Origin of the sequence: Kitasatospora sp. NPDC092286 (assembly GCF_044755565.1) — a bacterium.
Classification (GTDB): domain Bacteria; phylum Actinomycetota; class Actinomycetes; order Streptomycetales; family Streptomycetaceae; genus Kitasatospora.
The window spans coordinates 4,854-58,834 of record NZ_JBIVRD010000009.1 but is presented as its reverse complement, the minus strand read 5'-3'; the positions used below and the strand labels follow the sequence as shown (position 1 = coordinate 58,834).

The window sequence follows — 53,981 nt, the reverse complement described above, 5'->3', positions numbered from 1 at the left end:
CACTGTAGCCGTCGCCCGGATCACCCGGCTTGACGAGGTCGTGGCCGTGTAGGTTCGGCGCTAGGGCTGGGGTTTGGCGTGCGGCCAACCCTCCGGAACGGTTGCCGCCATTTACTCCGAAAGAGTGAAGCGATAATGAATCGCCGCAGGTCAGAGCTTTGCCGTTTAGGTGGGGAAAGCGTGCCGCCGGCCGTTCTTTCTGCCATTCTTTTGGACTAAGACAGTGGGGATCGGGGCGCTAATGTTCATGGATTGACGGTCATTCTTTTACGTTGGCATCGTTAGAAGTGGTAGCCTTCTAACGGCCCTCCGGGGCTGAGTCCACGCAATAGGGTGGGACACCCCGCAGCAGGCGTACGACCTTCGGGCGGGGTGCCCCGGGACGGGCGCGGACGAGGGGGCGGCCCGGCGCAGCGGGCGCTTGGCCGTCCCCGCAGCTCTCGGCGCTAGCCGTTGAGAAAATGGAAAAATCTGACCAGAATCTCAATACAGCAGACAGTTACCGCCGATACGTCGGCGGTTCGCCTGAGCCATGTCCACACCAGCGGAGATTCGTTCGAATCCATGCCGATGCTCAATCCCGTTTTACCTCCCTCCTGCGGAGAGGGCGCCGCCTCTCGAAGAGTCGGCTGCGTGCAAGAGAATATCAGAGGTAATCCCCCAGGCGGGGCGCTCGCGAGCCAATTAGGAGCGCGTATGGGGGTGGTCGTGAATCTAGTTCAATGAATGCCACTTGGGATTCGAGTGCTGAGCTGATCCTATTGTTCGAAAATCAGCTACTTCCGGCCTCGCCGATCTGGAAGGCGCTTCTGGCGTGGCGTTCTGCCGAGCGAAGCTCTTCCTCCCACGCTTGCGCGCGGTTCTGCTGCTCCCGCTCGTGGAGCCGAACCTGATCTTCCGTGAGGCTCAACTTCGCATCGAAGTAGGCCGCTACCTCACAGAAGCTCCTGAAGTCTGCACCCGGATACTCCTCCCGCCGGTAGCTCGTCCGGTGACTTATCCGCACGAGCTTGTGCATGCCCGTCTCTATGGGACTTGCGTCGAGGAACGAGTTTGAGATCCACGCGTCGACGAGCCCGTGCCCGTTGCAGTGGTACTCGTTCAGGTGAGTTGCGATGCGGCCCCGAACGTCGGCCGTCACGCCGACCTTGATCCGTGGGTGCGTCCCCGCCACGGAGAGCACGTAGATTCGGCTCCCCACTGCTTCGTTCAGGTAGCGGGTCCGAGCCCACGCGCGCGCGAGGACGGCCTTCTCCACGGCGGACGCTACGGCGGGAAGCGAGTAGGGGGAAAGCTGTCCGGCGCGTAGGAGATGCACGTACGCCTCGCGCTGCTCCTCCAGTTCGGGTGACAGCGGTTCGAGTTGAGCCATGTCGGGATTCTCTCCAAGGCAGGTGCCCTACGTCAGGGGAACTGCTGGCAGCGCAGCGAGGTGTGCCTCCTGCCCGGCTCCGCAGAAGGATGTCCGTTGCCACGCCTAGGCTCGGCCTCATGACCCCCACCACCCCCTCTGAGCTGCGGCATGTCCGCATCCAGGCGTCCGGGCCGACCGCGCGCCTGGAGGTCGACGGCCACGACATCGCCGCCCACGTCGCCTCCTACCGGCTCCAGCACACCGCCGGGCAGCCCCCGGAGCTGCTTCTGCTGCTGCGCCCCACCGCCGACCCCCAGTGGGAGGGCGCGGCCCGGATCGTGGTCGGCGCCGACCCCGACCCGGGTCCGGCCGCCGCCGCGTTCCTCGCCGCCCTCGACCCGGCGGAGACCGAGCGTGCCGTCCTCGACCGTCACGACCTCCAGGACGGCGGCCCGCACGAGTTCGTTCGGGCGTTGCTCCTCCAGCTCACGGAGTGGGCGTTGGGCAAGCGGCAGCCCGCCGAGCTGGAGAAGGTGGAGGGCTGATGGCCAGCGTGACGAGCAACGCGGCCGTCGTCGCCGCACAGCTTGAGGCCCGCGCCGCCGTTGCGGTGCCGGCGGCTACGGCGGTGGTGCGGCACCACGCGATGCTGCTGGAGACCGCGATCCGCGCCGCCGCGTCCGGCCGCCCCGGACCTGGTGTGCAGACCGGCGACTACCGGCGTTCGTGGACCACCGAGGTGCGGGCCTCCGCGACGGGGGTGGAGGCGATCGTCGGGACCAGCCGCCCGCAGGGGCCGCGCCTGGAGTACGGGTTCGTCGGGCCGGACAGTCTCGGCAGGGTGTTCCATCAGCCGCCGTTTCCGCACGTTGGGCCGTCCGTGGAGCGCGTCGAGCCGCTGTTCCTCGCGGCGATGGGCCGTGTCGCCGAACAGGTGGTGGCCGGATGAGCCAGCTGACCGACGACATCCACCAGGCCGTCGCCGGGGCGCTGCGGGCGCACGGCGCCGGGCTGCTGTCGCGGATGGTTCTGGTGCTGGAGGTCGTGGACGAGGAGACCGGCGAGCTGGGCCTGTACGCCGAGGCGTCGCCGGCGGACATGCCCGCCTGGGACCGGGCCGGGCTGATCCGGTACGCCGACCTCGACCTGACCGGGCAGATCACCGCCTGCCGGATCGCCGACGCCGAGTCGGGCAACGATGACGAGGAGGGCGAGTAGATGCCTGTGCAGGGAAGGGTCGTCTCCCTCGCGCTCCGGGACGCGCTGGCCGCCGGCACCGGCCGCAGTTGCGGGTACGGGGCGGCGCCGGTCGCCGCGGACAAGCCGACCGGGAACACGATCCCCTACAGCGTGTTGTACCCACTCGGCGGCACGTCGTCGGGGCCGCCGTTCGGTGACCAGGCCGGTGACGGCCGCATGGTCTACCAGATCACGTCGGTGGCCAGCACCGCCGAGCAGGTCGAGTGGATGGCCGACAAGGTCCGCGCCACGCTGCTCGCAGTCGGGCCGAAGGGCGGCTTCGTCACGCCGATCGTCCCGGCCGGTCACACCGTGATCGGCCGGGAGATCGACAAGGAGGACGGCCAGTCCGTCGCCAACGGCGTATACAGTTACGTCACGCGGGTCCTGCTGCACGTCACGACACCTGACAGCTGACCCGCCCGCCGACCCCTGGTTGGCACATCTCACCGTGGAGACCCCCGCACGGACGCCCGACCGCCGGTACGGGCCGACTCCTCGACCACCCCTCGCAGTGGGTGGCCGTCAGGGGAACGGGTCTCCGGTGGTCATGAACCCCGGGTGCGGAGTTCCCCGGAAATGAGAGTCGCGTGGCTTCCACGCAGCAGCGGTACATGCGCCGCGGCGTCACCAAGTTCTTCTTCCTGACGACGATCGCCGCCCCGACGAACATCCCGACCCGGCAGGAGCTGACCGCCGGCACCGACCTGTCGAAGCAGATCGCGGACATCGAAGGCTGGTCGCTGGAGAACTCCCCGATCGAGACGCCGGACCTAGGCAACAAGTTCAGTACGAGCATCCCGGGCGAGGACAAGGCCGCGAACAGCGCCCTCACCTTCTACGAGGATCTGGCCAGCGACGTGATCGAGGCCCTGCTGTCGAAGGACGCGGTGGGCTACATCTGCATCCTCCGCAAGGGCGACATCCCGCAGTCCAAGTCGCTGGACGTGTTCCCGGTCCGCGTCGGCTCCCGCGCGCCGAGCTATTCGACCGGCACCGAGCCCGCCAAGTTCAAGGTCAGCTTCTCCATCAGCGACCTGCCGACCCTGGACGCGCCGGTTCCGGCCGCCGCAGCGGGCTGAGGGGGCGGGCGATGACGACCAACACGATCGAGCCTCCCGTCCAGGCCGTGGCGCGGGATGCGCACTGGCGCGCCAAGATGGCCCGCCTCAAGGCCCGGGCCCTGCCGGAGCGGACGGTGCGGATCTGCGACGACGACGCGGCGAAAGCCGCCGTGACCGACGCGCAGCTGAAGCTGGCGCAGGCCCGCGCCGCCGCCCGAACTGCCGCGGCCGGCCACGGCATCGAGGACAGCCAGGTGGACGCCTTCGTGGGGGCGCACCCGCAGGTCGTCATCGCCCACTCGGTCCTCGCGACGGCTGAACAGGCCCTCGCCGACGCCACGATCGAGCTGACGTTCCGCGCCCTTCCCCGGCCGGTGTGGGAGGCACTGCTCGCCGCCCACGCCCCGACCGAGGAGCAGGCCGACAAGGGCCAGGACTACAACGTCGACACGTTTCCGTCGGCCCTGATCGCCGCCAGCCACGTCGAGCGGGACGCGGCCGGCACGGAGGTGGACGGCATGACCGTCGCCGACGCGCAGAGCCTGCTGGACGAGTGGTCGGACGGCGACGCCAAGGTCCTGTTCACCGGGGCGCTGATGGTCAACCAGAAGCTCCGGGCCGACCTGGGAAAAGGCTGACGGCCGACCCGGAGTTCGCGGCGCAGATGGACCTGTGCGTGGCGTACCGCATTCCGCACTCGCAGCTGATGGGGGCTGCGGGCGGCCGGTGGACGGCGCTGGACCGGGAGAAGGCCCTCGCGTTCGCGGCGTACCGGCGGGATGTGTGTGAGGGCTGTGGTACGAGGCCGCAGGAGTGGGACCCCGATCAGGGCGGTGACCGGCACGCGTACGTCTCGCAGACGCACCGCTGCCCGGGTTGCGAGTTGATCGACATGGAGAACGAGCAGGTCCCTGAGGGGGCCGAGGGGCGTGGGGTGAAGATCGGACTGCTCCGGCAGTCCAGACAGGAGTAGCCGGGTGGCCGGCGCCTACACCCTTTACGTCCAGCTCCAGGCGGGGCTGGCCGGTCTGACGACCGGGCTGCGCGGCGGCGCGCAGCAACTCCGCTCTTTCGACGGGCAGTTGTCGAGTACCCGTGTGGAGCTGGAGCGGGTCGAGGCCGCCGCTGCCCGGCTCGGCCGGGCGCAGGTCGCCGCCGCGCAGGAAGCCGCCGTCGCCCAGCAGGCCGTGCGGGCCGCAGTGGAGCGGTCGGCGGCTGCCCAGCAGGCCGCCGCAGCTGCCGCCGAACGCTCGGGCCGCGCGGAGACGGTCGCGGCGCAGGCCGCCGCCCGTGCGGAGGCCGAGCGGGCGGCGGCGATCGAGGCGACGACCCGGGCGACCCGTGCGCAGGAGCTGGCGCAGACGATGGCCGCCCGGGCGCAGGTCACCACTGGCGCCGGGGCGGAGGCAGCGCAGCGAACCGCGCAGGCGGCCGCCGAGTCCGCGACCCGCGCCGGTGAGGCGCAGGCCGTCCAGGCCGGGCGGGCCGCCGCAGCGCAGGAGAGTGCCGCGCGCGCGTCGGCGCTCGCCGAGCGCACCAGTGCCGGGGCCGCGCAGGCAGCTGTGGCGGCGAGTTCCGCGCGCAGCGCCCTCGCCGAGACGGAGGAGCAGGCCGCACGGCGGGCCGCGACCGCCGCAACCGAGGTCGGCCGGGCACAGACCGAGGCAGCCGCGGCGGCCCAGGCCGCGACCGCCGCCCGGGTCTCCGGGCTGGTCACGGGCGGTCTCGTGCTCGGCGCGATCCTCGCCGTCGGCGTGGCGGGCGCCATCTCCTTGGAGAAGGAGATGGCCAACGTGCTGACGATCTCCGAGCAGATCACCGGCGACAACGTCCGGTCGTTCACCGACGAAATCGTCAGGCTCAGTACCGAACTTCCGCAGACCACAAGCCAGTTGGCGGAGGGTCTGTATCAGATCGTCAGCACGGGGTTCGACGGCGCGGAGGCGATGGAGATCCTGGAGGTCTCCGCTAAGGGGGCCAGCGCCGGTCTGACGACGACGGAGACCGCGGCGACCGCGCTGCTGGGCGTGCTGAAGGCGTACGGCATGCCGGCCAGTGCGGCGGCAGACGTCATGGACATCATGTTCATGACGGTCAACAAGGGCGTCATCTCGTTCGAGGAACTTGCCGCCCAGTTGGGCGACGTCGTGCCGATGGCCGCCGCCGCCGGCATCAGCTTCGACGAGGTCAGCGCGGCCCTGGCCGCGATCACCCTCGCAGGCATCCCCGCCGCCGAATCCGCCACCAGCCTCAACATGCTGATGACGCGACTGATGAAGCCCACGAAGGACCTGGCCGGGCTCATCCACGACCTCGGCTACGAGTCCGCGGCGTCCGCCATCGAGCAGCACGGCCTCTACACGGTGCTCGGCAAGATCAACGCCGCCACCGGGGGCGCCGCCGAAGCCACCGTCAACTACTTCAAGGACATTCGGGCTGTCCGCGCGATGCTGGCTTTGGCCGCCGCTGACGGCAAGAACTACGCAGACACCTACTCGGCGATCACCAGTGCCGTGGAGCGGGCCGACGCGACGCAGCACGCGTACTCGATCCAGATGGACACCGTGTCCGGCCAGTTCGCGCTGTTCAAGAACGAGGCAGCCGCCGCAGGCATCGACGTGGCGCGGATCCTGCTGCCCGTCCTACAGGAACTCGCCCAGTACGCGTCGATCGTGGCCGGAGCGTTCAACGACCTGCCCGCGCCGGTGAAGTCGGCACTCGGCGTGCTCATGGCGCTCGGCGCCGTCGCCCTAGTCGCCCGCGCCGGTGTCGCCCAACTGTCGTCCCAGCTGGTCGCGTTCCGTGCGGCCGCCGCCGAGGCGCAGGCCGGGGCGTCGATCCTGCCCGCCCTGCTGCGCGGCACGGCCCTCGCCGCGTCCGGCCTGACCGGCATCCTCGCCGTCGGCGTCCTCGGCTACGCCGCCTACTCGGCCAGCAAGCAGAAGGCGAAGGCCGTCACTGACGACCTCACCGCCGCGCTGCGCTCCGAGCGTGAGCAGCACGACGTCGGCGCCGGCATGCGGGCGCTGGCCGAATCCCTCGCCAACTCCGCCGACATGGCCAAGCTCAAGGCCGCGGGCCTGGAGATGACCGAGGTCATCGACGGCCTCATGTCCGGCGGCGAGAAGCTCGCCAAGCTCAACGAGAAGCTCGACCTGGCGAAGGCCGGTTCCTGGGACGCGAACGTGGGCGGCTTCGACGCCTCGTTCGACAAGGCCAAGTCGATCCTTGCGGAGCGCCACAAGATGTGGGACGACGCCATCAAGAAGGACGCCGAGCAGGCCGCGGCGATGGACATCGTGAACGCCAAGATGAAGCAGAGCGTCCAGACCAACATGGACGTGTGGTCGCCGTCGATGCAGTTGCCGACCGACAAGAACGGCAACACCAAGTGGTCGGACGAGATGAAGGCGATGGGCAAGGCGATGGAGTCCATCGTCGCCCCGGCCGACGCGTGGAAGGCCGCCCAGGAGAGGGTTGCGGAGAGCAGCCGCGCCGGGAGCCTGCAGATCGACCTCGCCAAGACCTCCCTGTCCGGGTACATCACCAAGCTGTCCGAGCAGGCCCAGGCCCACAAGTCGTTCCAGGCCGACCTGGACGAGCTCACCTCCCGCGGCTACGCCCCGCTCGCCGCCCACTTCGCGAAGCTCGGCGACGCCTCCGCCGGCATGGCCCACGACCTCGTGGAGAACCTGAAGCAGGGGAAGAAGGGCACGGCCGACCAGCTCGCCGACCTCACCGCCGTCACCAAGGCGGGCCTCGACGACTACATGGCGGAGATGCGCCGCCAGCTCCAGACCCAGAGGGATTTCCAGAAGAACCTGTCCGAGCTGGCCGTCAGCGGTCACACCGGCCTCGTCGACCACTTCGCGCAGCTCGGCGTGTCCAGCGCCGGGATGCTCGACGAGCTCGTCAACAAGCTCAAGAACGGGCAGGGGCAGGTCGCCGACGAGCTGGAGAAGATCGTCGAAGAGGGCACCGCCCGCTCCAACTACGCCTACCGGGCCGGACTGGAGCAGGTCCCGCTGATCGCCGAGAAGTACGGCAAAGACACGGCCAGCGCGTGGGCGAGGGCTGCCGAGACCGACGATGTCGCGACTTTCGGCAAGCTCATGCAGCAGATGGCGATCACCGACATGTCGGCGGCCGTCGGGGCGGCGACGACGACGGCGCAGGCCGACCTCGGGTCCGGCCTCGACCTGATCAACCAGATGGCCCGGGCGCGCGGCCTGGATGCCGCCAACGCCCTGTCGCAGGCCCTGCTCGCCGGTGATGTCGACAAAGCGATGGCGCAGCTGAAGGCGCTGTGGGGCACGTCGCCGCCGATGTCGCCCCCGGACCTGAACAACATCGTCGCCGCGTTCAAGGGCGCCGGTCTGACCTCGAAGGAGGAGTGGACGGCGATGCTGAGCCTGATCGCGCAGGTGTCGCAGTCCAAGGGCTCCGAGGCGGCCAGCAACCTCACCAAGGCCCTCATGTCGGGCGACATGAAGGCCGTGCAGGCGCAGCTGGACGCGATCGGCGGCTCGGTGAAGAGCATCCCCGGGCAGAAGACGATCAACGTCAACGTCAACAGCCCCAGCCGGATCGACATCCCGGTGGTGCTGACCCCGCAGGGCGCCGCCGGATACAACGGCGGCGCCTGGGACTCGCCGTTCGCCGCGCACAAGAAGGACGGCGGCATCGTCGAGTTCTACGCCAACGGCGGGATCCGCGCACCACGCGGCCCGGAGAACCACATCGCCGAGATTGTCCCCGCCGGCAGCTGGCGCGTGTTCGGGGAGCCGGAGACCCTGGGGGAGTCCTACATCCCCCTCGCCCCGTCCAAGCGCGCCCGCTCGAAGCTGATCCTGGAGGAGACCGCCCGCCGGTTCGGCGGCACCGTCCTCTACGGCGGCACCAGCGGGAAGGCCTACTTCGCCGACGGCGGGGTCGTCACCTCCCGCCCGGCCGCCGCCGCTCCCGCGCGCTCCGCGGTGAAGCTCGTCGCCGCCCAGGCCCGGGCCACGACCGTGGTCGTGCGCGACAGCACCCCCGCACCGCTGATCGGCGAGATGCCGATCACCGTGACCGGGTCGGCCGTCACCGGCGAGCAGGTCGCCGACGCCGTCATGCAACGACTTCGCCACCTCCAGAGGGGAGGCCGCGCCTGATGGCCACCTACCCGGACCTCACGGACTGGCAGATCGACCTGGCCGGAGTCGTCATCGGCCACGGCACCCCCGTCCTCATCGAGGACATCGACGGCCCCGGCACCCCCGACAAGCGCAGCACCGCCCAGCCGATCCCCGGCGAGGACGGCTCCTACCCGGGCCGCGACCTCCTCGGCGTGCGCACCCTGCGCATCCAGGCAGGTATCCGCACCCCCGGCGACCCTGCCGCCGCCCTCGACCTGTTCGCCCAGCTGGAGGCCACCGCCGACAGCCCGGTGCGCCTGGAACCGGGCGCCACGGACGTGCTGCGGATCCGCCGCCCCGGCCGACCCGCCAGCCGGCTGTTCGGTCGGGTCGCCAGCGTCCGAGCGGTCAGCATGGCACGCGCCGTGCACGGCTGGATCCCCGTCCACATCACCTTCGAAGGGCTCGACCCCGCCTGGTACGCCGACGAGGTGTCCGGCGTCAACCTGCCGCTCGACACGTCCAACCGCGACAAGGAGGGCTTCACCGCCCCGCTGCGCGCACCGCTCACCGCCGGCACCGCCGACCCCGAGTCCCGCCCGGGCCGCGCCGTCAACAACGGCAACCGGCCCAGCTGGCCGACGATCCGCATCACCGGGCCCGTCGTCAACCCGAAGGTCTGGATCGAGGGCCACCCCGACGCAGTCCTCGAATTCGAGCCGCTCGCCCTCGGCGACAGCGAGTGGATCGGCATCGAGACCCGGCCCGGAACCCGCTGGGTGACCCGCAACGGGCAGGGCTCCGCCGCCGGGCTCCTCACCCGCCGCTCGCGCCTCGACGCCTTCGCGATCCCCCCGGGGCTCTCCGACATCCGCTGGTCCGCCCAGGACGCCACCAACACCTCCCGCCTCTCCGTCACCTGGCGATCCGCCTCCACCTCCCTGTAAGGAAGCACCACCGCATGCTCATACAGCCCCCGCTCATGGTCACCGGCGGCATCCACCCCGCCCGCGCGCTGCGCATGATGATCCGCGACCTCTCCCGCGGTTCGCAGGGCGTGACCGAAGGCGGGGACCTCAAGGTCCGTGCCACCGCGACGCCCGGGCCCGGCGTGCGCGTCGGCAACGGCTCCGCCATCGTCCGCGGCGCCGTTTTCGGGCAGGGCTCCTACACCCAGTACAACGCCGGCGACCACCCGGTGCCGATCGCCCCGACCGGCGCCACCGGCCGGACCGACCTGATCTGCCTGCGCGTCGAGGACCCCGAGTACGAGGGCAACCGCGACCCCGTCAAGGACGACGTCGGCTACTTCCACGTCATCCCGGGCGTCTCCGCGACCACCACCACTGTGCCGCCGGGCATGACCGCGATCCCGCTCGCCCGCATCACCCAGCCGCCGAACTGCGCCACCGTCAACGACAGCATGATCACCGATCTGCGACAGCTCGCCAACCCCCGCCGCGAGCGCAGGGTCCGGCTGATCGGCGGCTTCGGGTACTCGCCGATCGGTGATCAGGTCGGCGTGTGGCAGGCCACCTGGCCGTCCGGTGCGAAGGTGTCCTTCGACGTGCCCGCCTGGGCGACCAAGGCGTCCGTCGTCACCAGCCTCCACGGCCTGCGCATCTCCGGATCCGTGTTCATCGGCTTCCGGCAGGTCATCGCCGGTGTGATCGGAAACGAAGCGCAAATGGACACGGACGCGCAGACCTGGTCGTCGCGCGCCGACATCTCCATGGTCGACGAGTTCTGGTGGAAGCCCGAGCAGCGCGGCACCACCCAGACCCTGACCGTGCAGGCCGGACGCTACGACCATTCCGTGGGCAGCATCGACGTCAACGGCAACACGACGCTCGTTTCGGACATCGACTTCGTCGAAGGCGTCTACTGATGCCCCCGGTGTACCGGTACTTCACCACAGATGCCCTCAGCGGCCAGGTCCTCGCCCGGGACCTGCCGCTGTCAGGCGTCGCCTTCGGGCCCGAGCTGAACGGGCCCGGCTTGATGCGCGCCACCCTCGCTCCCAAGTTCGCGCACCTCGCACCCCTCAAGACCGGAACCACCCTGCTGTGGGCGGAGCGCGACTACCGACTGGCGTGGGGCGGCCTGCTGTGGGACACCGACCCCGAAGACGACGTCCTGCCGCTCGACGCCGGCGGATTCAGCTCCTACCTGACCAAGCGCCGCGACCTCCACGGCAACCTCGGCGGACGCGGTCCCTACACCGGCACCGACCCGTGCCGCGTGATCGCCGACGTGTGGGCGTACTGCCAGGAAGCACCCGACGGAGACCTCGGCGTCCACGTCGACCTGCCGCCCGGCGGCAGCCCGCTGCTCCTCGGCGACAGCGAACACCCCTACGCCACGCGGGAGTGGGAAACCCCCGCCCTGTCATCGGTGCTGCGGGACGCGACCGGCCTGGACCGCGGGCCCGAATGGACGGAGAACGTCGCCTGGAACGGTGAACAGCCCGAGCGGCGCATCACCGTCGCCTGGCCCCGACTGGGAACCCGCCGCGATGACGTCTACTTCGCCAGCGGCGTCAACATCGTCAGGCCCACCCCGATCCGCGACAACGCCGACGACTTCGCGCAGGTCGTCATAGGTCTTGGCGCCGGCGACGGATCCGCGAAGATCCGCGTTGTCGACGCCGTCCGCGACGGCCGCCTGCGCATGGAGACCGTCCTGGACCGGCCCAGCGTCACCGACCCGACCACCCTCGCCCAACTCGTCCGCGCGGAACGCGACCGCCGCCAGCAGAGCGCCGCCGTCGAAGAGATCACCGTCGTCGACCACCCCGCCGCCCCGATCGGCTCCTGGTCCATCGGCGACGACGTTCGGGTATCCGTCCGCGACCAGTGGACCAGCTTCGACGGCTGGTGCCGCATCACCGCCTGGACGCTGCGCCCCGCCGAGGGCGACAGCCCCGAAACGGTCACCCTTCGCCTCGCCCGCGCCTTCACCACCGGAGCCTGAACCTGTGCCCAACGCCCTGGACGACCTCGCCCGGCGCATCGCCGCGCTCGAAGCAGCCCTGCCCGAACTGTCCCGCTCCTCCCACCTCGCCTACTCCAGCGTCGACGACGGCGCACTCAAGGTCACTGCCGGCGGCCAGCTGCGCGCCATCATCGGCCAGCAGCCCGACGGCACCACCGCCCTGAACATCGTCAACGGCCCCACCCCGCCAGTGCCCGCCGCACCGACCGCAACGCCGACCCTCGGCGGTGTCCGCGTCGGCTGGAACGGCCAGTTCGCCGACGGCACGCCGAGCCCCCTCGACTTCTCCCGCATCGAGGTCCACGCCGCGACCGCCGCATCGTTCACCCCGTCGCCCGCCACCCTCGTCACCACCATCGAGTCCCCGCAGGGCGGCACCGCCACCGTGCCGACCAGCACCCCCGTGTGGGTCGTCCTGGTGGCCCGCTCGACATCGGGGAAGGCGTCCGGCCCGTCACCGACCGCGTTCGCCGGGCCAGCCCCGGTCGTCGCCCAGGACGTCCTGGCCGGCATCGTAGGAGAGCTCCAGCTCGCGGACGATGCCGTGACTGCCGCCAAGGTCGCGGTCGGCGCGATCGACGCGGCCGCCCTCGCCGACGCCGCGGTGACCGCCACCAAGCTCGGCCAGGCCGCCGTCACCGCCGGGAAACTCGCGAAGGACGCGGTCACCCCGGGCAGCGTCGCCGCCGACGCCATCACCGCACGCGAGATCACCGCCGGAGCGATCAGCACCGCCGAACTCGCCGCCGGGGCCGTCAACACGGCGAACCTCGCTGCCGGCGCCGTCACCGCAGGGCAGCTCGCCGCCAGCGCGGTCACCGCCTCCAAACTCGCCGTGAACGCCGTCACCGCCGGGAAGATCTCGGCTGACGCGGTGGTCGCCGGGACCGTCGCCGCAGGCGCGATCACCGGCCGCGAGATCAAGGCCCTGTGCATCACGGCCGACAAGCTCGCCGTGAACGCCGTCACCGCGGACAAGATCTCGGCGGGGGCGATCACCGCCGCGCTGCTGGCCGCCGACGCCATCGACGGCAAGACCATCAAGGGCGTCACCATCACCGGCGCCACCGTCACCGGCGGCATCCTCCAGACCGGGCTGACCGGCCGCAGGGTGATGCTCGCCCCGACCGACCCGGTCGACAGCTCCCCGGCGCCGTCCGCTCTCCTCTACTCCGGCGCCGACGTGGAGAAGCAGCCCGCCCGGCTGACCGCCGAGGTCCGCACCACAGCTGACGGCTCGACACCGATGACCCGGCTCACCGGTCCGCAGCTCACGGCGGACGGCACCCAGACCCCCCGCCTGTGGCTCAGCTCCGGCTGCCCGGGGACCGCCTACCCGGCCCGGGGCAGCTACTCCCTGAGCGTCGCCAGCGAGTACGGGATGGCCGGTGAAGCCGTCATCACCGGGAACGCCGGAGACAAGAACAACGCCGCGTCGATCGAGCTGAGCGTCCGCCGCAGCACCGGCGGGTACAAGACCGCGCTCACCCGCCTGGACCCGGAGTCGTGGTTCACTCAACTCGCTGACCAGATCGCCGCGATGTACCTCAGCAAGGACGGCCTGCTCATCAAGGCCCTCCAAGGGGAGGTGCTGATCCAGACCGGCAACGGGCTGCGCGTCCAGGGCGGCAACGTCGACGTGGGCTACGGCCTCGTGAAGAACAACGCCGCGTGGACGCCGATCACCTTCAAGCGTGGCTGCTCACAGCTCGGCGGATGGCAGTCCGTCACTTTGAAGAAGCGTCCGGACGGCATGGTTGCCCTGCGCGGCATTGTGTCGGTTCCAGCGGGTGTGACCGACAACGTGATCGGCACCATCGACGATCCCAACCTCCGCCCGAAGGTCGGCGAGGTCTTCCCCGTCGCCACCCCCAACGCGGTCAACGCCAACCTGTTCGTCCAGGCCAACGGCAACCTGGAAATCTGGAACGCCACCGGGCCGTTCGGAGGCTGGGTGTCGTTCGGTGCCGCCGAATGGTCCTCCGTCGACTGAGCCGACAGTTGGAGCAGTGACTCGGTTCCGGATCGGCTGACCACACGCCCATGCTTCCGCCTACGCTGTTGGAAGGTAGAGGGCAGTGGCCGGTGGCCCGTCGGCTGCCACAGTCAGTGGCACGGCTCTCCAGATCCGTGAAGGGGTGGACATGAGGCGGGCGCGTCTGGTGTTAGTGGCGATGGTAGGAGTACTTGCAGTAGGCGTTACGGCAACTGCAGTGACTTTGGTTCGTGGTTCCGGGGCCGTGGTAGTTCACGAGGACTTCACGATCTCACCGGAGATGCAAAGGTACGTGGACGATCCAGCAGCTTTTGAAGAATTTATGCGGACGAATCCTCCGCAGCCGATGATGGAGACGATGCGGGCGCCGGGAAAGTAGAAGAGGCAGTGGGTCCGCATCCTCGCGGGCCCACTGCCTCAGTTCTTTCAATGAGCGTTGAGCCAGTTGATCACACCTACGGCGGCTGATCCATGGTTGGACGAGTAGAGGTAGTTCTCGACGAAGTTGTTGTTCGCGTCAACAAGGCGGTGGCTATTCGCCCCTACGATTTGGTTGTTGCCCCCGAAGTTGACGATCTGTGGGCCCCCGCTGGCCCCATGGCCCATGTCGCAGGCCAGCTTCAAGCGATTGTCGAGAGGGTTCCAGTTTCCGGCATCGACGGCAGTTCCGTGGCAGTACATTGGCTTGGCGCCATCGTGTAGGCTTGCGCTTGTACGGTTGTATCCGTCGCTCGGATATCCGAGGGACGTAACGTTGTTAATATCGGTGTTGCCATTGAACTGGTACCCATAGGCGCCGAGCCAGTCCTGAAGGTTGCCGAACTGAGAGTTCGGGAAGACGATCCCGCCGGCGATGTCGCTCCAGAGGAGGTCGGCGTCGTCGGACCAGCCGGCCGAAACGACGCCTGTCCGAAGGGGCCAGTATCCCCATGGGGCGGTTTCGTCGTACCCGGGCGCGAAGAGGAAGTTGGAGTGGAAGCTTCCGCTTTTTCCCCCGCTGTGCAGGCAGTGGCCTGCGGTCCAGATCGAGTTCTTGTTGTTCGAGACGATGCCGGCTGCGGTGCACGAACCGAGCCGGTCGCCGACGGTGTAGAAAAGCCTGCCCGTTATGTTGATGTCCGGACCTAGCGGCGATGCGAGGTCGGAGTATGAGCGGTCGGCGATCGTGGCGCTGGTAGCCATTGGTGAAGCCGCAGCTTTGTTCTGGCGCTCCGGGGCGACTGAATCTGCCGCTACAGGGCCGCCCTGCTGTGTCTTCTTCTGGTTCCGCTCCGCCTTCTCGTGAGCCCTCCTTGCGGCTTCGGCGGTGATGGTTGGAACAGGCTGTGCATTCTCTGCGGCCTGCCGCAGGCGATCCGGCGTCCAGAAGTCGACTACGGACCTGGCCGTAGACTGCGAGAATTCGATTGTCTTGGTGCCCTCGATGGATACTTCGTTGGTCGCGGGAGCGGCCTTGGCGGCGCCAGCCCCAGCTGCCGAGAGGATGAGCGCAGCAGCTACCGAAACTATGCGTCGAACTATCAACCCCAGCTCCAATTCTAATTGGATCTTGTGATTGTTGTACGTGCACGGCGTTCCATTTGAAGGTATCAATTCGTTGAAGATCGGAAATTGATCGGAGGGGTTGTGGCTGGAATGATTGCCGATTCGACCGGTAATCGCCGGGAGGGGTGAGGATTTGGTGGGTGATGTCGCATTTGGCATCCATAGGGGTTGATTTAGGACATGTGGCGATTATTGGGTGCCAAGGGTCAAGCGTGGGTGGGCAGTCGAGAGCTGACGGAGGGACATCGCCGTGAGTTGACGGCCTGAACTTCGGTCGAGAGGCGCCGCGTTGCGGCTTGGTGAGTTCGGCGACTGCGGTGACTGCGGTGACTGCCCGTAGGATGGCGGTCGGCGCGGGGAACGCCCTTTCGGAGTTTCAGTGAGCGTCCCGCCGACCGCAGAGCCCACGCTGTGGGAGCTTCAGCGCGTCATCCTCCAGATCCGCGAGGACCAGCGCGACGGCATCGCCGGGCTCCGCGAGAACCTGCGCGCTGACCTCCAGGTCCTGGCCGGCCGAATCGAGCAGGCCGTGACCAAGGACGTCTACCTCTCCGATCAGCGCCTGACCGAGCAGCGACTCGCTGTCCTCGAACGTGACCTCGCAGCCGAGGTCAGGGCCCGGGCGGCAGCCGAGGATTCGGCGGCGGCCGCGAGGCGCTGGCTGATCGGCGCGTTCGTGGCTCCGCTGGTCGTCGCGGCGCTGCAGCTGTGGATGCTGTCGAAGGGCGGCCACCCGTAGAACTGCGGCCTTCCCCAGGCCGTGAGCCCGGGCAGGCCGCCGAGCACGACCCATCAACTGGTGCGCGGGGGAGAAACGCGAACCAACCATGGCAACACCTCTGTCCGCCGACGCCTTCCTCAACGCCCTCCGAAACGAGGGGGTCTCCGTGAACGAGATCGGCGGCTGGCGCAACCACAACCGCAACAGCAAGGGGGCGTGGGGCCCCGTTCACGGCATCGTGATCCACCACACCGCCACGTCCGGCACCGACGCCTCCGTGCAGATCTGCCACGATGGCTACGCCGGGCTTCCCGGCCCGCTGTGCCACGGCGTGATCGCCCGCGATGGCGGTGTGCACCTCGTCGGCTACGGCCGGACCAATCATGCCGGGGCGGGCGACGGCGACGTGCTCGCCGCGGTCATCGCCGAGCGGAACCTGCCCTCCGCCGACCAGGCCAACACCGACGGCAACAGCAGGTTCTACGGCTTCGAATGCGTCAACACCGGCTCAGGGTCAGAGGATTGGCCGGACGCCCAGGTCGAGGCGATGGTGCGTGCGGCTGCTGCGGTGTGCCGCGCGCACGGCTGGACCGAGCGGTCCGTCATCGGCCACAAGGAGTGGCAGCCCGGGAAGCCGGACCCGCGGGGCATCGACATGGGCGAGTTCCGGGCCCGGGTCGCTTCCCGCCTGGGCAGCCGCCCTGCCCCGCAGCCGCAGCCGTCCGGGCCGCCGGCGTACCCGGGCCGGGACGCCTTCGGGCCGGGCCGGTCGAACAGCAGCATCCTCGCCCTTGGCCAGCAGCTGGTGCGCCGAGGCTTCGGCGGGGCGTACAGGGTCGGGCCGTCCCAGTCGTGGGGCGAAGCCGACCGGCAGAACGTGGCCAGCTTCCAGCGCGCCCAGGGCTGGGGCGGATCGGACGCCGATGGCCTGCCGGGCCCGGAGACCTGGCGCCGTCTGTGGTCCTGAACCCCGCCCCCGCCCCCGCCTGTTCGAGGATTTCCGTGAACCTCTACCTCTCCCTGCTGCGCACCGCCGTCCCCGCGCTGGTCGGCTGGCTGGTTGCCCTCGCCGCCCGGTACGGCCTCGACCTCGACTCGGCCGCGCTCGCTGGGGTGCTGCTCCCGGTCGTCTCCTTCGCGTACTACGCGCTGTTCCGGCTCGCGGAGCACTTCGTGTCGCCGCGCTGGGGCTGGCTGCTCGGCTACGCGAAGCCGCCGGCGTACCCGGGCGGTAAGGCCGCACTGCCGCAGTGATCCGGGCGGCCGGGTGGATCGCTGCTCGGTGATCTGCCCGGCCGTGCTCGCCGGGGTGTGCCGCCCACGAGTAACCCGCCTCCTACCCCCGGAGGGCGAGCCGAAAGGGGTCGCAGGACCGTACTGCCCCGGATACAAGTTGGGCCCCTGTTCCGTATGGAATGGGGGCCCGACCTCTTGGACCTTCGACTCTAGCAGCAGAATTTCGGCGCCTGGCCTCCGAGACCCTGCCGCATAGACTTAATACTCACATGTCGGCGAGTGCAGGGAGTGGCGCAGTGGGTGGTACTGGACGGAAGCCGGTGATCGTGGGCGGGCAGGAGCTCTCGGCGATCTACGACGGGCCGCCGCGCAACGCGGCGCAGTGGATCCAGCGCGGACAGCTGGACTACGAGGAAGCGAAGATCGTCAGCGGCCGGGCGTACTGGACGCTGCAGTTCGCGGTCGGGCTCGGCGAGCGGTTCGCGCGGCCGAAGGAGCCGAACATGGCGGTCGTCGAGGAGCTGGTGCAGACGCAGTCGCCGGGGCGGAGCCTGGTGTCGGCCCTGGCCGTGCATCTGGCGGACCTGCCGCCGATCGTCGGCAAGCAGGAGTTCGTCGCCATGATCGTCGGCGAGGACCCGGTGCACGGCCTGCCGAGGCTGGACCACGCGCTCAAGACGGGGACGTTCCCCGCGCCGGACTGGAAGCTGTCCGGCTCCCCGCTGTGGCTGCTGGACAACGCCCTTGAGGGTGCCGCCCGGATGAACGCGGCGCCGAAGGCCAAGCCGGTGGTCATCGACGAGGAGGTGGAGAAGGGCCTGCGTGAGGGCACCTACGCGGGGCCCGGCTCGGTGATCCTGACCAGGGGCGTCACGAAGAAGAGTTGACCACCCCACGAGAATGAGTATAGAATCTAGGCATAAGGAGAGCGACGGGCTCTCCGATCGAGACTGGGGGTGTTCATGACGGTACGACCTGCGCCCTGCTGAGGCGTCGAGGGTGGCGCCCCGCCGGCTCCCCGTGAGGGGGTGTCGGCAAGGGATTCGACTTGTATGGGGAATCTTCGTAGTATCCCCATCACGTCGAGGGGAGAGAGCACGTGCTTGCCGTCACGCAGGACCACCTGCCCGGTCTGGAGGCCGTCCGCCGAGTCGTCCTGCCCGGTCCGCAAGAGCCCCGGCGCGGCACGATCCAGGAGCGGTTCGAGCAGTTCCACGACCTCAACGGCTGGGTGCTCGCCGAGCTTGAGCGGCTGACCGCCGAGTGCATCGAAGCGCGCTTCTCGAAGATCAGCCTCGGCATGCTCTTCGAGCTCGTCCGCTACAGCTACGGCCGCGCCACCCTCAGCGCCGACGACTTCGCACTGAACAACGACTACAGGTCGCGCTACGCCCGCCTGCTCATCGAGCGCCACCCCGAGTGGGCCCCACACATCGAAGTCCGAGCCCTGCGCACGGACTGAGCACCACCACGACCTCTTGGAGAAGTCACCGTGCCACCGAAGATCAAGTCCCGTAAGCCCACCTGCGTCATCCCCTACCCGTTCCTCCTGATCGAGGGCGAGGAGGGCGCCGGCAAGACGTACTCGGCGTTCGAGCTCTCCGCGTCGGAGCGGATCGGCCAGATGTACGTCGTCGACCTGTCCGAGGGCTCCGCCGACGAGTACGGCGCGATACCCAACGCCGACTACGAAGTCATCGAGCACGACGGCACGTACCAGGACATCGCCGAGCAGGTCGAGGCCGTCCGGGAGGAGGCCCAGCGGGCCGCCGCAGCCGGAGAGAAGCCCGTCGTCCTGGTCATCGACTCCGGCACCGCCCTGTGGCGGATGCTGTCCAACTGGGCGGGCGAGCGGGCCAAGCGCACGCAGCGCAACCGCGACAAGCTGCGCAACGACCCGGACGCCAACGTCGACGTGACCCGCAACCTGTGGAACGACAGTTCCAACCGCTGGTACCGGATCATCCACGCGATGCAGACCTTCCCGGGCATCGCCATCATCCTCGCCCGCGGCAGGGATATCTCGGCGACCGGCGAGGACGGCCAGCCGCTGCTGGACGACCGGCGCCGCGTGGTGCGGGAGTGGAAGGTCGGCGCGCAGAAGGACATCGGCTTCGACGTGTCCGCCTGGGTCCGAATGCGGCGCGACCGGACGCCGGAGCTGATCAAGGCTCGCACGCTCAGGTTCCGTGTGGAGAGCGGCAATCCGCTGCCGCTGCCCGGCTTCTCCGTCGAGCGGCTGGTGTTCGACCTCCTGGGCTGCTCCACGGCCAGCCAGCCCCGCCAGATGCCCGTGCTGGTCGGCGACCGCACCGGCCCGTGGATGGAGCGGATCGCCGCCGCGACGAGCCGTGACGAGTGCCTCGTCTTGTGGACCGAGCTGGACGCCGGGGCGGAGACGGGCCTGACCGAACCGGAGTGGAACACCGTCCGGGGGGCTGTCAGGGCGCGGGTCGCCGAACTCGCGGCCCCCAAGCCGGGTATGGACGACGCCCCGGACAGCGACGCCGCGCGGCTGCGGGCCGCCGCCGAGGCGCAGCAGGCCGAAGCCGACGCCGAAGTCCTCGGCGACCCGCCGACCCCGGCGCCGGCGCCCGCCGCCGCTGCGTAGCGGAGGAAGGCCGGGCCGCCCCGAACAGGGTGGCCCGGACCTGCCCGTACGAGCCATGATCGGCAACTTCCGCCCGGCACCCCTGTGCCACGGCGCGGCCTGCCATGCCCGCTGCGACTGCTGCACCGAATGCGGCTGGCCCCCCGAGGACTGGTGCCCCGGCTGCGCGGGCTGCGCCTGTGTCGGCGGCTGCGACTGCCCGCCGTCGGTCCCGCGCCCGCGGTAGAGCCGTCCCCTCCCCGGGGCGAGGCCCCGGCGTCTCGCCCCGCCCCTTGACCTCTTGGAGCAGTACACCCATGTCCACCCCCGTTCTGGAACGGCCCGAGTCGCCGTCCATCTGGGTCGCGGCCGACGCCGCCGACCAGGCCCGGCCCCGCTCCCGGCAGCGCCAACTCGGCGCCTCCGACCTCGTGTGCGAGCGCCGGGCCGCGCACATCTACCACGGCTCGCCGCGCACCGACCACGTCGTCAGCCCCGCCGCGATGCTCGGCACCTACATCCACGAAGGGCTGACGACCGCCGCCCGCCGGGAGTTCGGCTGGCTGGTCGAGAAGAAGGTCGCCGACGCGGCGATCCGCGGCAGCATCGACGTGGTCCAGCTCGACCGGGTCACCGCCCGCCAGCTCCCGCGCCGCCTGCGCCCCAAGGTGCCCGCCGACGTGATCACCGTCGAGGACATCAAGACGCGCACCATCTACCGCTGGGACGAGGTGCTGCGGTACGGGGCGACTGCCGGCGAGCTGCGCCAGGTCATGACGTACGCCCGGCTGCTGATGACCGGAGGGTTCTCCGACGACGACGGCCAGCGGGTTCTGGCCCGCCTCGGTCCGCTGCGCGTCGAGCGGATCCGGCTGCGGTTCATCTGCCGCGACGACGGTGCCGAGCACATCCAGGAGGTCCCGTACGACCCGGAGATCGCCGAAGAGGCCGTGTGGTGGCTGGAGCGGATCGCCGACACCGCGCACCCCGAGGAAGCGCCCCGCACGTTTCTTGGGCCCGGCATCGACGCGCAGTGCGACTTCTGCCCGTTCGCCACGGCCTGCTGGGGCGAGTCGGTCGGCGGGCGGCCGGTGCAGGCCAACATCGTCCGGGACGACGCCGACGTGGCCGTTCACCTGGCCGACTACGTCAACGCCCACCGCGAGTGGGCGGACGCCGACCGGATCAAGAAGTTCGTGCGCAAGGCCGTCGACGGTGCGGTGGAAGGCCCGTACGGCCGCAACGTCCTGCACTGGCAGGGTGCGGACAAGCGCGTGGAGGAGCCCGACATCCGGGCCATGATCGAAATCTTCGACAGCCTCGACGCGCCGATCCCTACCGTCCCGGACACGGACCGGATGGTGAAGGCCCTCGTCTCCGCCGGCATCGCCGTGCCGCTGCGCTCGGTCACCAAGAAGGCGTCCCGCCGGATCGACGTACGGGCGGCCCGGGAGTGAGCACGGCACCCAACGGCACCGCACCGCGCCACCGAGGGGGAAGGCCCGCATGTCGATTCACCTGATGCTCATCGCGGCCTACCTGCCGCCGGACATGGTCACGCCGACGGAGAAGCTGGCGCTGATGAAGATCTGCGACTCCGCCGACGACGAAACCAGGCTGTCGCGGCCGGGCCTGCACCGGCTTGCGGCCTGGACCGGGGTCAGCGAGAAGCGCACGATCACGTTGGTCACCCAGCTGGTGGAGAAGGGCTTGGTGGAGCGCATCGAGGTCGGCAAGATCGGCCGGACGGCGGTGTACAGGGTGTTTCCGCTGGTGCTGCCGACGCTGCCGCACACGGAGGAGCTGAAGGAGCGGCGCAGGGCGGCCTCCACGGCGCCGCGCAACCCCCGGCTCGCCCGGCCGGGTGTCGCCCGCTCCAAGCCGGCGGCCCCGGCGCGCACCTACGAGGATGTCGACAGGCGGGAGGCGCGGGCCGCCGAGAAGCGTGATGGGTTCCCCCAGGGCGACCCACCAGTGGCCCGGTCCCGGGTTCCCCTGGGGGAACCCGCTGGGTTCCCCCAGGGGAACCCAGTCAGTTCCCCCGGGGGAACCCCTTTCTTTCCTTCTGTTCCTACCTCAGTCCTTCCTACCCCCCTACCCCCCACGGCTGACGCCGCAGGGGAAGCGCCTCCGGGCACAGGGAAGGCGGGCCGGGCCTGCCCGCGGCACAGCAGGGTGGCGAAGAACTGCCGGGCGTGCGGAACCAGCGCCCGGGCAGGGCGGGAAGCGGAGGAGAAGCGCCGCCGCGAGGACGCGCACCGTGCCGAGCAGGCCCGCATGGCGGACTTCCTGCGGGACAGCGAGGCGCAGCGGCAGCAGGCAAGGGAGCGGTCGGACGATGTCCAGAGCGCGCGGGCGCTGGCGATGGAGGTAGCGCGTGGAGCCCGCCAACGCAGCCGATATAACGAATAGATAACGGTAAATCGGGTGTTGTGCCACCTTCTCGAATGAGTATAGAATAAAGACGAAGGAGGGGGACAGGCCCCTCGGTCAGGAAAGGAAACGGGATGCTGCCCACGCTCGTCACCGGCAAGGACTCCAAGGGTCACTGGACCTACGCCCTCGACTACACGGGCATTCTCGACCCGCTTGTCCGTGCCATCGCCGTCGAGCGCACCGAGGACGAGGACGTGGACCGCGACCTCGACGAGATCGCCGACTTGGCCAGCCGCGTGAAGGGCGCGGTCGACGAGGACGCTGCGGAGAGCCCCGCCGCCGAGCTGTCATGGAGGGTCGACCAGTTCGTTGCCTCCCTCGGGCTCGACCGCTACGACTTCCCGGCCGAGCCGAATCGGTTCGACATCGGGAACGCCCGGGTCGTCGCGCTCAACATGCGGGCCATGGCCGACGCCCTCACCGCCTGGGCCGACCGGCACGCCGGCGACCGGGCCGCCTGACCCCCCACGGCCGGGGGGTGCATCCCCCCGGCCTCAATCTGTATGGGGACTCATTGACGAGCCCCCGGCTACTGGAGATTTGCCGTGACGCTGCCCGACACCCCCGTCCTCGCCCCCGCGTACAGCCCGATCACCGAACTCGCCCGCCACCGCGGCGTCACCTTCCACATCGCCAGCCGCCGCCAGCACGCCAGCCTCCTCCTCCGCCTCCCCGACGGCTCCCTCCTCGACATCACCGACGACGGCGTCGGCGGAGCCACCGCCCGCAAGCCCAGCGGCGCTACCGGCTGGAAGGCCGCCCGGATCCTTCCCACCGGCCACTACACCCCCCTCTACGACTCCACCCTCCTCGGCCGCTACCACCACCTCGGAACCGACCCCGACCCCCTGCTCGCCGTCCTCGCCCGCTACCTCCCGCCCCCGCCCTCCATGCCCGACCCCCGTACCCGCCGCAGCCACCTGCTGCGCCGCCTCCTGCGCCTCACCTGACCCACCCGACCACCAGCACCACCGCCCGACGACCTCTTGGAGAACCCCGTGCCACTCGCAGCCGTGCCCGACCACAACCGCGTCACCGACCCCGCCTGGCTCGCCCTCTACGCCATCTACGAGCCCCTGATCACCCCGCTGCGTCGCCGGGGCCTCGTCACCGACATCGACGGCTGCGGAGGCCAGGACCTGATCCTCACGAAGCTCCCCGACGGCACCCACCTGGCGATCGGCCCCGGCGCCGAAGCCGGCGGGCTGCCCGGCCACATCGACAGCATCACCGAGTGGCTGGTCATCCGGGACAGCGACGACAACCCGACCGTCCGGCACGTCGTCTACGACTCCACACCCACCGGCCCCGACGCACCGCACGGGGCGTTCCTCGCCCCGCTCCTCGTCGCCATCGACGCCTTCCTCACCAGCCGCGGCATGCTCCCCGAGCCGGTCACCCACTCCGCCGTCATCACCATGACCACCGTCCACGAGTACGGACCCGCCGCCTACGCCCCGACCCGGCCCCTCGACTCCGTGACGGAAGCCGCGCAGCGGGCCGCCGAGATTGCCGAGACCTTCCCCGGCGACATCATCCAGCACCACGCCAGCCGCGACTGGCCGCGCTACGTCCTGGCCGACGGAGACCGCCTCGTCGTCGTGCAGGTCACCCTCGCCGAGCTGATCCCCGGCGGCCGCAGCCTCGGCGTCCGCTGCTACTGCCCCTTCGCCCACCCCGAGACGGAAGAGGACGAGCTGCGCCTGCGCGAGGGCATCGAGTACCTCCACCGGATCGGCGACGCGAACGGCCTGTACATCGCCATGATCCGCTTCTACACCGCCCGCGACTGCCCGGCCCGGAAGGCCAACCGGCATGCCTGACAACACCCCCGGCCCGCTGCCCGACGGCGAACACCCGGCCCTCCAGCGCGTCTTGGACCTCCTGTGGGCCTCCCCGGAGCTGCGGCCCCTGCCGAGCCCGGCCGGGTCCCGCCGGCGGGCGGCCGACCGGCTCGGCCACGCCGACCTGGACACCACGACCGCCACGTACACCACGACCCGAGGAGAAGCCGAATGAACGCCGTTGAAGCCGTAGGACTCGCGATCGCCGTGACCGGGTTCCTCATCGCCTTGTACGCGCTCCGCATCGCCCTCCGCGCCCGCAGGGTCATCCGGCAGGACCGCACCAAGCCCTGAACCCGGCGAACAGCCACCACGCCCCGGCCCGCGAACGCGGGCCGGGGCCACCCCTACAGACCTCCACCACGCACACGAAAGGCACCTCGATGGGCAGGGCCTACCGCCTCAACGGCAACGAGTACTCCGCCGTCTACTTCCTCGACCACTTCACGCACGCGGCGGTCCTGCGGGCCATGGACGGCTTCGGCATGATCCAGGACCTGGACGTGCTGCGCCTCGCCGAGACGGCCTTCGACAGCGCCTTCCGCGGGGGCTGCCCCGTGGACGACTCCGCGACCAAGGCCCTCGTCGAAGCCCTCCGGGAGACGGGGGCCGCTGAGCCCGCCGGCATCCCCCGGCACAAGCTCGCCACCGGCGAGGGCTGGCTGATCACCCCTCCCGAGATCACCGCCGCCCTCGCCGCCTACCAGCGGGCCCCGCACGACGAGCGGGCCGCAGCCGTCGCCCGCATCGACGACTGGGACGGCTGGATCGACTTCCTCCACATCGCAGGCGACTTCGCTGGCATGCGCAGCCACTGACCACCACGACCTACCGGGCGGGCCGCAACGGCGGCCCGCCCACCCCGAACGGAGACGAACCTGATGGGCTTCCAGCTCAACATCGAGACGACCGACGGCACCGACGACCGCACCTGCTGGCAGTTGTTCAGCAATGGGGGGATGGCGGCGATCCGAACTGCCATGAGGGACTTCGGGATGCTCGCCGATCCGCCGGTGCCCGACCACGTGCTGCTCAGCACCTTCGGCCTCACCCGCGACGACTTCACCGGACCGGGCCAGGTCGTGCCGGGCAAGGAAGCCAACCTTGCCGCCGTCCAGGCCGCCTACGACGCGAGGATGAGCGCCACCGAAGCGGAGATCCGAGGCATCCCGCACTACAAGGTCGACGGCAACGACGGCTGGCTGATCGCGCCGGCGGAGATCACGGCGGCGCTCGCCACCTACGACGCGGCCCCGGCCGGACGGCGGGCCGACATCGAGGCCACCTACAGCGACTGGGCTCCCTGGCTGGCCTTCCTCCGCCGCTCCGTCGAGCACACCGGCATCCGCGTCTACTGACCCGCACCCTCAACTTGACTGGGGACACTTCAAGTGTCCGACCTGACCTCTTGGACTTCCGATGACCGACCACCACAACGCCGAACCCGCACCCTCCGACGACCTCCTCGCCCGGCTCGGGTTCCACGCAATGCCCGAGATACGGCCCGTCACCTCGTCCCACGACGACCTCCTCGCCCGCCTGGCCCACCAGGCACTCCACGGAGTCCGGCCCGCCACCGCCGCCCCCGGAGCCATCGAGATCGTCATGGGCCCCAACCACTGGGCGAAGGCGATAGAGCCCTACCGCGGCGAGCTGGTCGCCACGGCCGACAGTCAGGACGCCGCCAGCCGCGCCACGCCCGCCGCCGTCCGAGCCCAGCTCCCGCCGGGCGAGGTCACGCTCCTGCGTGAGCGCATCCGCGACGCAGTGGTCTCGCTGGAGCACATCCACGACGGGCTGATCTTCGACAATCCGGACGCCGCCGACGCCATCGCGGCCGTCATCTTCCGCCTCAGCCCCTCCAGCGAGGAGGACAGCGAGCACCCGGAGCAGAGCGAAGCCCTCGGCAACCAGGCGCCCCCGTCCACCCACACGCTGCCCGACCACAACGAGAGCTGAGGGGAGCCACCGTGTCCGTCAAGTTCATCGACTTCCTCTGCGGCGCCGGCGGCTCCAGTACCGGTTTGGTCGAAGCCGGGCTCGAACTCGTCCTCGGCGTCAACCACTGGGCGCTCGCCCTGGAGACCCACGCCGCCAACCACACCAAGGCCGACCACCTGCGGATCGACGTCAGCGCCCTGCCGATGCGCTACCTCCCGAAGGCCGACGTGCTGTGGGCCAGCGTCATCTGCACCGAGATCAGCCCCGCCGGAGGACGGCCCCGCGAGAACCAGACGTTCGAACTCCCCGATGGTGACGACGAGTTCAAGACCCTTCCCGACGCCGCTTTCGAGAAGACCAGGGTCACGGCCTGGTGCGTCGTGCGGGCCGCCGAGGTGCACAAGTACCGGGCGATCGTCGTGGAGAACGTCACCGAGTTTGCCACCGACTGGGTTTTGTTCCCGCAGTGGATCGCCGCCATGCAGGCGCTCGGCTACAACTACCAGGTCACATCGGTCAGTTCAGCGCACATCGGTGACACTGACAACCTCCACGCCCCGCAGTGGCGGGACCGGATCTACGTGACGTTCACCCGCCGCGGCATGCGCAAGCCGAACCTCACCCCGTCGCCGGCGGCGTTCTGCTTCGAGTGCGGGGAGCACGTCAATGCCGTGCAGACGTGGCGCGATCCGGCGGTGACCATCGGCAAGTACGGCGTGAAGTACGACTACCGGTGCCCCAACTCCCGCTGCGACCGGGCGCTGGTCGAGCCGTTCGTCCGTCCCGCCTCGGCCGCCATCGACTGGAGCGACCTCGGTAAGCGCATCGGGTCACGCCGCAAGCCGCTGGCCGACACCACCATGGACCGCATACGCGCCGGCATGGCCCTGTTCCCGCACGTCCCGTACTCCGTGACCCTCACCCACGGCAAGGACGGCGGAGACCGCGCCTACGCCCTGCACGAGCGGCCGATGCCCACCCGCTCCACCAAGCAGGGCGAGGCACTGCTCGTCCCGACCGGCGGTTCGTGGAACACCACCCCTTACCCGGTCGGCCAGCCGCTGCGGACCCGCACCACCCGCGAGTCCGAGGCACTGCTCACCCCGCCGTCGCCGTTCGTCGTGGAGTACCGCAACCACTCCACCGCGTCCAGCGTGCACAGCCCGCTGGCCGCCGTCACCGCGCAGGGCAACCACCACGGGTTGGTCCTGCCCGGCGGGCACGTCGACCCGCGCGACCGCAACACCCTGGTCGTCCCCTACCGCAAGAGCGCGCCCAAGCACGCCGGAATGCCGTTCCACACCCTGTCCACCAAGCAGTCGGCGGCGATCGTCGTCACCGAAGAGTCCATCGCCGACTGCTGGTTCAGGATGTTGAAGCCGAAGGAGCAGCTGGCCGGGCAGAGGTTCCCGGACAGCTACATCGTGCTCGGCAATGGCGCGGAACAGACCATGCAGGCTGGCAACGCCGTCTCGGTGAACGTCGCCCGATGGATCGGCCGCCAACTGCTGGAAGTCCTGTGACCGGCCCCCTGGCCCCCTCCCGGCCCCGGCTGTGCCGGCGCTCCACTTCCTGACCACCTCCCTTGCCGTCCGCGCCCCGACCGGGGCGCGGACGGCCACCACCGAGAAAGCCCCGACCTGTGTTCACCGCTCTTCCCGACACCGACCTGTTCACGCCCGCGTGCTTCCGCGACCCCCGCTACAGCCCCGCCGAGGGGGAGTGGAAGACGAAGGACGGCCTCATGGAGATATGCGAGCCGGTCCTGCCGAACTGCACGCTCTGCCCGCACCGCGCCCAGTGCATCAGCCAGGTCGCACCCCACGCGCGGAAGTTCGACGGCGTCTGTGGAGGCAGGATCTGGCTTGACGGCGAGGTCATCGCCACCGCGGTCGGCGTCGACGAGGAGGACCTGCCGCTGCCCGGGAAGGCCCGCGACGTGTGCGGCAGCACCGCCGGCGTCGACAAGCACCACGCCTTCGGCGAGCAGAAGTGCGAGGAGTGCCAGGCAGTCGCTGACGCCGACACGGAGGAGCAGTCCGCCAGCGAGGAAGAGCAGCTGTTCCTTGAGTTCGCCGCCTGACCGGGCCAGGGCTTCCGCCCGAGCCCCACCCGAGTGCACGCCCGCGCCCACCCAGACCCCCGAGACCACGGGAGAATCCGCATGCCGTACAGCCCGACCCTGGCCGACCTGGCCGAACTCGCCCTTGCCGAGAAGCGAGCCCAAGACCGCCGCCGAACCCGGGCCGGTGCGGGCGACGCCGGGCGCTTCGCCCACGTCCACGCGACGGAGGTCCTCGGCGCCGGAGCAGCCGGACTGCTCGACTGGGAGGACACCTCCACCTACTCGGGCGAGTACCGAGCCGCCCGAGCCGCCGTCCCCGGTACGCCCGGCTGGTACCTGCGGTGGGCAGGCGATGAAGACGGCGACACCGACAAGTTCGAACTGCTCCGGCCGTGCGCGCACGTCGGCCACCGCAACCACATCCACGGCCTCGCCGAACTCGGCGCGCTCATGGAGCAGCTGAACGACAACTGACCGTCCGGAGCGGGCCCGCATCGTGCTGGCACCCGGCGACCGCCGGGGACGACGCGGGCCCGCGCCTCCAACCACGAACCACCACGACAAGCACCCGCGGCCCGGATGGGGCCGGCGGCGGGAAGTCACGAGAAGGAACTTCCCGATGAGCACCACCGTCACGGCCAGCGGCCCCGTACCCCTGGTCATCGGCCTCGACCTGTCCCTCACCTCCACCGGCGTCGCCGGACCGGACTGGGCCGACGCACTACGCCCCAAGACCGGGATGCGCGGCCACGCCCGCCTCGACTGGCACCTCCAGGCGATCACCGACCGGGTCCGCCGCGCCGACCTGGTCGTGGTGGAGGGCGCGGCCTACGGCCACGGCGCCCAGGCCGGGCACCACGAACTCGCCGGACTGTGGTGGATGGTCACCCAGGAGCTGTGGCGCCAGCGCATCCCCTACGCCCAGGTCCCGCCCGTGCAGCGCACCATCTACGCCTGCGGCGTCGCCAACCCCGCCAAGGAGCACCCGAAGACCGTGCGCGCCCGCGTCGCCAAGGGGATGGTCCGCGACGCCGTCGCCGAACGGTACGGCCTGGAGTGCGACGGCGCCGGACGCTACGACAAGGCCGACGCCTGCATCCTCGCGCACATGGGCCGGGACTGGCTCGGCCACCCGGTGGTGGCCCTGCCGGAGCAGTACCGCCGCGCCCTCACCGGAGTCAGCTGGCCCGCACCTCCGGGACTGGTCGAATGACGGCAACTCCTTTGCAATAAAGGGGAATTGCTTTACCCCGGAGTGGACCTACCAGGAAGGATGAGTATAGAATCTAAGTACAAGGTCGAGGGGAAGGAACCCAGTGAGTCTGCACCGCGAGAACGTCGCCTGGCAGTGCCAGGACGGAACCTGGTCGATCGGCTTCTACGTCTTCGAGCCCGATGGCGACGAGGGCGCGGAGGACTTCGACCGCGAGTGGGGCGTCCACTACAACAGCAACGCCTTCTGGTTCCTCTCCGTCGGCCACCCCGACCCGGACGCCGCCCTCGATGCCTATCTCAAGGAGGAGCCCAACCCGGGCGGCGGACTCATCCTGCGCTGGGAGCTGGAGAACCACCGCGAGATCGCCCGGCTGGACGCCATTGCCGCCGCATACCCGGCCCGCCTCGCGGCCGAAGCCGCAGTGGAGGAAGCCAGGTGGGCCGCGATCTTCGCGGGCTGGAACCGGTAGGCCGAGCGCCCGCCGGCCGGGGTGTCCCGGCCGACGGGCCCTGAGCCGACCCGCCACATCCGCTTCATGGTCAAGGCCCCGGCCCGCGCCCCGGCGACGGACCCTCGCGGACCGCCGCAACTCTGGCTCTTGTCAAGGGGATTGAATCGCCAATGAGTGGACACCAATGCATCAGGGAGTATAGAATCTAAGTATAGGAATCAGGGAAGCGAGAAGTAGGGAAGACCATGGCCATCACCACCGCCGACCCCGCCCAGGCCGCCTCACAGCTCCACACCCACCTGCTCGACGGTACCCTCGCGGCCTGGATCGGCCAGCACTACGACCTCGCCGCCGACGAGACCGTCACCGCCGCAGCCGCCGCCGAGTCCGCCATCCGCGACACATGGGCCCAGACCGCCCACACCCAGCCCTTCACGGCATGGCTGTCCGACGTGAGCCCCGCCCTGTTCCTCGTGCTCGCCGACGGCGCGGCGCGGACCGTCGGGGACCCCTGGGCCGGCGCCAACCAGCTGCGCATTGCCCGCCTCAGCCTCGGACTCCTCGCGACCGACTCCCACCTCGACGCGAACTGACCACCCCGGGCGGCCCCCGCCGGGGGCCGCCCGCCCAGGAGAACCATGACCACCGCCACCGCCACCGCTCCGGCCGACCTTCGGGCGCTCATCGGCGCCCCAGACCTCATCCCCCTCGCCGCCTGCCTCGCCCGCTCGCACGGCCTCGCGGCGATGCCCGCCGCCTACGCCGCCGCAGTCGCCGAATGCGCCACCCACGCTGTGTGGGAGGGTGCCGGCGGATCGACCCCGTATGCCCAGTGGCTCGCGACGGTTCCCGAGGCGGTGATCGCCGCCGCCGTCGACCTCGCCGTGGCCGCCGCCCGCGACGGGCACGAGGTGGCACTGCGACACCTTGCCTGCACCCGCGCCGTCCTCGACGCCATCGCCACGCAGCTCGGCCACTGAGCGGACCCGGCCCCGCGCGGCCCGCAGGCGAGGGCAACTCACCTGCATAAAAGTCGAGTTGATGGGCTCAGAGTTGGACACCGACTCCGAATGAGTATAGAATCTAAGTAAGAGATGAGGGAGACACCCCCACTCAAGAAGGGAAACCCCATGTACGCCGCCGTCGCCACCGCCACCGCCGAGCTGATCCACAACCCGGCTATCGAGGCCCGCGCCGTCCTCAACTCCGTGTTCGTGGACGTCACTCCGGACGACGACCGCACCGTCAAGATCGCGTTCACCGGCGCCCCGGAGTGGGGCCACATCCGCGTCGACTTCATCCTCCTGGACGCCCGCAAGGCCCACGTGGACACCGTGACCGGGACTTTCCCCGCAGGGCAGGCCGCAGGCCAGGCTCACCAGGCCCTCTTCGACGTGATCGACGCCTGGTACCCGCCGGCCTCCTGATCCCCGCCCGGCCCGGGGGTCGCGCCACGCGGCCCCCGGGCGGCCAGCCCGCCTCGGAGGGTTCGGCCGACCGGTCGGCGGGGCTCTTGTCTCGGCCCTGCGTGCTCCTGCGCATCCTGGGGCGGGGTGTCTGTGATTCTCGGGCAACTCGGTCCCCGTGTGCGGGAGTTGATGTTCCTGGGAGTGGACACCCCCTCTCAATGAGTATAGAATCTAAGTAAGAGATGGGGGAGACACCCCCACTCAAGAAGGGAAACCCCATGTACGCCGCCGTCGCCACCGCCACCGCCGAGCTGATCCACAACCCGGCTATCGAGGCCCGCGCCGTCCTCAACTCCGTGTTCGTGGACGTCACTCCGGACGACGACCGCACCGTCAAGATCGCGTTCACCGGCGCCCCGGAGTGGGGCCACATCCGCGTCGACTTCATCCTCCTGGACGCCCGCAAGGCCCACGTGGACACCGTGACCGGGACTTTCCCCGCAGGGCAGGCCGCAGGCCAGGCTCACCAGGCCCTCTTCGACGTGATCGACGCCTGGTACCCGCCGGCCTCCTGATCCCCGCCCGGCCCGGGGGTCGCGCCACGCGGCCCCCGGGCGGCCAGCCCGACACCACCATCACCAGGCAGGAAGACCGACATGCCCACCACCGCAGTGCCCGCAGACCGACGAATCCAGATCACGGCAAGAGAGTGCGAAGGCCGACCCGGGACTGTACTCGTCACCGCGCCGGAGGGCAGCTGCACAGTACGGGCCGGCGACGACCCCGCAGGCAGGGCCCTGCCCTACCAGCCGCACGAGTTCACCGCGGCCGAGCCAAACGCCCTGCTCGTCGGGCCCACGGGAACCGCTCTGCGGGTGAACCTCCCGGTCGGCCGCCCGCAGCGCCGGACCGCAGCCGCCCAGATCCTCGAAGGCGAAGTCGAGTACATCCGCCTGGCCGCATGCGTCCACGGAGTACCTGTCCTCAGCCTCGCGGTCCTCCAGCAGGGTGCCGACCAGTCGGTCAACGACTACGCCACGCTCATCACCGAGATCCTGCCGGGTGGCCCTGGCCGCAACCTCCGGGGACCTGTTCTGTTCTTCGGCGCGGCCGACGACCACGGGTGGCCCACCGACCTGGGCGCCAGGGAACGCCAGATCATCGAGAAGTTCATCGGGGCGCTGCTCACCGAGTTCTCCAGCCCGCTCCGGCCGTGAAGATCCGCATAGACCTGCGCGTCAGCCTGCACGCGGACCGGTGGTCCGAGGCTGCGGGTAGCGACCCTGCGGACGCTGCCCGCGATGCCTGCTGGTACCTGAGCGATGCTGCCTGCAGCATCCCGCACCTCGGCGAGGACGGCTGTCCGGCCGACCTGTACGCCCTGCCCGGCTGGATAGAGGAACAGGACCTGCTCGGCGCGGTCGACATCGGCACACGCTGGAACGTCGAGTGCCCGGCGGCCGACTGGATCACCTGGCGCGCGGACCCCGCTTTCCACGCCGACTGGCACACGATCCCTCCGGGGGAGGCGCGCCAGGACCTCGCCCGGACCGTGATCGACGGGCTCGCCAGCATGGCGCTGATCGCGGACTCCCGGGCTGTCGTCACCCTCACGCGCCCGTGGCACGAGGTCTACGACCACCGCGAGCAGGCACGGCCCGAGCTGCACCGAAGGGGCCACGAGTGAGCCGTGCGGAAGCCCACCTGGCCGGAACGGGGTGAGGTCGTGCTCGTCGCCCAGTACGACATCACCTGCGCCCGTTGCGGGTTCACCGTCGAAACCGGCGACTTCGTCGGCTGGGTCTTCGACGAGCTGTGCTGCGAGGACTGCGTCTACGCCCATGAGGCCCTGATTGTCCTGCCCTGAACATCCCCGAACGACAAGAGAGTTGAAAGACATGATCAAGACCTTTGCCTTCGCCGTGGACCCGGACGGAACTCAGGACGAACTCAGTGGCCACGTGGGCCGCACGGTGGTCGTCCACACGTCGGCCGAACAGGCCGTGTTGAAGTCGAATCTGGGCCCCGGCTACTCCTCGCTGCCGATCGGCCCGTACATCCTGCACCACGGCAACGGGCCGTTCGAGGAGGAGAGCAATCGCTACGCACAGCAGTTGTGGACCGGCCTAGCCGGTGGTGGACGGGCCCCGCTCTTCCGGGGCTCCGTGTTCGTCACCGGCCGGCGTCGAGCTGACGGAACGTACCAGGAGCTCGCCCGGGACGAGATCACCCGGCTGTCCGGCCTCGCCGACTCCGCGCAGTGGGTGCATCCGGGCGGCCCGGTCATCTCGGCGGCGCAGTCGAGGGGTCTGCGCAGTGAACAGTGCGACGCCTTCGCTGTCCACCGGGACCGGGCCAGCGGGGTCTGGGCGTTCGTGGTGTGCGACGGCATTGGGGACGACGAGGAGGTCACCGAGTTCGTCCAACACTTCGCACCGTTCCTGGCCCGCTCGGCGGCGGCCACCGGCTCGCCCGGCCACGCGATCAGGCTCGGGCGGGACGCGGTGCCGGACTGGAAGGAGAGCACCGACAGCTGGGTAGCGGGCACGACGGCGGTCGTCGTGACCTGGCACCCCACGTGGACGGGCCTGCGCGTCGGCTGGGCGGGCGACTCCCGCGCCTACGCGATCAGCCCGACCGGCCTGGGTGAGCTGCTGACCACCGACCACAACCTGGCGCAGAAGAAGAGGTCCCGGAACCTGCCAGTGGGCCCCAACGACCACCACAGCCTGCTGTCGGACCTGGGCTACGGGGAGATCGGCGAGCGGACGGTCAGCCGGGGCCGGGTGGACCGGCTCCTGCTGTGCAGCGACGGCGCATACCAGCCGATGGAGGAGGCCGGCGGGCGGCTGGCCGGAGGCTTCGGCGCTTACCCGGTGACGGTCCTCGACCTGTACCCGGCGAAGTCCGCGGCCGGGGTGCTGGTCACCGACGCGGTCGAGCGGGCCCGGACGACCAGCCTGCGAGGCCCGGGAGATGAGCACGCCGACAACGCGACCGCCCTCGTTGTTGCCCTTCCGAAGCTCTGACCTGCGGAAACGGTCGACGTCCACCGGTTGAGAACTTCCCGCCGAAGTGGACCCCCACTCGTGATGAGTATAGAATCTAAATCAAGAGGGAAGGGGGGAAGCCTCAACCCGAAGAGGGAGGAACCGCCGTGAACGCCCTGACCGCAGCTGCCGCCGCCGAAGCCCGCCACTACGCCAGCGTCGCCCGCTCCCGCGCGGCCCGCGCCGAGCAGGACATCCACCGCCTCACCCTCTCCGCCGCCGCCCTCGCCCTCGACTCCGTCGCCCGGCTCATGGCCCGGCCCGGCCGGGACGCCGCCGTCCTCGACGCCCTCGACATCGCCGAGAACTACGCCACCAGCGCCGACGCCGGGCCGGGCGCACTGCCCCGAGGCTTCTCCCTCGCCGTCCTCGACTACCTCACCGCCTGACCCGCCCCGCCGGCGGCCCGGCCACCCCGGCCGGGCCGCCCACCCCACCCACCCGGAGGAACATCCCATGACCGTCGCCGCCATCGGCTCCCTCAACTTCTCGATCATCGAGATGCGCTGCCCCGAGAGCCACATCGACGCCGTCATCAACACGCTGAACGACGCCGACCCCACCCCCGCCGTCATCAACAACGCCTTCAGCATGGTCGCCACCGCCAGCACCGTCGCCTGGGTGATGCGCCGCGCCGACAACCAGGCCCTCACCTACCACCAGTTCCGCGACCTGGTGCGTGCCCGCTACTTCGGCGACCTCTTCCGCCACGCCATCTCGATCGGCGCCGACTTCGACCAGATCGGCGACCTCGCCGAGCGAATCACCGCCGCGCTGGCCGAGGACCCGCAGCTCAACTCCTGATCCCGCCCGGCCGCCCTCTCCGGCCTGAACGCCTAGACCGGCCAGCTCGCTTCACCGACCCACCAACCAGGCCAGTACACCGACAGGAGCACACCATGAGCATCGAGATCGGCCCCGGCCTCTCCGTTGGCATCGCCGAGATCCGCGGCCCCGAGCACCACCACTTCGCCATCCTCGACGCCATCGACTCCGCCGACTGCATCAGTGCGGGCCTCGTCGCCAACGGCTTCTGCATGGTCGAGCACGCCATCTCCGTGGGCTGGGGCATCCGGCCCGACTCCTTCGGCGCGCTGACGTTCCGCCAGTTCCACGAGCTCGTCCGCGACCGCTACTACGCGGAGCTGTACCGGCACACCCTTGCGATCGGGGCCGACTACGAGCGGATCGGCGAGGTCGTCGCGGACATCGCGGTCGCGCTCCTCAACGACCCGCAGCTCAACTCCTGAACTTCTCCCCTCCCGGCCCGGCCGCCCCGGCGGCCGGGTCCCCTCCCGAAGGAACACCCCCCGGTCATGACCCACAGCCCGAGCCCCGACCTGTCCGCCCCGCTCCGCGACCAGCTCGCCTACGTCCCCGAGCACCACCTGCCCGCCGTCGTCTCCCAGGTCGTCGCCCACAGCCTGCCCCCCGCCCAGGTCCACGCCGCCGGCGCCCTGGTCGATCACGCCATCACCGTCGCCTGGGCCAACCGCCTTCCCGGCCTCTACCGCCTCGACCTCGGCCAGTACCGGCACCTCATCCGTGACTTCCACTACGCCGAGCTGTTCCACGGGGCGATCCACCAGGGTGGCGACCTGCGCAACGTCGCCGCCCTGGCGGCCCTCGCCTCGACCTGCGTCCTCAACAACAGCGACCTGCACCACTGAGTACGGACCGGAGACATCCCATGAACACCCCAGCGCCGAGCGTGCCCCAAGCGGTCTTCAGCACCCTCGTGTCGGCCACCAACATCGCCGCCGCCAGCTCCATCCTGTCCGGAACGCCAGGACGGGTCGACCTCCTCATCGACCGGGACTCCCTGACCGGCGCGACCCACGTCCTCGGCTACGCCGACGGTCGGCTCCTCGTCCGGGAGCGTGTCCCGTTCAACCCGGCCGAGGTCCGCCTCCACCTCCACGACCTGCGCTCCGGGCCGGTCAGCGCGGAACGCAGCCACGCGTGGTTCAAGGCCGTCGAGGAGGCCGCCGCAGAGGCGCCGGAGCCCGTCGCCGAAATGCTCACCGAGAGGGCCCACACCTACCACCGCCCCCACCGGTGCCAGCACTGCGGAGCCTTGGATCCCCTGCGGGAAGCCCCGCGCTGGACGGTCATCCTCGACAAGGACTGGGAGATCACGGGCGTCTCCGCAGGGGACCTGACGGAGGGCGCGAAGCGAGCCGTCCTCGACTCCGGCGGGTTCGCGTTCGTCCTCAACGCCTCCTCCATCCCCTCGGCCTACGACCGGGCCCTCGTCGTACTGGACGACCATCTGAACGGCGACCGGAGCCTCGGCGACAACGAGCTGGTGCTGTCTGTGACGGCTCCCCGCCAGGAGGGCCGGTGAGCAGCCCCTTCCCTGCTGCGCTGCGGGCCGTGAGCGTCAGCCTCGGGCTCCGGCCGCACATCGAGCGGACCGTCCGCGAGACGGTGGACGCTGCGATCGCCGGCGCCTACGGGCACCGCCCGCGTGAGCTCCGGGGGCTGACCCCCGGGCAACACCGCGAACGCCTCACCGCGACGGCGGGCCCGGCCTTCTTCGCCTACACCGCACTCCACCTGAGCGGGGAGTACGGGAGGGCCGCCGCCCACCTGCTGCACACCCTCGATGCCCAGGCGAGCGGACAGGCGGCCCGGTCCGGCCCTTCCCCGGACCCGGCACGCGGGCTCAACGGTGCCGGGGCCCCTCGCTGTCCGCGCCGAGGCGTCTTCCACGACGGCCCCGGGCTGGCGGACACCCTGATCGGCCTCCAGGTCGAGGTCACCGCCGCCGCCGAGCTCCTGAACAGCTTCGACTACGAGCGCGCCGACACCGCCACGCTCGCCATCGCCGCCCGCCTCGCCGGCGTGGGCACGATCAGCGTCCGGTTCGCCACGGCCGTCGCCCGCCACCTCGTCGAGACCGAGGCGCGGCGGCTGACCGAGGCGCCGCCCTCCGGCTGACCCCTCCCTCTCCTGCCATCCCTGCGGCCCGGCCGGTCGCCCCCGTGACCGGCCGGGCTTTTCCATACCCAAAATCCGAGGACAAACCATCATGAAGCGGACCCAGCAGCTCAACCTCTTCGCCCCGGCCGTCGTGGAGGACGACGAGGACGAGTACGACTTCTTCCAGCCGAGGGACGAGCCCCGCCTGCGCCTGGTGCGGACGGCGCCGGCGGCCCCCGTGGCCCCGAGCATGCCCAAGGCCGCGACGAGGCCCGCCCCGAAGCGGGCGGTCCGCCGATTCCCCGTACCCCGCGGCACCAGTCCGCACGCGGCGGCCCGCCGCACCGCCGAAGCCGTCGCCGACGCCTGGCACCGCAGCCACGGCGGCAGCCGGATGGAGATACCCGTCGGCGTGGTCGCCGCCCTGTCCTTGTGGCCGGTCAAGGGCGCCGACGCGCACCTGCAGACCGACTTGATGCTCGACCTGGACGCCAAGGGCCTCGTCGGGCTGATGCGCGAGTGCTGGGCCTACTGGTGGCTGCGCCGTCCCGACCTCGCCAACCGGGCTCTGCCGATCTGCACGTGGATGGAGGAGGCGCTGAGCGACCACGAGCTGTCCTGCGTCAAGGCGGTCGCCCATGCCGCGATCACCAACAGCCTGCTGGAGCTCACCGGCTCCTCCGTGGACCCCTACGACCTCGCCGAGTGCGACCTGATGTCGTGGACGATCACCGGTCTGCGCAGTCACGGCGCCCGCGAGGGACTGGGGGAGTACCACACCCCGCCGGAGGTGTGCGAGCTGATGGCGCGGATGGAACTCGGGGACTGCTCCCAGGTCGGGCCCGGGTTCAGCATCTGCGACCCGGCCGCCGGCACCGGGGGGATGGTGCGCGCCGCCGCCCAGCTGATGCGCGAGCACCAGGTCGACCCGCGGACCTGCCGCTGGCACCTGGCCGACATCGACCCCATCGCCGCCGCCGGGGCCGCGACGAACATGATCCTCTGGGATTTGGGCCCGCACACCACGGTCTGGTGCGGGGACACCCTGGCGCAGGCGGACACCGAACGGCTGGCCCTGGAGGAGAAGGTCGCGATCTTCAAGCACAGGGACGGCGTGGTGCGCGACATGACCATGCTGGCGGCGATCGGCGGGGCCGAGCGGCTGTCGGCCGGTGCGGTGGCGGCGCAGGCCGCCTGACCGGGGGGAGGCGAGTGGACACCCCATCCAATGAGAGTATAGAATCTAAACATAAGCCAAGGGAGAGGGCGGGTGAAGGTCGAACCCGCTCCCTTCTGGCCCAAATGAGTATTGAATCTAATCAAAGTGGGGTGGGTCGGTGATAGGTCGACCCACCCCGGAGGAGCCAGCCGTGATCGTCACCGCCACCACCCTCGCTATCGCCTTCGACGACCTCGCCAACATGCTCGACGGCTACCGCCCCGCCCCGCAGCCCGGCGACGACCTGACCGTCCAACGCCTCGCCAACCCCGCAGGCCGCACCATCAGCGCCCGGGCCCGCACCGAAGGAACGACCCTCCAGCTCTGGATCACCGCCCCCCGCACCCCAGCCGCGGAGCCGAGCCCCGACCGGCCGCGCCCGCTCCGCCCCGGCCGCAACTACCACACGGTCCTGAACCTCCTCGACCTCGACGGCGACCCCGCCCAGACCATCCACGGCGTCCTCACCCACGACCTCCTCCCCGTCTTCGACGCCAAGCCCTACTACGTCGGCCACCGCCCCTGGGACGCCGCTGCAACCGCCGCCCGCCGCCCCAACTGGCAGACGACCGGCGACACCGACGACGAGGCCGAGGCCAACGCCGCACAGCCGACCCAGGCGGCACCGTCAGAGCCGACCGACCCCGCCAAGACAAACACCGACCCGGCCCAGCCGTCCACCGCCGAGATCACCCAACCCGCCCGCACACCGGAGCCGACCCCGGCCGCGAAGAAAGCCACCCCCGCCAGGAAGACCCCCGCCAAGAAGGCCGCCCCCGCCAAGAAGGCCACGCCGACGAAGACGGCCTTCGCGAAGAAGCCCCCGGCCGCGAAGAAGGCCACCCCCGCCAAGAAGGCCACCGCCCCGAAGCCGGACCCGGTGCCCCCGAAGAAGGCCACGGCCGTGAAGAAGCCCGGCCCGGCCCGGCCATCGACCCGCGCCGCCAAGACGGACACCCCCACGACCGGCACCCGCCCCCGCAAGTCCACCGCCAAGACCACCAGCCCGAGCTGACCGCCAGCCGACCTGCCGAAGGAGCCGACCGTGGGCCGCCTACTGGCCGACGCCAACCCCGACTACCGCCGCAAGTGCCGCTACACCCAACGCGGCTGCACCTGCTACCGCTACGCCGGCACCAGCACCGCCGCGAAGAAGCTCCGACGCCGAGCACAGCGACACACCGAGGCCCGGCAAGTCGCCCGCGACACACAGCACCTGGCCACCACCTCGCGTGGCCGCCGAACCTCCACCCCCTGAACCACCAGGCCCTCCCGCAACCCCGGGGGCGCACCCCGCGCCCCCGGAACCCGGACCGCCAGAAGGGACATCCCGTGATCGACACCACCGTGGGCCAACTCGCCAGCCTCGCCCTCCATCGCAGAAGGATCACCACCAGCAACGGCGGCCGAGCCCCCTACCTCGTAGTCGCACTGCCCGGCGGCACCGAGATACGGATCTCCGACGACCGCGCCGACATCACCATCACCCCGGACCAGCTCACCGGCCTCACCGCGACCCACCACCTCCGCGACCCCGAAACCAACCCCGGCCACGCCGTCACCATCCACCAACGCGCCCTCGGCGACACCAGCCCGGCCAACGCCATCGAAGCCCTCGCCCACGACGTGTCCACCTACATCACCCGGTGGAACTCCACCCCGGCGGCCCGCCACCCCGAGCGCCCCATCAACGAGTTCGGCGTCATGGACCTCCCCAGCCGCTGGCTGCGCCCCGGCGACATCATCGTGCACATCGCCACCGGCCACGAATCCGTCGTCACCCACATCCACCACCTCGGGCGCAGCGAGTACCGCCGCACCGCCCGGACCGTCACCCCGCCCACCCGCGGCGGCATGAAGGCCCTCCCCGACACCTGGTGGCAGTTCCCCACCACCCTTCGCCCCACCGGCAACACCCCCGTCACCGTCTACGCACACCGCCACATCGACCCCAACAGCCTCCCGCCGATCCCGTACCCGCCCGTGCCGGCACACCTCGCAGACGGGGACCACATCGTCCACGACGGCGAGATATGGGAGCGCACCGGCGGCTTCTGGTTCAACCAGAACCGCCGCCGCAACACCCCGCCCGTCACCGACGAGTTCGCCCGGCGCTGGTTCACCGAGCACGCGTCGCTCCGCAAGGGCATCCCGGTCCACCAGCCCGCCCACCCGGCCACCACCGTCCGGGCGGTGACCGCGTGAACGACATCGACCGCCTCCTCCGAGACGGAACGCCGATGGCAGGCCACGCCCTCCACCAGGGGCTCCACGCCAACGCCATCCCCGTCGAACTGCTGGGCACCGCCGGAGGCTGCTGGGTCCTGGTCCTCTACCTCGACACGGGCGAGGTGCGGATCAGCGACATCGACTCGCACACCACCGAGCCCATCGCCGACCACCCGGGCTGGATCGCGAACTTCTACCGGGACGACGACGAGGAACGCGTACGCCCCGTCCCGATCTACGAATCCCCCGGACTCCCGCACGCCGCCGACACCGAAGCCTGCGTCCGAGCCGTCCGCGACTGGCTCCACAACCACCCCAAGGACTGACCCGATGCCGCTCAACCTGACGACCCGCCGTAACGCCCAGTCCGCCACGACGGCCATGGACCGCCTCGACGACCTCGAACTCGCCGCCCTCCAGCCCTACCCCGGCTCCGACGTGCTCTGGCCCTTGCGCTGCGGCCGGACCGGATGCGACTGGACCGGAGCCCTCTTCTACTCCCACCTTCGCGCCAGCCGCGGCCACAACCGCCGCCACGTCGGCTGCACCGGAACCCCCGACACCTACCGCGTCCACCGCCCCGACTCCGAGATCACCCACAGGCTCGCCGAAGCCTTCCCCGGCATCGACTTCACGCTCACCACCGGACCCGACGGCCGCACCATCACCTGGACCGGCGGCCCCGAACCCCTCCACGTCACCGCCCGTATCGGCACCCACCAGGGCACCTGCAACCGCCTCCCGTAGCCGGCACCCACCCGGCCGGGCGGCACTGGCTGCCCGGCCCCAACCCCTGGACCCCACCCGTGGAGATCGACCTCACCGACCTGCCCCTCGACCTCGTCCCCGTGATCACCGCCCGCACCCGCCGCGAACTCGAACAAGCCGCCCCCTCCCTCCCCGAAGCCCACGCCCGAGACGCCACCCGCATCACCCACCGCCCGTTCGGCAACGGCTGGGCCTACGTCCGCTGGACCAACCTCCACCACAACGGCACCACCATCCACAACGCCCGCCACATCCTCACCAGCGACCCCGAACACCGCTGGTGGTCCATCCCCGTCCACCCCCGCTCCCCGTACTACCTGTTCAACCCCGCCAACGGACACCCCGTCGACGGCTCCGCCCGCCCCTACCCCCACCCCGTCACCCCCGACGACACCGACCCCCTCGGCCTGTGCCCCCACTGCGGATCACGCGGCCGGCACCCCGTCCGCTGCACCCCCGACGACCCCGACCGCCACCACGAACACCACCGCCACCCCCACGGCCGCCCCTGGAAGTACGCCCCCTGCCCCGCCGCCTGCCAGCCCATCACCGACACCCGCCGCCTCTTCACCCCGGAGCGCCAACCGTGACCCGCCACACCTACACCGGCCCCACCGACTACCCCACCGAAGACGGCTGGTTCCCCGGACCCCATGTCACCGATGCCCCGATCCTCACCGTCACCCCCATCACCTTCGAGGCCCCCACCCAGCCCGTCGTCCGCCTCACCGTCGCCAACCCCCGCCCGACCGGCCCCCGCGAGCTGACCACCGCCCAGTGGGGAACCCCCACCACCTGGCAGCCCCACCGCCACCCCGACCACGACCGCGCCACCGACATCGTGACCGCCCTCACCACCGCCGGCATACCCGCCCACCTCCACCACGCCCCGGACGGCCAACCCGGCGCGCTGCTCCACATCCGCTACCGGCGCGACCGCCATGCCCAGCTCGTCATCACCGCCACCAGCCCCCTCACCTGGACCGTCCACCGCCCCACCAACACCCGACCCACCGCCCACCCCTGGCCCGACACCAAGCCCGCCGACGTACCCGCCCGCGTCCGGCAGCTCTGCCTCCTCCTCAACGCCCGAATACTCCGAACAAGCCCCACCGATGCTGTACCTCGCTAACCCGTCCACCCCTGAGATCCGCCACGCCATGACGGTCGGCGGCCTCGGCTGCATCACCACCCTGCGGCAGGGCAACGGCTGGGCTTTCGTTCGCTGGCCCCCGCTGGTGCTCCCGCCCCGACCGCCCCCCTTCCTCTCACTACCTCTTCAACCCCAACAACGGCCGCCCCGTCGCCAGCTCCGGCTGTCCTTTCCCAACCCTCTGCCCTCCAGGCGGCCGAAAGCCTCTCATCGGAAAGAAGCAGTTCAATGACCATCCAGATCACCCACACCCGCCGGGACGGCACCCTGGTTGACGGCACCAGCCGGGGCGACGGATCGGCCGAGATCCTCAAGCTCCGCGAGTACGGCCGCACCCAGCGCCAGCCCTTCCGCTGGAGCCGCAACCTCGACTGCTGGTACCTCCCGCACAGCCGCGACCACGCCGCCTACACCCCCAACCTCGAACTCCTTGCCCAGCGACTGCGGGACGCCGGCTTCGACGTGAACCTCACCGTCGACAACGCCGACCGCCGCAGCTTCGCCGAGGCCGAGCAGGACCGCGAGGAACGCGCCGCCGCCCGAGCCGACCGCTTCGCCGGGTACGCCGACAACGCCGCCCACAACTCCCAGGCCGCGTGGAAGTCCGCCCACCAGATATCGGAGCGGTTCGAGTTCGGCCAGCCCATCCTCGTCGGCCACCACTCCGAAGGCCGTGCCCGCCGCGACCGCGAGCGCATGGACACCTCGATGCGCAAGAGCATCAAGGAAGGCGACCGCGCCCAGCACTGGGCCGACCGGCAGAAGGCCGCCGCCAACTACGAGCGGTTCCGCAAGGACCCCGGCACCACCCTCCGGCGCCTGGACAAGCTGCGGGCTGACCTGCGGGCAGTGGAGAAGTGGCAGCGCGGCGAGTCCGCCAAAGGGTTCTCCCGCAACCCCTCCGACCCGGAGCTGACCATCGAGCACGAGGAGCTGACCGAGGAGATCGAGCTCTGGGAGCAGGTCATCAAGGACGCCGAGGCCAAGGGCTTCAAGGTGTGGACGAAGGCCGACTTCAAGCGCGGTGACTTCGCGCTCCACCGAGGTACCTGGTACGAGGTCCTGCGCGTCAACCCGAAGTCGCTCACCATCCGGCACATCTTCAACGGCACCGGCAAGACCATCGTCCGCGCCACCGACGACAGTTACGACGGCTGGACCTCCACCGCCACCTACGACTCCATCTCCGGCCGAAAGAGCGCCGACGAGATGCAGCAACAGCCCCAGGCGGAGGCCGCCGAACACCAGGATCAGGCCGAGCAGTCCCCGCCGACCGTGGAGCCGACACCGACGGCGGAGACGTGCCCCATGTGCCACTCCAGCCGGTGGCTAGCGGACGTACGCCACTGTGCTCACTGTCACCACGCCCCCGACGGGCAGCCGAACCACACGGCGGCTCCCGCCGCAGGCGTGGACCAGGAGGAGAGCACCGCGCTGGTGCTCATCGCCTCGAAGCACTCCTCACGCCGCCGCAAGCGGGCTCTGTGGGCGATGACCCGCCGCGAAGCCCAGGCCGTGTGCGGCGACCCCCGCACCTCCGGCCACTCCTACATGCTCACCTGGACCGAGCGGCCCGGCACCGAAGGCACCGACTGGGAATGGGTACCGGACAACGGGAGCCTTGACCAGGTTCTCGAAGACCTGGGCATCACGCCGTGCCGTGAATGGACTGCCACCACACAGTTCCCGGGCGTCGCTGCATAGCGACCGTCCGCCCCGGCCGCAGAGCGCGCCGGGGCGGGCCCTCTCTCCCCAACGCCTGGAAGACCGGCCCCTCGCCGAACACCTCGCCTCCCAAGCCCACCAGCTCGGCAAGCCGATCCACATAGGCCGCGTCAACTCCCGCCGACGCCTCGGCATCGCCGACTGGTTCGGCTGCGCCTCGGCGGACGGCACCTACCTCACCTACGGCCCCGACCAGAACCTTCCCCGACTCCTGCGCTGGCTCGGCGACCTCGACCACCAGCCCACCCTGCTCACCCCCGAGAGGACCCCATGATCACCATCCGCAGCCGCCACCGCGGCACCGTCCGCATCACCCGCTACCCGGGCGTCACCCACTACAAGCTCGGCGGCCACCACGACACCACCACCTGCGCCGACTGCGGCACCACCACCCGCAGCGCCTTCCGCCCGTGGGAGCGAACCGACCGGCTCTGCCCGCCCTGCACCGGCCGATACCTCCACCAGAACGTCGGCACCGCCACCCCGACCCAGCCCGGCCGGACCCTCCAGCGCGGCGAACGCCTCCGTAGCCCCCACTGCTTCTGGACCGTCATCGCCGTCCGCCGTGTCGAACTCCCGATCTGCGGGCCCGGCAGCCAGTACACCGCCTACGTCCTCCGTTGCGACGACGGCAACTACCAGCTGTGGCGCGGCGCGCTCCTCGCCGCCGCCGACTTCCACCTCCTCCCGCCCACCCAGCAGCTCAGCCTGACCTGAACCGACAAGGACCACCCCGTGACCATCACCCCGTGGCGCACCGCCAACACCCCGGGCCCCTGCGCCGAGCAGTGCACCGGTTTCCCGCACTGGCCGGATGATCCGCTGTTCGCCGTCTTCCGCGACGGCCACCGCCTGGTGATGGAGCAGTCCGGCCCCGGCCTGTTTACCGGGACATGCGTCTGCGACGACCTCCAGACCGCACCCTGGAGCGCCTCGGCCGTGCACGAGGCGTACGACCAGCACCTGGCCGTCGTCCAGCACGAGCTGCGCCACCCCGGCGCCCCCGGCCTCGAAGGTTGGGGAACCGACGAGATCCACGCCACTCTCAGCGAAGCCGCAGCCAGCCTTCCGGTCGACCACCCGGTGCACGTCCTGTGGACCGTCCTCGACACCGTGCTGACCGCAGGCGGGAAGGAGTGCCTGCCTGGACCCTGGGACCACCCCGACGACGACGCCTCGCGCTGACCCCCGCCCGCCGGGCGGTTTCCAGCGATCGTCGCAACACAAGATCGGTTTGTTGACGTCCCGTGACAGTAACAGGCGGCCCCCACTTCGTTGTTCGAAGTGGGGGCCGCCGTCGTCGGTGGTACTGGTTGGAGCAATCAGTCAGCCAGCTCAAGGCCGTGCTGGGCTGGTTCGGAGCACGCCAGGACGGTGGAAGGCTGCCTCGACCTGAGACGGCCACACATGCCGCCCCGGCTCACATGATCAGCCGGACAGCTACTTGTACACGCCGAGGATGAGGCCGCCGACAGTGATCTCCGGAACCTGCTGGCTCTTGAGGAAGCGGCCGGCACTGACGGCCACCGCGCGGCTGTCGACCACGCCGGACGCACCCTTGCCTTCCCGAAGGGCAGCGCCCAAAGTCGTGCTGCCGGTGTAGGAATCGCGGTTGGTGACGGCCAGGACGAGACGCTTCAGCTCGTCCTCGCCCAGCTGGTCGTTGCCGTCGGTGTTCGCGATGTGGAACAGGGCTCCCGCGATGCCGCTGACCGCCATATCGGTGAAAGCGGGGCTGCCGACCGCCTCGCCCAGGGCCTTGACGAACTGTTCCTTGGTCATGCGGTCGCCGCCACCGCCGTGGTGCTGCAGCTGAGTCCAGAAGCCCTGGTACGCCTGCTCCAGCTGCGTCACCTTGTCGTTGTCCGCCTCAAGGCTGTACGCCTTCGTGACGCGCTCGACCAGGCGTTGGTAGTCGGCCCACTCCACGGTTCCGTTGCTGTCCGTGTCGATGGCGTCGAAGACCTTGCCGTACCGCGTTTCCAACTGACCTGCCATCAGACCGTCCTTTCGCTACAGGGGCGGAACAGGCCACCCGACGCAAGATCTATCCGCCCTCATACCGGCAGGCAACGACCGCCCAGCGGGAGAGCCGCGCGCCCACCCGTCCGAGTGACACGACGCCGCACATCAGTCCGGTTGTCACCCCGGCATTCGCCCGACTTCGAGCCACACACTCTTGGCCGGCATGCATGCCAGCCTCAGAGATCAACGGAAGCGGTGATCCAGTGGATCAACGCGCCGCACTAGCTCCTGCCTGCCCGAACGGACCCTGCGCCTGATCCTCGGAGCCCTGGCCACCGGACTCGGGCTCCTGTGCGCCGTACAGGGCGTGATGTGAACCTCGGACAGGTCGTGCTGCTACGTTGATCGACACGACCCGGAGGGCGCCAACTACCTGGACGACGAGGACGGCGACGAGGAGTGAGGGTGCGGTCTGGCCGGCGGAGGCGTCGAGCTTCGGTTGGGGAGTCTCTTGTCGGCTGTTTCGAGGCAGCGCATCGCCGCAGGCCAGCGTCGGCAGCCTCGGAGGAACCCGCAGGGCCTCGGTTTTAGCGGACATTCAGCGGACGTGGCGTTGGTGAAAGGCCGTGAAAGCTAGTGAACGCCAACGAAGGGTGAGAGCCGGAAACGGCCTCTGACCTGGGGATACGGGGAAAGACAGAGCAAGGCAGTGAAGACCAGGTGAGTTCTTCGGAGGACTCATAATCCCTTGGTCGTGGGTTCGAGTCCCACCCGCCCCACTATCAGATGTAACAGATCATCTGACAAATGGTGTGGCTGACCTGCAGAAACATGCCACTCTCTGGATCTGACTGTAGAGCAGGACGGCTCGTTCCGGGGCCCGCCACGCCGAGATTCACCCGGATGGGAACGCCATGGGAACGGGCGGGGGCAGGAACGCCGACGCCCCCCCCGGCGGGGAACTCCTTTCGCAGCGCCGCCCGCCGTTCGCGCGCCCTTCCGTATCCTGGCCCGATGCTCGAACCCGCGCTGCTGCCGACCCCGCTGGTGGACTGTACCGACGAGGCGCTGGCGCGGGCCGGGGTGGAGCTGCGGCTCAAGCGGGACGACCTGCTGCACCCCACGGTGCCGGGCAACAAGTGGCGCAAGCTCGGGCCGAACCTGGCGGCGGCGGTCGAGCAGGGGCACACCCGGCTGCTGACCTTCGGCGGGGCCTACTCCACCCATCTGCGCGCGGTCGCGGTGGCCGCGGCGGCGCTGGGCCTGGAGAGCGTCGGACTGGTCCGGGGCGAGGAACTGGCCGGGGCGCCGCGCAACTGGTCGCTGCGGGCGGCCGAGGCGGCCGGCATGGAGCTGTCCTTCCTCTCCCGGGCCGTGTACCGGGAGACGGCGGGCCGCTGCGGGACGGACCCGGCGGTCGAGGCGGAGCTGCGGCGGCGGTGGGGCCCCTGCCTGGTGCTGCCGGAGGGCGGCTCGAACCCGCTGGCCGCGATCGGTGCGGCGGCCGTCCCCGCCGAGCTGCCCGGTCTCGGTGCGCGGGACGTGGTCTGCTGCCCGGTGGGGACCGGTGGCACCCTCGCCGGGATCGCGGCCGGCCTGCCGGCGGGCGCCCGGGCGCTGGGCGTGGCGGTGCTGCGCGGTGGCGCCGGCTATCTGGAGGGCGAGGTCGCCCGGCTGCACCGGGCCGCGTACGGACGCGAGTTCGGCAACTGGTGGATCGACCACGGCCACCACGGCGGCGGCTACGGCCGGGTGCCGGCCGCGCTGGAGGCCTTCGCCGACGGCTTCGAGCGGCGCCACGGCATCGCCCTGGAACGCCGCTACGTCGCCAAGCTCCTGGCCGCCCTGTACGACCTCGCCGCCGCCGGCGCCTTCCCGGCGGGTACCCGGCTGACCGCCGTGATCACCGGCCTGCCGGACCCGCGGTAGCCGCGCCCGGTCCCGCCCGGGCTCCCGCGCCGGTCCCGCGGCCTCAGCCGAAGGTCAGGTCGGCGCAGGGGTCGGTGTCGGCGCTGCGCGAGTTCTCGGCGATGCCGCTGGGGACACCGCCCGGCGTACCGCCCGGTGCGGAGGCGGCGGGAGTCGCGCCACCCGGGGCACCGTCGGGGGCACCGGCGGCGGCCGTCGGGTGGTAGTCGCGGCCCAGGGTCACGGTGATCCCCCCGGAGCCCGGCTCCTCGACCAGCCGCGCCTGCGGGAAGAGCGGCGTCAGCTGCTCGGCGGCGGCCTTCAGCGCGGGGTCGTACGCGATCTCGGTGTTCAGCCGGCCGCCCTTGGGGGCGTCCAGGGTGACGTTCTGGAAGCCCTTGGCGCGGATCGCCTCGGCGCCCTTCCCGGCCAGCCCGGGAGTGCCGACACCGTTGACCACCAGGACCGGTACGGCCGCCTGCTCGGGCGCCAGCGGGGTGGGCGTGGCGGTGGCCGCGGCGGAGGCGGACGGGGACGCGGAGGCGGTCGGGGCGCCGTTCACCTGGCCGGTGCTCTGCCCGTCCAGCGTGCGGTCCTCGCGCAGCAGCCGCCAGAGCGTGTCCACATCGGGGTGGACCAGGGCGACCCGGTCGCCGGCGAAGCGCCAGGGGGTGGTGACGAAGGTGATGTCGGCGAGCTTGATGTTCTGCAGCGACTGGGCGAAGTCCACCAGCTTCATCGCGGTGCCCAGGCTCTCGTCCACGGTGAGCGAGCGGGTGGCCGCGTCGGCCAGCGGGAGCAGGGTCGGCAGGGAGAAGCCGAGGCCCTGGATCTTCTTGATCATCGAGGAGAGGAAGGCCTGCTGGCGCTTCATCCGCCCGATGTCGGAGTTGTCGCCGAAGCCGTACCGGGCCCGCAGGTAGTCCACCGCGGGCTGCCCGGAGATCTTCTGCATGCCCTTCTTGAGCTTGATGTTGTGCGAGTTCACGTCGTTGGGGACGCAGACGTCCACACCGTTGATCGCCTCCGTCATCGCGGCGACGCCCTTGAAGTCGACCACGATGGTGTGGTCGATCCGCAGGCCGGTCAGCGCCTCGACGGTGTTCTGCGTACAGGCCGGGTTCCCCTGGGGGAACTCGCCTATGGTGAACGCCGAGTTGAACATCTGGTTCGTCTTCGGCTCCGTCCACCTGCCGCTCTGCAGCTTGCAGGACGGGATGGTCACCAGGGTGTCCCGGGGTATGGAGACGCCGACGGCGTGCTTGTGGTCGGCGTATATGTGCAGCAGGATCGCGGTGTCGGAGTGGCCGACGCCCTCCTCGCCGCCGCCGAGGTCGGCGTTGCCGTCGTCCCGGGTGTCCGAGCCGAGCAGCAGGATGTTGACCGGCACCGAGGCGCCCGGTGTGACCGGGACGGGGGCCGGCGGCCGCTCGGTGGCGACGCCGCCCGCGTCGAAGGTGCTGATGTTGCTGTCCAGCCGGTGGTAGAACCAGGCACCGGCGCCCGCCACGGACAGCACCAGTACGGCCGCGAGGCCCACGGCGGTCCGTACGATGCGCCGCCTTCGCGGGCTGCTGCTCATCGGTTCCGGCCCCCGTCTTCCGTCTTCTCGTCTCGGCTTCCCGCGCCGCCTGCCGCCCTCCGGGCAGACCGGTGCCAAAGTCTCGAACATTAGACGTTTCGGCGAAGTGTTCGGTTACATCCGACAGGCGGCCAATTCGGCCGGATCCGCCGTAGGGGCTGTGATGCTTCTCACGCCCCCGGGCCGGAGGCCCCCGCGAGCATCCGGCGGAGCAGGTCGCGCAGGACGGTCCGCTCGTCCGCACCGAGGGCGGCGAGCGGTTCGCGGGCGAAGTTCAGCGACTCGCGCAGTTCCTCGGAGGCGGCCGCGCCGGTGTCGGTGGCGGCGACCAGCTTGACCCGGCGGTCCTGCCGGTCGGCCTCCCGGGTCACGAAGCCGCGCGACTCCAGGCGGTCGACGATGCCGGTGATGTTGGACGGCTCGCAGCTGAGCGTCTGCGCGATGTGGCGCATCGGCATCGGACCGCGCCGCAGCAGGGCGAGGACCTTGGCCTGCGCGCCGGTGAGCGAGCGGGCGGCGGCGGCCTCCTCGTACTCGCGGTGGAAGAGCGCGACCAGATTGGCCATCAGGTCGACGACCTCACGGGTGATCTCGTCGGGCTGCGGCATGGCGGTCCCGGCCTGCTGGGTGTCCATGGGGGACAGTCTACCGGAACAGTTGACAACATGAACCTTTCATGTCCATCGTTACTTCAGTCGCTCAACCTTTCAGGTCGAGCGGTAATCGCCCGGGGATCACCCGGAACCTCAAGGAGCACACCTGATGGCAGAGCAGGCAGCGCCCGCCACCGCCCGTGAATGGCACCTCACCGCCCGCCCGGAGGGCTGGCCGGTCCCGACGGACTTCGCGCTGGTCGAGGTGCCGGTCCGGGCCCCCGGCCCGGGCGAGATCCTGGTCCGTAACGCCTATCTCTCGGTCGACCCCTACATGCGCGGCCGGATGTCGTCGCGCAAGTCGTACGCGGAACCGTACGAACTGGACAAGCCGATGCTGGGTGGCGCGGTCGGCCAGGTCGTCGCCTCGCGGGCGGAGGGTTTCGCCGAGGGTGACCATGTCCTGCACTCTTTCGGTTGGCGCGAGTACGCGACGTTCGAGGCCGGGGCGTCGGTCAAGGTGGACCCGAACGCCGCGCCGCTCTCCACCTACCTGGGTGTGCTGGGCATGCCGGGTCTGACCGCCTACGCGGGTCTGACGCGGATTGCGGAGATCAAGGCCGGCGACGCGGTGTTCGTGTCCGGCGCCGCCGGCGCCGTGGGTGGCATCGTCGGCCAGATCGCCAGGCTGAAGGGTGCGGCGCGGGTGATCGGCTCCGCCGGCTCGGACGAGAAGGTCAAGCTCCTCGTGGAGGAGTACGGATTCGATGCCGCGTTCAACTACAAGAACGGTCCGGTCGCCGAGCAGCTTCAGGCGGCGGCTCCCGACGGCATCGACGTGTACTTCGACAATGTGGGCGGCGAGCACCTCGAAGCGGCGATCGACTCGATCAACCTGCACGGGCGCATCGCGGTGTGCGGCATGATCTCGCAGTACAACGCCACTGAGCCGACCCCGGCCCCCCGCAACCTCGCGCAGATCATCGCCAAGCGCTTCCGCATGGAGGGGTTGCTCGTGGGTGACCACTACGACCTTCAGCCGAAGTTCGTCGAGGAGGTCTCCGCGTGGGTGCGCTCGGGTGAGCTGAAGTACCGCGAGACGGTGACCCAGGGCATCGACAGTGCGGTCGACGCCTTCCTCGACCTGCTGCGCGGCGCCAACACCGGCAAGATGCTGGTCCGCCTGGACGGCTGACGCCGGATCACGACCGCGACCGCCCCGCCGCCCACCCGGGCGCGGGGCGGTTTGCGCACCGGGCGCAGAGAGTCGGGCCGCACTACCGCATTCCGGTCGGATCCGAAAGTGCGTCATCCATCGTGCAGGGCGGCGCGGTACGGTGGTCCCGCCTGGCGATGGGGCCGTTCGGGGGAGAGATCCGACCGGGGGGTGGACCTCGTTGAGGATTCGACTAGCATTGAGCGAAAGCCTGTCCGTTTTGCTCAAATTAGTGGCTTAATGTCGGCTAGCGTGGGTAACTGTGGATCAACTGCAGGCACGAGGCAGCTGGGGAAGGCGACCCTCGTCCACAGCCTGGAGGTCCCGGTGACGACACGTGGAGTCCTGTACATCCACTCCGCGCCCCGCGCGCTGTGCCCGCACGTCGAGTGGGCCGTAGCGGGGGTGCTTGGTGTGCGGGTGAGCCTGGACTGGATCCGCCAGCCGGCCTCGCCCGGACACTGGCGTGCCGAACTCTCCTGGAAGGGGGAGCCCGGCACGGCCTCGAAGCTCGCCTCCGCGCTGCGCGGCTGGCAGCTGATGCGGTACGAGGTGACCAGCGAGCCCTGCGCCACGGCGGAGGGCGAGCGGTACAGCAGCACGCCCACGCTCGGCATCTTCCACGCCGTCACGGGCATCCACGGCGACATCCTGATCCCCGAGGACAGGCTCCGCGCCGTGCTGCTCCGCGCCCGCAGCGAGGGCGCCGACCTGGAGGCCGAGATCTCCCGGCTGCTCGGCAAGCCCTGGGACGACGAGTTGGAGCCCTTCCGGTACGCCGGCGAGGGCGCCCCGGTGCGCTGGCTGCACCAGGTGGTCTGAGCGACCGGTCCGGTCGGGCCCGAGCGGACCGGCGGACGCGAAAGGGGTCCGGCGCTCGCGATGAGCGCCGGACCCCTTCGTGTGGGCCGGGCCGGACCTCCGTCACGGAAGGCCGGGCCCGCCCCGAGGGCCTCAGACGGTGCGGAAGGCCAGCACCACGTTGTGGCCGCCGAAGCCGAACGAGTTGTTCAGCGCCGCGATCCGCCCCTCGGGCAGCCGGCGGGCCTCGTCGCGCACGATGTCCGCGTCCACGTCGTCGTCCAGCTCCTCGACGTTGATGGTCGGCGGGGCGATCCGGTTGTACAGGGCCAGCACGGTGGCGACGGTCTCGATACCGCCGGCGCCGCCCAGCAGGTGACCGGTCATCGACTTGGTGGCCGAGACGGCGATGTGGTCGAGGTGCTCGCCGAGCTCCTTGCGCAGCGCCTTCAGCTCGGCCGTGTCACCTTGCGGGGTCGAGGTGGCGTGCGCGTTCACGTGCACGATCTCGGCCTTGTCCAGCTGGTTGCGGTCGAACAGGTCGGCGAGCGCGCGGGCCACGCCGGCACCGGTGGGCTCGGGCTGGGCGATGTGGTGGGCGTCCGAGGACAGGCCCTGGCCCACGGCCTCGCAGTAGATCCGGGCGCCGCGCGCCTCGGCGTGCTCGATCGACTCCAGCACGACCACGCCCGCGCCCTCGCCGAGCACGAAGCCGTCCCGGCCCTTGTCGTACGGGCGGGAGGCGCGCTGCGGCTCGTCGTTGTTCTTGGACATCGCCATCATGTTGGCGAACGCGGCGATCGGCAGCGGGTGGATCGCGGCCTCGGTACCGCCGGCCACCACGACGTCGGCGCGGCCGGAACGGATCATCTCGATCGCGTAGCCGATCGCCTCGGCGCCGGAGGCACAGGCGGAGACGGGGGTGTGCACACCCGCGCGGGCGCCGACCTCCAGACCGACGTTGGCCGCCGGGGAGTTGGGCATCAGCATCGGGACGGTGTGCGGGGAGACCTTGCGGGAGCCCTTCTCCTTCAGCACGTCGTACTGGTCGAGCAGGGTGGTGACGCCGCCGATGCCGGAGGCGATCACGGCGCCCAGACGCTCGGGGGTGAGCTTGGAGGAGTCGTCGGTGGCCGGGGTCTCGTAGCCGGCGTCGGCCCACGCCTCACGGGCGGCGATCAGCGCGAACTGCGCCGAGCGGTCCAGCCGGCGGGCCAGCGGACGGGGCAGGATCTCGCCCGGTTCGACGGCGGTGCGCGCGGCGATCCGGACGGGCAGGTCGGCAGCCCACTCCTCGGTCAGAACCGCCACTCCGGAACGCCCGGCGACCAGGTTCTCCCAGGTGGTGGCGGCGTCGCCGCCCAGCGGCGTGAAGGCGCCGATACCCGTGACTACCACGGTACGGTTTTCAGCGGTCACTGGATCTTCTTCTCTCACGTTTGTGCGGCGTTCGGCGGCGCGCCGGGGGGTGGGACCCGGCCGGGGCGCCCAACAGGGCGTCCCGGCCGGAGAGTCGGGGGGGGGGGGGGGGCCCGCCCCCCGCCCCCCCCCGCCCCGGGGAAAAAGCCCGCCGACCGCACCCCGGGGGGGGGGGGGTGTGGGTTTTTGTACACCCGCGCCCCCGGGGTG

69 protein-coding genes (1 of these 69 only partly in view) are annotated in these 53,981 nt (G+C 70.5%); 63 read left to right on the top strand and 6 right to left on the bottom strand.

Going from position 1 to position 53,981, the window contains the following annotated elements; all coding sequences use genetic code 11:
• Positions 1-52, top strand: the 3' end of a protein-coding gene (locus tag ACIQIB_RS11270; protein WP_400757633.1) for a DUF6093 family protein. Its footprint begins 380 nt before the window's first position; the window shows 52 of its 432 coding nt (coding positions 381-432); the start codon falls outside the window, past its left edge; the stop codon is at positions 50-52.
• A 720-nt stretch (positions 53-772) separates the two neighbouring features.
• Here ACIQIB_RS11270 and ACIQIB_RS11265 read toward each other — a convergent pair.
• Complete coding sequence (locus ACIQIB_RS11265) at positions 773-1,372, bottom strand: hypothetical protein (RefSeq protein ID WP_400757632.1); 600 nt, start codon at positions 1,370-1,372, stop codon at positions 773-775.
• Positions 1,373-1,491: 119 nt separating this feature from the next.
• Here ACIQIB_RS11265 and ACIQIB_RS11260 point away from each other — a divergent pair, with 119 nt between their 5' ends.
• From ACIQIB_RS11260 to ACIQIB_RS11205, 12 genes are all read left to right on the top strand, one after another.
• The gene (locus ACIQIB_RS11260; protein WP_400757631.1) at positions 1,492-1,899 is read left to right on the top strand and encodes a hypothetical protein; all 408 of its coding nucleotides are present in this window, start codon (positions 1,492-1,494) and stop codon (positions 1,897-1,899) included.
• Positions 1,899-2,303 (top strand): hypothetical protein, encoded by a 405-nt coding sequence (locus ACIQIB_RS11255; protein ID WP_400757630.1) that lies wholly within the window; start codon positions 1,899-1,901, stop codon positions 2,301-2,303. Before ACIQIB_RS11260 ends, ACIQIB_RS11255 begins: the two co-directional genes overlap by 1 nt.
• Positions 2,300-2,572: a hypothetical protein gene (locus tag ACIQIB_RS11250; RefSeq protein WP_400757629.1), complete on the top strand. Its 273-nt coding sequence runs from the start codon at positions 2,300-2,302 to the stop codon at positions 2,570-2,572. The genes ACIQIB_RS11255 and ACIQIB_RS11250 overlap by 4 nt, the downstream gene beginning before the upstream one ends.
• Entirely contained in the window at positions 2,573-3,010 is a 438-nt protein-coding gene (locus tag ACIQIB_RS11245; protein ID WP_400757628.1) for a hypothetical protein, read from the top strand.
• Between the two features lie 173 nt (positions 3,011-3,183).
• Positions 3,184-3,675 carry a hypothetical protein gene (locus ACIQIB_RS11240; RefSeq protein WP_400757627.1) on the top strand — a complete coding sequence of 164 codons (492 nt, stop codon included), beginning with the start codon at positions 3,184-3,186 and terminating at the stop codon, positions 3,673-3,675.
• Between the two features lie 11 nt (positions 3,676-3,686).
• Positions 3,687-4,295: a hypothetical protein gene (locus ACIQIB_RS11235; protein WP_400757626.1), complete on the top strand. Its 609-nt coding sequence runs from the start codon at positions 3,687-3,689 to the stop codon at positions 4,293-4,295.
• Positions 4,296-4,333: 38 nt separating this feature from the next.
• Positions 4,334-4,630 carry a hypothetical protein gene (locus ACIQIB_RS11230; RefSeq protein WP_400757625.1) on the top strand — a complete coding sequence of 99 codons (297 nt, stop codon included), beginning with the start codon at positions 4,334-4,336 and terminating at the stop codon, positions 4,628-4,630.
• 4 nt (positions 4,631-4,634) lie between these two features.
• Positions 4,635-8,810 carry a phage tail tape measure protein gene (locus ACIQIB_RS11225; protein ID WP_400757624.1) on the top strand — a complete coding sequence of 1,392 codons (4,176 nt, stop codon included), beginning with the start codon at positions 4,635-4,637 and terminating at the stop codon, positions 8,808-8,810.
• Entirely contained in the window at positions 8,810-9,721 is a 912-nt protein-coding gene (locus ACIQIB_RS11220) for a hypothetical protein (protein ID WP_400757623.1), read from the top strand. The genes ACIQIB_RS11225 and ACIQIB_RS11220 overlap by 1 nt, the downstream gene beginning before the upstream one ends.
• 14 nt (positions 9,722-9,735) lie before the next feature.
• Positions 9,736-10,662, top strand: a complete 927-nt coding sequence (locus ACIQIB_RS11215; protein WP_400757622.1) for a hypothetical protein — start codon at positions 9,736-9,738, stop codon at positions 10,660-10,662.
• A complete protein-coding gene (locus ACIQIB_RS11210) occupies positions 10,662-11,747 on the top strand; it encodes a hypothetical protein (protein ID WP_400757621.1) in 1,086 nt (361 codons plus the stop codon). The genes ACIQIB_RS11215 and ACIQIB_RS11210 overlap by 1 nt, the downstream gene beginning before the upstream one ends.
• Before the next feature lie 4 nt (positions 11,748-11,751).
• Positions 11,752-13,761 (top strand): hypothetical protein, encoded by a 2,010-nt coding sequence (locus ACIQIB_RS11205; RefSeq protein ID WP_400757620.1) that lies wholly within the window; start codon positions 11,752-11,754, stop codon positions 13,759-13,761.
• A gap of 429 nt (positions 13,762-14,190) precedes the next feature.
• Here ACIQIB_RS11205 and ACIQIB_RS11200 read toward each other — a convergent pair whose 3' ends face one another.
• Positions 14,191-15,468, bottom strand: coding sequence for a trypsin-like serine peptidase (locus ACIQIB_RS11200; protein WP_400757619.1), 1,278 nt, complete (start codon positions 15,466-15,468; stop codon positions 14,191-14,193).
• A 220-nt stretch (positions 15,469-15,688) separates the two neighbouring features.
• On the opposite strand from ACIQIB_RS11200, the gene ACIQIB_RS11195 reads away from it, so the two are divergent.
• The 47 genes from ACIQIB_RS11195 (at position 15,689) to ACIQIB_RS10965 (ending at position 45,472) form a co-directional block, all read left to right on the top strand.
• Entirely contained in the window at positions 15,689-16,048 is a 360-nt protein-coding gene (locus tag ACIQIB_RS11195) for a hypothetical protein (RefSeq protein WP_400757618.1), read from the top strand.
• Between the two features lie 88 nt (positions 16,049-16,136).
• Positions 16,137-16,997: a peptidoglycan-binding protein gene (locus tag ACIQIB_RS11190; RefSeq protein WP_400757617.1), complete on the top strand. Its 861-nt coding sequence runs from the start codon at positions 16,137-16,139 to the stop codon at positions 16,995-16,997.
• Between the two features lie 35 nt (positions 16,998-17,032).
• Positions 17,033-17,284: a hypothetical protein gene (locus ACIQIB_RS11185; RefSeq protein ID WP_400757616.1), complete on the top strand. Its 252-nt coding sequence runs from the start codon at positions 17,033-17,035 to the stop codon at positions 17,282-17,284.
• A 278-nt stretch (positions 17,285-17,562) separates the two neighbouring features.
• Complete coding sequence (locus ACIQIB_RS11180) at positions 17,563-18,153, top strand: hypothetical protein (protein WP_400757615.1); 591 nt, start codon at positions 17,563-17,565, stop codon at positions 18,151-18,153.
• A gap of 212 nt (positions 18,154-18,365) precedes the next feature.
• Positions 18,366-18,728, top strand: a complete 363-nt coding sequence (locus tag ACIQIB_RS11175; protein WP_400757614.1) for a hypothetical protein — start codon at positions 18,366-18,368, stop codon at positions 18,726-18,728.
• Between the two features lie 30 nt (positions 18,729-18,758).
• Positions 18,759-19,877: an AAA family ATPase gene (locus ACIQIB_RS11170; RefSeq protein WP_400757613.1), complete on the top strand. Its 1,119-nt coding sequence runs from the start codon at positions 18,759-18,761 to the stop codon at positions 19,875-19,877.
• Positions 19,878-20,173: 296 nt separating this feature from the next.
• A complete protein-coding gene (locus ACIQIB_RS11165; RefSeq protein ID WP_400757612.1) occupies positions 20,174-21,313 on the top strand; it encodes a hypothetical protein in 1,140 nt (379 codons plus the stop codon).
• Between the two features lie 49 nt (positions 21,314-21,362).
• A complete protein-coding gene (locus ACIQIB_RS11160; RefSeq protein ID WP_400757611.1) occupies positions 21,363-22,268 on the top strand; it encodes a helix-turn-helix domain-containing protein in 906 nt (301 codons plus the stop codon).
• A gap of 95 nt (positions 22,269-22,363) precedes the next feature.
• Positions 22,364-22,753 carry a hypothetical protein gene (locus ACIQIB_RS11155; protein ID WP_400757610.1) on the top strand — a complete coding sequence of 130 codons (390 nt, stop codon included), beginning with the start codon at positions 22,364-22,366 and terminating at the stop codon, positions 22,751-22,753.
• Positions 22,754-22,837: 84 nt separating this feature from the next.
• On the top strand, positions 22,838-23,242 hold the full coding sequence (locus ACIQIB_RS11150; RefSeq protein WP_400757609.1) for a hypothetical protein: 405 nt from the start codon (positions 22,838-22,840) through the stop codon (positions 23,240-23,242).
• A gap of 48 nt (positions 23,243-23,290) precedes the next feature.
• Positions 23,291-24,115, top strand: a complete 825-nt coding sequence (locus ACIQIB_RS11145) for a hypothetical protein (protein ID WP_400757608.1) — start codon at positions 23,291-23,293, stop codon at positions 24,113-24,115.
• The gene (locus ACIQIB_RS11140) at positions 24,108-24,311 is read left to right on the top strand and encodes a hypothetical protein (protein WP_400757607.1); all 204 of its coding nucleotides are present in this window, start codon (positions 24,108-24,110) and stop codon (positions 24,309-24,311) included. The genes ACIQIB_RS11145 and ACIQIB_RS11140 overlap by 8 nt, the downstream gene beginning before the upstream one ends.
• Entirely contained in the window at positions 24,308-24,430 is a 123-nt protein-coding gene (locus tag ACIQIB_RS11135) for a hypothetical protein (RefSeq protein WP_400757606.1), read from the top strand. The genes ACIQIB_RS11140 and ACIQIB_RS11135 overlap by 4 nt, the downstream gene beginning before the upstream one ends.
• A gap of 89 nt (positions 24,431-24,519) precedes the next feature.
• Positions 24,520-24,954: a hypothetical protein gene (locus ACIQIB_RS11130; RefSeq protein WP_400757605.1), complete on the top strand. Its 435-nt coding sequence runs from the start codon at positions 24,520-24,522 to the stop codon at positions 24,952-24,954.
• A 63-nt stretch (positions 24,955-25,017) separates the two neighbouring features.
• Positions 25,018-25,494 (top strand): hypothetical protein, encoded by a 477-nt coding sequence (locus ACIQIB_RS11125; RefSeq protein ID WP_400757604.1) that lies wholly within the window; start codon positions 25,018-25,020, stop codon positions 25,492-25,494.
• A gap of 61 nt (positions 25,495-25,555) precedes the next feature.
• On the top strand, positions 25,556-26,095 hold the full coding sequence (locus tag ACIQIB_RS11120; protein ID WP_400757603.1) for a hypothetical protein: 540 nt from the start codon (positions 25,556-25,558) through the stop codon (positions 26,093-26,095).
• Positions 26,096-26,106: 11 nt separating this feature from the next.
• Positions 26,107-27,600, top strand: coding sequence for a DNA cytosine methyltransferase (locus tag ACIQIB_RS11115; RefSeq protein ID WP_400757602.1), 1,494 nt, complete (start codon positions 26,107-26,109; stop codon positions 27,598-27,600).
• Between the two features lie 119 nt (positions 27,601-27,719).
• Positions 27,720-28,160, top strand: coding sequence for a hypothetical protein (locus ACIQIB_RS11110; protein WP_400757601.1), 441 nt, complete (start codon positions 27,720-27,722; stop codon positions 28,158-28,160).
• Between the two features lie 81 nt (positions 28,161-28,241).
• Complete coding sequence (locus ACIQIB_RS11105; RefSeq protein WP_400757600.1) at positions 28,242-28,616, top strand: hypothetical protein; 375 nt, start codon at positions 28,242-28,244, stop codon at positions 28,614-28,616.
• A 145-nt stretch (positions 28,617-28,761) separates the two neighbouring features.
• Positions 28,762-29,355, top strand: a complete 594-nt coding sequence (locus ACIQIB_RS11100) for a hypothetical protein (protein ID WP_400757599.1) — start codon at positions 28,762-28,764, stop codon at positions 29,353-29,355.
• Positions 29,356-29,458: 103 nt separating this feature from the next.
• On the top strand, positions 29,459-29,827 hold the full coding sequence (locus tag ACIQIB_RS11095; protein ID WP_400757598.1) for a hypothetical protein: 369 nt from the start codon (positions 29,459-29,461) through the stop codon (positions 29,825-29,827).
• A 227-nt stretch (positions 29,828-30,054) separates the two neighbouring features.
• Positions 30,055-30,402, top strand: a complete 348-nt coding sequence (locus ACIQIB_RS11090) for a hypothetical protein (RefSeq protein ID WP_400757597.1) — start codon at positions 30,055-30,057, stop codon at positions 30,400-30,402.
• A gap of 45 nt (positions 30,403-30,447) precedes the next feature.
• Positions 30,448-30,789, top strand: a complete 342-nt coding sequence (locus ACIQIB_RS11085) for a hypothetical protein (RefSeq protein WP_400757596.1) — start codon at positions 30,448-30,450, stop codon at positions 30,787-30,789.
• 150 nt (positions 30,790-30,939) lie between these two features.
• Positions 30,940-31,236 (top strand): hypothetical protein, encoded by a 297-nt coding sequence (locus tag ACIQIB_RS11080; protein WP_400757595.1) that lies wholly within the window; start codon positions 30,940-30,942, stop codon positions 31,234-31,236.
• Positions 31,237-31,496: 260 nt separating this feature from the next.
• On the top strand, positions 31,497-31,793 hold the full coding sequence (locus ACIQIB_RS11075) for a hypothetical protein (RefSeq protein WP_400757595.1): 297 nt from the start codon (positions 31,497-31,499) through the stop codon (positions 31,791-31,793).
• A gap of 81 nt (positions 31,794-31,874) precedes the next feature.
• Entirely contained in the window at positions 31,875-32,435 is a 561-nt protein-coding gene (locus ACIQIB_RS11070; RefSeq protein WP_400757594.1) for a hypothetical protein, read from the top strand.
• Positions 32,432-32,905, top strand: coding sequence for a hypothetical protein (locus ACIQIB_RS11065; RefSeq protein WP_400757593.1), 474 nt, complete (start codon positions 32,432-32,434; stop codon positions 32,903-32,905). Before ACIQIB_RS11070 ends, ACIQIB_RS11065 begins: the two co-directional genes overlap by 4 nt.
• 3 nt (positions 32,906-32,908) lie before the next feature.
• Positions 32,909-33,085 carry a hypothetical protein gene (locus ACIQIB_RS11060; RefSeq protein WP_400757592.1) on the top strand — a complete coding sequence of 59 codons (177 nt, stop codon included), beginning with the start codon at positions 32,909-32,911 and terminating at the stop codon, positions 33,083-33,085.
• Between the two features lie 31 nt (positions 33,086-33,116).
• Complete coding sequence (locus ACIQIB_RS11055; RefSeq protein ID WP_400757591.1) at positions 33,117-34,247, top strand: PP2C family protein-serine/threonine phosphatase; 1,131 nt, start codon at positions 33,117-33,119, stop codon at positions 34,245-34,247.
• 128 nt (positions 34,248-34,375) lie between these two features.
• The gene (locus tag ACIQIB_RS11050) at positions 34,376-34,657 is read left to right on the top strand and encodes a hypothetical protein (protein WP_400757590.1); all 282 of its coding nucleotides are present in this window, start codon (positions 34,376-34,378) and stop codon (positions 34,655-34,657) included.
• A 67-nt stretch (positions 34,658-34,724) separates the two neighbouring features.
• On the top strand, positions 34,725-35,072 hold the full coding sequence (locus ACIQIB_RS11045; protein WP_400757589.1) for a hypothetical protein: 348 nt from the start codon (positions 34,725-34,727) through the stop codon (positions 35,070-35,072).
• Positions 35,073-35,167: 95 nt separating this feature from the next.
• Entirely contained in the window at positions 35,168-35,518 is a 351-nt protein-coding gene (locus tag ACIQIB_RS11040; RefSeq protein ID WP_400757588.1) for a hypothetical protein, read from the top strand.
• 66 nt (positions 35,519-35,584) lie between these two features.
• Entirely contained in the window at positions 35,585-35,938 is a 354-nt protein-coding gene (locus ACIQIB_RS11035) for a hypothetical protein (RefSeq protein WP_400757587.1), read from the top strand.
• A 20-nt stretch (positions 35,939-35,958) separates the two neighbouring features.
• Positions 35,959-36,615: a hypothetical protein gene (locus ACIQIB_RS11030; protein WP_400757586.1), complete on the top strand. Its 657-nt coding sequence runs from the start codon at positions 35,959-35,961 to the stop codon at positions 36,613-36,615.
• Positions 36,612-37,211 (top strand): hypothetical protein, encoded by a 600-nt coding sequence (locus ACIQIB_RS11025; protein WP_400757585.1) that lies wholly within the window; start codon positions 36,612-36,614, stop codon positions 37,209-37,211. Before ACIQIB_RS11030 ends, ACIQIB_RS11025 begins: the two co-directional genes overlap by 4 nt.
• A gap of 91 nt (positions 37,212-37,302) precedes the next feature.
• Positions 37,303-38,391, top strand: a complete 1,089-nt coding sequence (locus ACIQIB_RS11020) for an N-6 DNA methylase (protein WP_400757584.1) — start codon at positions 37,303-37,305, stop codon at positions 38,389-38,391.
• Positions 38,392-38,563: 172 nt separating this feature from the next.
• Positions 38,564-39,427 (top strand): hypothetical protein, encoded by an 864-nt coding sequence (locus ACIQIB_RS11015; protein WP_400757583.1) that lies wholly within the window; start codon positions 38,564-38,566, stop codon positions 39,425-39,427.
• Between the two features lie 30 nt (positions 39,428-39,457).
• On the top strand, positions 39,458-39,670 hold the full coding sequence (locus tag ACIQIB_RS11010; RefSeq protein ID WP_400757582.1) for a hypothetical protein: 213 nt from the start codon (positions 39,458-39,460) through the stop codon (positions 39,668-39,670).
• A 74-nt stretch (positions 39,671-39,744) separates the two neighbouring features.
• On the top strand, positions 39,745-40,617 hold the full coding sequence (locus ACIQIB_RS11005) for a hypothetical protein (RefSeq protein WP_400757581.1): 873 nt from the start codon (positions 39,745-39,747) through the stop codon (positions 40,615-40,617).
• Between the two features lie 35 nt (positions 40,618-40,652).
• Complete coding sequence (locus ACIQIB_RS11000) at positions 40,653-40,967, top strand: hypothetical protein (protein ID WP_400757580.1); 315 nt, start codon at positions 40,653-40,655, stop codon at positions 40,965-40,967.
• A 4-nt stretch (positions 40,968-40,971) separates the two neighbouring features.
• Positions 40,972-41,388 carry a hypothetical protein gene (locus ACIQIB_RS10995; protein WP_400757579.1) on the top strand — a complete coding sequence of 139 codons (417 nt, stop codon included), beginning with the start codon at positions 40,972-40,974 and terminating at the stop codon, positions 41,386-41,388.
• A gap of 59 nt (positions 41,389-41,447) precedes the next feature.
• Positions 41,448-41,999 carry a hypothetical protein gene (locus tag ACIQIB_RS10990; protein WP_400757578.1) on the top strand — a complete coding sequence of 184 codons (552 nt, stop codon included), beginning with the start codon at positions 41,448-41,450 and terminating at the stop codon, positions 41,997-41,999.
• A complete protein-coding gene (locus ACIQIB_RS10985; RefSeq protein ID WP_400757577.1) occupies positions 41,996-42,541 on the top strand; it encodes a hypothetical protein in 546 nt (181 codons plus the stop codon). Before ACIQIB_RS10990 ends, ACIQIB_RS10985 begins: the two co-directional genes overlap by 4 nt.
• Positions 42,542-42,790: 249 nt before the next feature.
• A complete protein-coding gene (locus ACIQIB_RS10980) occupies positions 42,791-44,266 on the top strand; it encodes a DUF3560 domain-containing protein (protein ID WP_400757576.1) in 1,476 nt (491 codons plus the stop codon).
• Entirely contained in the window at positions 44,223-44,561 is a 339-nt protein-coding gene (locus ACIQIB_RS10975; protein WP_400757575.1) for a hypothetical protein, read from the top strand. Before ACIQIB_RS10980 ends, ACIQIB_RS10975 begins: the two co-directional genes overlap by 44 nt.
• A complete protein-coding gene (locus tag ACIQIB_RS10970) occupies positions 44,558-45,004 on the top strand; it encodes a hypothetical protein (RefSeq protein ID WP_400757574.1) in 447 nt (148 codons plus the stop codon). The genes ACIQIB_RS10975 and ACIQIB_RS10970 overlap by 4 nt, the downstream gene beginning before the upstream one ends.
• Positions 45,005-45,022: 18 nt before the next feature.
• Positions 45,023-45,472 (top strand): hypothetical protein, encoded by a 450-nt coding sequence (locus tag ACIQIB_RS10965; protein WP_400757573.1) that lies wholly within the window; start codon positions 45,023-45,025, stop codon positions 45,470-45,472.
• Positions 45,473-45,727: 255 nt separating this feature from the next.
• On the opposite strand, the gene ACIQIB_RS10960 is transcribed toward ACIQIB_RS10965, so the two are convergent.
• Positions 45,728-46,285, bottom strand: coding sequence for a hypothetical protein (locus ACIQIB_RS10960; protein WP_400757572.1), 558 nt, complete (start codon positions 46,283-46,285; stop codon positions 45,728-45,730).
• Between the two features lie 981 nt (positions 46,286-47,266).
• On the opposite strand from ACIQIB_RS10960, the gene ACIQIB_RS10955 reads away from it, so the two are divergent.
• Complete coding sequence (locus ACIQIB_RS10955; protein ID WP_400757571.1) at positions 47,267-48,181, top strand: 1-aminocyclopropane-1-carboxylate deaminase/D-cysteine desulfhydrase; 915 nt, start codon at positions 47,267-47,269, stop codon at positions 48,179-48,181.
• Between the two features lie 43 nt (positions 48,182-48,224).
• Here the strand turns inward: ACIQIB_RS10955 and ACIQIB_RS10950 are convergent, their stop codons facing one another.
• The gene (locus ACIQIB_RS10950) at positions 48,225-49,742 is read right to left on the bottom strand and encodes an LCP family protein (RefSeq protein WP_400757570.1); all 1,518 of its coding nucleotides are present in this window, start codon (positions 49,740-49,742) and stop codon (positions 48,225-48,227) included.
• Between the two features lie 170 nt (positions 49,743-49,912).
• Positions 49,913-50,377: a MarR family transcriptional regulator gene (locus tag ACIQIB_RS10945; protein ID WP_363607159.1), complete on the bottom strand. Its 465-nt coding sequence runs from the start codon at positions 50,375-50,377 to the stop codon at positions 49,913-49,915.
• 127 nt (positions 50,378-50,504) lie between these two features.
• On the opposite strand from ACIQIB_RS10945, the gene ACIQIB_RS10940 reads away from it, so the two are divergent.
• Positions 50,505-51,530, top strand: coding sequence for an NADP-dependent oxidoreductase (locus ACIQIB_RS10940; protein ID WP_400757569.1), 1,026 nt, complete (start codon positions 50,505-50,507; stop codon positions 51,528-51,530).
• A gap of 348 nt (positions 51,531-51,878) precedes the next feature.
• The gene (locus ACIQIB_RS10935; protein ID WP_363607157.1) at positions 51,879-52,373 is read left to right on the top strand and encodes a DUF3145 domain-containing protein; all 495 of its coding nucleotides are present in this window, start codon (positions 51,879-51,881) and stop codon (positions 52,371-52,373) included.
• 132 nt (positions 52,374-52,505) lie between these two features.
• Here the strand turns inward: ACIQIB_RS10935 and fabF are convergent, their stop codons facing one another.
• Positions 52,506-53,771, bottom strand: a complete 1,266-nt coding sequence (fabF, locus tag ACIQIB_RS10930; RefSeq protein ID WP_363607156.1) for a beta-ketoacyl-ACP synthase II — start codon at positions 53,769-53,771, stop codon at positions 52,506-52,508.
• Positions 53,772-53,981 lie beyond the last annotated feature (210 nt).

Excerpts from the sequence above, each read along its gene's own strand:
- ACIQIB_RS11190 (WP_400757617.1), top strand. The coding sequence starts at position 16,137 with ATGGCAACACCTCTGTCCGCCGACGCCTTCCTCAACGCCCTCCGAAAC.
- ACIQIB_RS11135 (WP_400757606.1), top strand. The coding sequence starts at position 24,308 with ATGAACGCCGTTGAAGCCGTAGGACTCGCGATCGCCGTGACCGGGTTC.
- ACIQIB_RS10950 (WP_400757570.1), bottom strand. The coding sequence starts at position 49,742 with ATGAGCAGCAGCCCGCGAAGGCGGCGCATCGTACGGACCGCCGTGGGC.
- ACIQIB_RS11120 (WP_400757603.1), top strand. The coding sequence starts at position 25,556 with ATGACCGACCACCACAACGCCGAACCCGCACCCTCCGACGACCTCCTC.
- ACIQIB_RS11260 (WP_400757631.1), top strand. The coding sequence starts at position 1,492 with ATGACCCCCACCACCCCCTCTGAGCTGCGGCATGTCCGCATCCAGGCG.
- ACIQIB_RS11075 (WP_400757595.1), top strand. The coding sequence starts at position 31,497 with ATGTACGCCGCCGTCGCCACCGCCACCGCCGAGCTGATCCACAACCCG.
- ACIQIB_RS11045 (WP_400757589.1), top strand. The coding sequence starts at position 34,725 with ATGACCGTCGCCGCCATCGGCTCCCTCAACTTCTCGATCATCGAGATG.
- ACIQIB_RS11215 (WP_400757622.1), top strand. The coding sequence starts at position 9,736 with ATGCTCATACAGCCCCCGCTCATGGTCACCGGCGGCATCCACCCCGCC.
- ACIQIB_RS10980 (WP_400757576.1), top strand. The coding sequence starts at position 42,791 with ATGACCATCCAGATCACCCACACCCGCCGGGACGGCACCCTGGTTGAC.
- ACIQIB_RS11265 (WP_400757632.1), bottom strand. The coding sequence starts at position 1,372 with ATGGCTCAACTCGAACCGCTGTCACCCGAACTGGAGGAGCAGCGCGAG.
- ACIQIB_RS11200 (WP_400757619.1), bottom strand. The coding sequence starts at position 15,468 with ATGCCAAATGCGACATCACCCACCAAATCCTCACCCCTCCCGGCGATT.
- ACIQIB_RS11020 (WP_400757584.1), top strand. The coding sequence starts at position 37,303 with ATGAAGCGGACCCAGCAGCTCAACCTCTTCGCCCCGGCCGTCGTGGAG.
- ACIQIB_RS11235 (WP_400757626.1), top strand. The coding sequence starts at position 3,687 with ATGACGACCAACACGATCGAGCCTCCCGTCCAGGCCGTGGCGCGGGAT.
- ACIQIB_RS11130 (WP_400757605.1), top strand. The coding sequence starts at position 24,520 with ATGGGCAGGGCCTACCGCCTCAACGGCAACGAGTACTCCGCCGTCTAC.
- ACIQIB_RS11070 (WP_400757594.1), top strand. The coding sequence starts at position 31,875 with ATGCCCACCACCGCAGTGCCCGCAGACCGACGAATCCAGATCACGGCA.
- ACIQIB_RS11250 (WP_400757629.1), top strand. The coding sequence starts at position 2,300 with ATGAGCCAGCTGACCGACGACATCCACCAGGCCGTCGCCGGGGCGCTG.
- ACIQIB_RS11090 (WP_400757597.1), top strand. The coding sequence starts at position 30,055 with ATGGCCATCACCACCGCCGACCCCGCCCAGGCCGCCTCACAGCTCCAC.
- ACIQIB_RS10995 (WP_400757579.1), top strand. The coding sequence starts at position 40,972 with ATGCCGCTCAACCTGACGACCCGCCGTAACGCCCAGTCCGCCACGACG.
- ACIQIB_RS11100 (WP_400757599.1), top strand. The coding sequence starts at position 28,762 with ATGAGCACCACCGTCACGGCCAGCGGCCCCGTACCCCTGGTCATCGGC.
- ACIQIB_RS11155 (WP_400757610.1), top strand. The coding sequence starts at position 22,364 with ATGCTGCCCACGCTCGTCACCGGCAAGGACTCCAAGGGTCACTGGACC.
- ACIQIB_RS11040 (WP_400757588.1), top strand. The coding sequence starts at position 35,168 with ATGAGCATCGAGATCGGCCCCGGCCTCTCCGTTGGCATCGCCGAGATC.
- ACIQIB_RS10940 (WP_400757569.1), top strand. The coding sequence starts at position 50,505 with ATGGCAGAGCAGGCAGCGCCCGCCACCGCCCGTGAATGGCACCTCACC.
- ACIQIB_RS11030 (WP_400757586.1), top strand. The coding sequence starts at position 35,959 with ATGAACACCCCAGCGCCGAGCGTGCCCCAAGCGGTCTTCAGCACCCTC.
- ACIQIB_RS11105 (WP_400757600.1), top strand. The coding sequence starts at position 28,242 with ATGCCGTACAGCCCGACCCTGGCCGACCTGGCCGAACTCGCCCTTGCC.
- ACIQIB_RS11245 (WP_400757628.1), top strand. The coding sequence starts at position 2,573 with ATGCCTGTGCAGGGAAGGGTCGTCTCCCTCGCGCTCCGGGACGCGCTG.
- ACIQIB_RS10960 (WP_400757572.1), bottom strand. The coding sequence starts at position 46,285 with ATGGCAGGTCAGTTGGAAACGCGGTACGGCAAGGTCTTCGACGCCATC.
- ACIQIB_RS11220 (WP_400757623.1), top strand. The coding sequence starts at position 8,810 with ATGGCCACCTACCCGGACCTCACGGACTGGCAGATCGACCTGGCCGGA.
- ACIQIB_RS10945 (WP_363607159.1), bottom strand. The coding sequence starts at position 50,377 with ATGGACACCCAGCAGGCCGGGACCGCCATGCCGCAGCCCGACGAGATC.
- ACIQIB_RS11210 (WP_400757621.1), top strand. The coding sequence starts at position 10,662 with ATGCCCCCGGTGTACCGGTACTTCACCACAGATGCCCTCAGCGGCCAG.
- ACIQIB_RS10955 (WP_400757571.1), top strand. The coding sequence starts at position 47,267 with ATGCTCGAACCCGCGCTGCTGCCGACCCCGCTGGTGGACTGTACCGAC.
- ACIQIB_RS11000 (WP_400757580.1), top strand. The coding sequence starts at position 40,653 with ATGGCAGGCCACGCCCTCCACCAGGGGCTCCACGCCAACGCCATCCCC.
- ACIQIB_RS11255 (WP_400757630.1), top strand. The coding sequence starts at position 1,899 with ATGGCCAGCGTGACGAGCAACGCGGCCGTCGTCGCCGCACAGCTTGAG.
- ACIQIB_RS11160 (WP_400757611.1), top strand. The coding sequence starts at position 21,363 with ATGTCGATTCACCTGATGCTCATCGCGGCCTACCTGCCGCCGGACATG.
- ACIQIB_RS11140 (WP_400757607.1), top strand. The coding sequence starts at position 24,108 with ATGCCTGACAACACCCCCGGCCCGCTGCCCGACGGCGAACACCCGGCC.
- ACIQIB_RS11165 (WP_400757612.1), top strand. The coding sequence starts at position 20,174 with ATGTCCACCCCCGTTCTGGAACGGCCCGAGTCGCCGTCCATCTGGGTC.
- ACIQIB_RS11085 (WP_400757596.1), top strand. The coding sequence starts at position 30,448 with ATGACCACCGCCACCGCCACCGCTCCGGCCGACCTTCGGGCGCTCATC.
- ACIQIB_RS11055 (WP_400757591.1), top strand. The coding sequence starts at position 33,117 with ATGATCAAGACCTTTGCCTTCGCCGTGGACCCGGACGGAACTCAGGAC.
- ACIQIB_RS11080 (WP_400757595.1), top strand. The coding sequence starts at position 30,940 with ATGTACGCCGCCGTCGCCACCGCCACCGCCGAGCTGATCCACAACCCG.
- ACIQIB_RS11035 (WP_400757587.1), top strand. The coding sequence starts at position 35,585 with ATGACCCACAGCCCGAGCCCCGACCTGTCCGCCCCGCTCCGCGACCAG.
- ACIQIB_RS10970 (WP_400757574.1), top strand. The coding sequence starts at position 44,558 with ATGATCACCATCCGCAGCCGCCACCGCGGCACCGTCCGCATCACCCGC.
- ACIQIB_RS11125 (WP_400757604.1), top strand. The coding sequence starts at position 25,018 with ATGGGCTTCCAGCTCAACATCGAGACGACCGACGGCACCGACGACCGC.